Source organism: Streptomyces sp. 3N207 (genome assembly GCF_052246355.1).
Lineage (GTDB): Bacteria > Actinomycetota > Actinomycetes > Streptomycetales > Streptomycetaceae > Streptomyces.
Map to the genome: position 1 here is coordinate 1 of NZ_JBQQBV010000001.1, position 57671 is coordinate 57671.

Genomic DNA, 57671 nt, shown 5'->3' on the forward strand with positions numbered 1-57671 from the left:
ATGAAGATGGACGGCATCACCGACTTCGCGGGCGGCGGCGACGGGCCAGTCTTCGCGGGCTCACTCTTCCCGTTCGTCTTCATCACCATCGCCTGCGGCGCCCTGTCCGGCTTCCACGCGCTGATCTCCTCGGGCACCACGCCGAAGATGATCCAGAAGGAGACCCAGATCCGGATGATCGGCTACGGCTCCATGCTGATGGAGTCGTTCGTCGCCATCATGGCGATGGTCGCAGCCAGCATCATCGACCCGGGGCTCTACTTCGCGATGAACGCACCCGCCGGGGTCATCGGCGACAACGTGCAGGCCGCCTCGGAGGCGGTACGGCACTTCGGCTACAGCATCTCCCCGGACCAGCTGGCGGCAGCGGCCAAGGCCGTCGAGGAGCAGTCGCTGCTCTCCCGTACGGGCGGCGCGCCCACCCTGGCCATCGGTGTCTCCAACATCTTCTCGGAGGTCATCGGCGGCGCCGGGATGAAGGCGTTCTGGTACCACTTCGCGATCATGTTCGAGGCGCTGTTCATCCTGACGGCGTTGGACGCCGGTACCCGCGTGGGCCGCTTCATGCTCCAGGACATGCTCGGCAACGTCTACAAGCCCTTCCGCCGGGTGAGCTGGTGGCCCGGTCTGCTGTTCTCCAGCGCCGCCATCGTCGCGCTGTGGGGCTACTTCCTGTGGGTCGGCGTCCACGAGCCGCTCGGCGGAATCAACCAGCTCTTCCCGCTCTTCGGCATCGCCAACCAGCTGCTGGCCGCCGTCGCGCTGGCCGTCTGTACGACGCTGCTGGTCAAGTCCGGGCGGCTGAAGTGGGCCTGGGTCACGGCCGTACCGCTGGTCTGGGACGCGGTGGTCACGCTGACGGCGAGCTGGCAGAAGGTCTTCTCCACCGACCCCAGGGTCGGCTTCTTCCAGCAGCGTGCCGACTACCAGGACGCCATCGACCAGGGCAAGGTCATCGCCCCCGCCAAGAGCATGGACGACATGCACACCATCGTCACCAACTCGACGGTGGACGGCGTCCTTTCGGCGCTCTTCGCCATCCTCGTCATCGTCGTCCTCGCGGACGCCGCCCGCACCTGCGTACGCGCCGTACGCAACCCCGAGGGCACCCGTATGCACGAGGCGCCCTTCGAGAAGTCGAAGCTGGTGGAGCCCGCCGGGCTGATCGCCACGAAGGAGGAGAAGGCCGAGAAGGCCGAGCACGACGCCGCACTTGTCGCCGCCGGGCAGCGAAGCAGCGAAGCGGGAGGCGAATCGCAGTGAGTACGGCGAGTACGGCGAGTACGGCGAGTACGGCGAGTACGGCGAGTACGGCGAGTACGGCTTGCGCGTCGAAACCGATCAACCCCGTGGTACGGGCCGGGCGCTGGCTGCGCTGGTACGTGCGCGAGTTCACCGACGAGAGCGCGTACGAGCGGTACGTGGCGCACGTACGGCAGCACCAGGGCCCGGACGCGGAGATCCCCAGCAGGCGGGAGTTCGAACGCCGCCGCACGGACGCCCGGGAGTGCGATCCGCGGGAGGGCTTCCGCTGCTGCTGAGCAGCGCGGAGTGTCGGTGGCGTGCCGCATGATGGCCGCCATGGACATCACTGTGAGAACCGCCAGGCCCGAGGAGTACGCGGAGGCCGGGGAACTGGTGGCACGCGCCTATCTCGACGGCGGACTGCTGGACTTCGCCGAAGCCGACCCGTATCTGGACACCCTCCGCGACGCGGCGGGCCGCGCCGCCCAGGCCGACCTGCTCGTCGCGGAGGACCACCAGGGCGCTCTGCTGGGCACCGTCACCTTCGTCGGCCGGGGAGGCCCCTACGCCGACTTGGCGCGGGAGGGCGAGGGCGAGTTCCGGATGCTCGGCGTCAGGGAGTCGGCCCGTGGCCGCGGGGTCGGCGAAGCACTCGTGCGGGCCTGTACGACGCGGGGCCGTGCCCTCGGCCTGAGCGGCCTCGTCCTGTCCACCCAGCCGGCCATGCACGCGGCGCACCGCCTCTACGAGCGGGTCGGCTTCCGCCGGACCCCCGAGCGTGACTGGGAGCCCATCGAGGGCTTCACCCTGTGGACCTACACCCTCTCCCTGTGATCCAGCCCGGACTCCCGGGCGGGGCGGCACAAGATGTGGGGGTTCCGATTCCGCGGGGCACAACATGTATGCTCGCACTCGGCCGTCGCCCCCAACGCAGGGGAATCCGGTGGGAGTCCGGAACTGTCCCGCAACGGTGAGGGGGCATGCGTAAGCGTGCCCGCAAGTCCGAGTACCTGCGGCGGCGGCATCGACGAACGTCCGGGTCTCGTGGGTTGGACCGGCGGGCGGAGTGCGCCATGCCCTGAATCGGCGCGGCATGCGCACCCTCCCTCCGTGCTGCCCACGGACAGTCAGCAGCGAGGGAGAGCACCGCGTGACCGTCACCACCGCCCCCACCCTTCCGGCACCCGCCCCCATCGGGCCCGCCACCGGCTCCGCCTCCCCAGGGCACGACACCCGCGAAGACCCACCGGCAACCGCGCTCCGCGAAACTCTCGCCGCGCTTACGGCGGATCTCCCGGACGCGGACCCGGCACCGGTGCTGGCGGCGGCACTCCGCGGTCGGCAACCGGGCGCGGACGGCGCCGAGTTGCGCGCCCTCGCCATCGAGTCCGCGGCGGGTCTGATCAGTGAGGAGCCGTCCTACTCCCGGCTGGCGGCACGGCTGCTCACCCGCGCGATCCGGGACGAGGCGGCGGCGGAGGGCGTCACCTCGTTCTCCGCTTCGGTGGCGCTGGGCCACGCCCAAGGGCTGATCGCGGACCGCACCTACGCCTTCGTACGCGAGCACGCCGACCGGCTGGAAGCGCTGGTGGAGGAGGCCGTCACCGGCGGCGCCGACGACCGGTTCGAGTACTTCGGGCTGCGTACCGTCCACTCCCGCTATCTGCTGCGGCACCCGACCACCCGGCGCCCCGTCGAGACGCCGCAGCACTTCCTGCTCCGCGTCGCCTGCGGGCTGGCAGCGGACCAGTCGTCCGACGCGCTCGAAGAGGTGGCCGCGTTCTACCGGCTCACCAGCTCCCTCGCCTATCTCCCCTCCTCCCCCACCCTCTTCAACTCCGGCACACGCCACCCGCAGATGTCGTCCTGCTATCTGCTGGACTCGCCGAGGGACGAGCTGGACTCGATCTACGAGCGTTACCAGCAGATCGCACGGCTCTCCAAGCACGCGGGCGGCATCGGTCTCTCGTACTCCCGGATCCGCTCCCGTGGGGCGCTGATCCGGGGGACGAACGGCCACTCGAACGGCATCGTGCCGTTCCTGCGGACGCTGGACGCGTCCGTCGCGGCGGTCAACCAGGGCGGCCGGCGGAAGGGTGCGGCCTGCGTCTATCTGGAGACGTGGCACGCGGACATCGAGGAGTTCCTGGAGCTGCGCGACAACACGGGCGAGGACGCGCGCCGTACGCACAACCTCAACCTGGCGCACTGGGTGCCCGACGAGTTCATGCGCCGCGTCGAGGTGGACGGGCAGTGGTCGCTCTTCTCCCCGTCCGACGTACCGGAGCTGGTCGACCTGTGGGGCGAGGAGTTCGACGCCGCGTACCGGCGCGCCGAGGCCGAGGGACGCGCCGTCAAGCAGCTTCCCGCACGGCAGTTGTACGGCGCGATGATGCGCACCCTCGCGCAGACCGGCAACGGCTGGATGACGTTCAAGGACACCTCCAACCGCACCGCCAACCAGACCGCCGAGCCGGGCCACACGGTGCACTCCTCCAACCTGTGCACCGAGATCCTGGAGGTCACCGACGACGGTGAGACGGCGGTCTGCAACCTGGGCTCGGTCAACCTCGCCGCCCACCTCGGCGAAGACGGCGCGATGGACTGGGAGCGGCTGGACGCCACCGTCCGTACCGCCGTGACGTTCCTGGACCGCGTGGTGGACATCAACTACTACCCGACCGAGCAGGCCGCGGCCTCCAACTCCCGCTGGCGACCGGTGGGCCTGGGGGTGATGGGGCTCCAGGACGTCTTCTTCCGGCTCGGGATGCCCTTCGACTCGGACGCGGCGCGCGAGCTGTCCACCAGGATCGCCGAGCGGATCATGCTCGCCGCGTACGAGACCTCCGCCGAGCTGGCCGAGCGGCACGCCCCGCTACCGGCCTGGTCCTCGACCCGCACCGCACGCGGCGTGCTGCACCCGGACCACTACCCGAACGCCGAGCCGCACTGGGCGGACCGCTGGGACGCGCTGCGCGCCCGTATCGCGCACACGGGGATGCGCAACTCCCTGCTGTTCGCGATCGCCCCGACCGCGACCATCGCCTCCATCGCGGGCGTCTACGAGTGCATCGAGCCGCAGGTCTCCAACCTCTTCAAGCGCGAGACCCTCAGTGGCGAGTTCCTCCAGGTGAACACCTATCTGGTCGCGGAGTTGAAGCGGCTGGGGCTGTGGGACGCACGCGCCCGGGAGGCGCTGCGCCAGGCCAACGGCTCCGTGCAGGAACTGGAGTGGGTGCCCGCACACGTACGGGAGCTGTACCGCACGGCGTGGGAGATCCCGCAGCGCGCCCTGATCGACATGGCCGCTGCCCGCACCCCGTATCTGGACCAGAGCCAGTCGCTGAACCTGTTCCTGTCCTCCCCCACCATCGGGAAGCTCAGCTCGATGTACGCGTACGCCTGGAAGCGCGGCATCAAGACCACGTACTACCTGCGGTCGCGCCCTGCAACGCGCATCGCCCAGGCGGCGAGGACCGCCACCGTCCCCCAGCAGGCGGCCGACGAAGCGATCGCCTGCTCCCTGGAAAACCCCGAGTCCTGCGAGGCCTGCCAGTAATGCCGAACGACAACAAGAACCTGCTCGACCCGGGCTTCGAGCTGACCCTGCGCCCGATGCGCTATCCGCACTTCTACGAGCGCTACCGGGACGCCATCAAGAACACCTGGACCGTGGAGGAGGTCGACCTCCACTCGGACGTCGCCGACCTGGCCAAACTCACGCCGGGCGAGCAGCACATGATCAGCCGCCTGGTCGCGTTCTTCGCCACCGGCGACTCGATCGTCGCCAACAACCTCGTGCTGACGCTCTACAAGCACATCAACTCGCCCGAGGCACGGCTGTATCTGTCCCGGCAGCTGTTCGAGGAAGCCGTACACGTCCAGTTCTATCTGACGCTGCTGGACACCTATCTGCCCGACCATGACGAGCGCGCGGCGGCGTTCGCAGCGGTGGAGAACATTCCCTCCATCCGGGAGAAGGCCCAGTTCTGCTTCCGCTGGATGGACTCTGTGGACAGCATCGACAAGCTGGAGTCGAAGGCCGACCGCCGCCGCTTCCTGCTCAATCTGATCTGCTTCGCCGCCTGTATCGAGGGGCTGTTCTTCTACGGCGCGTTCGCCTACGTCTACTGGTTCCGCTCGCGTGGTCTGCTGCACGGGCTGGCGACGGGCACCAACTGGGTCTTCCGCGACGAGTCGATGCACATGTCGTTCGCCTTCGACGTGGTGGACACCGTGCGGGAGGAGGAGCCCGAACTCTTCGACGCGGAGCTGGAGAAGCAGGTCACGGCGATGCTGGAGGAAGCCGTCGAGGCGGAGTTGCAGTTCGCCCGCGACCTGTGCGGGGACGGCCTGCCCGGCATGAACACCGAGTCCATGCGCCAGTACCTCCAGGCCGTCGCCGACCAGCGGCTCCGCCGCCTCGGCTTCCCCGAACGCTACGGCTCCAGCAACCCCTTCTCCTTCATGGAGCTCCAGAACGTCCAGGAGCTCACCAACTTCTTCGAACGGCGCCCCTCCGCCTACCAGGTCGCCGTCGAGGGCTCGGTGTCACTGGACGACGACTTCTGAGCGGTACCGCGCATGGTGGTGCCGCTTACTCGTTGGGCACCGTTTCGTAGCGGGGCGTGCTCTCGGCCATCTGCCGGAGCACGTCCTTGCGCTCCCGCTTCGAGAGCCGGTCGATGTACAGATACCCGTGGAGATGATCGGTCTCGTGCTGGAGGCAGCGCGCGAAATACCCGGTGCCCCGCACCACGATCGGCTTGCCCTGGGCGTCCTGCCCGCGCACCACGGCGTAGTCGGGCCGTGCCAGCGGGTGGTAGGCACCGGGCACCGACAGGCAGCCCTCGCTGCCGTCGTCCAGCACCCGCTGCTCGGCGGGGAGCTGTTCGAGCACCGGGTTGCAGACGACACCCACGTGCCGCACGCCGTCGTCGTCGTAGCAGTCGTAGACGAAGACCTTCAGATCGACGCCGATCTGGTTGGCGGCGATGCCGACCCCCTCGGCGGCACGCTGGCTGGCGAACATGTCGTCGATCAGCTTTGCCAGCTCGTCGTCGAAGTCCGTCACGTCCTTGCACTCCCGGTGCAGCACCGGGTTGCCGACGACGGTGACGGGCCGGGCCGTGCCGCGCGCGGTGTGGGCCTCCTCGCGGGCTGCCGCGTCCGTCACGTCGTCGACGAACTCGCCCTCGGCGGTAGCGGCCGACTCGGCCGTTGTTTCCTGCTGCTGCGCCATGCCGTCGTACGCCTTCCTGCGACCCGTAACCGTGAGAGCTGAGATCCGCCGTCGAACCGGGGGAGCACCGTACGGCTGCGTACCGTAAGGACTCGCCCTACAGGGTACGGGGCCGCCGCGGGAGGCTCAGCAGACCTCCTCCAGATCCCGCCACTCACGGGTGTCGGGGCTGTCCGCGACCCAGCCGTCCAGCAGCCCGCGCACCAGCGCGGCCGGCGCCGCCAGCCCGCACTCACGCTCGGGCACCCACAGCTCGCCGGGGCCGCCCTGCGTCATATGGCCCAGCGGCCCGGGGTGGCCGGGCGAACTGTGGTCGTGCGGGTCCAGATGCACGGTGCCGTCGCCCTCGTCGGCGGGCATCGCGCTCTCCGAGCAGGCGCGGCACAGCAGCCGCACCGAGGAGGACCAGTCCTCGGCGGCGAACCCGGCATCGGCCGCCAGCCGCTCCAGCGCATCCCGGTCGCTCTCCGTGGCGGCCTCCAGCAGCACCACCCAGGTGGGTACGGGCGAAGGGGCCCACAGTTCGATCTCGTCGAAGACCGGATAGGAGGGCCCGGCCGCCGTGGTGCGCTCGCCGTGCGGAACACCGTCGTGCAGGACGACCTCGCCCCAGCGGCGCCCCGAAGAGGGCAGCGGAATGCTCTGGATCTCCATCCGGGCCGGGTCGATACGGCGGCCCCACACGACCTCCGCCTCGCCCTCCGGGGAGAGCCGCACAGCGGCGCTGCCCAGCTGCATACCGCTGGGTTCCTCGGCCGCCGCCGCACCGTGCGACTGCCCGGGCACATGCAGCCCGTACGCCTGCCAGGCACGGCGCGCCAGTGGCCAGTCCTGGAGCGCGGTGGCCGCGATGCCCACGTTCCACCAGTCGGGCGCCCCCGTCTCGCGGTCCAGCAGCGCCACGGCACGCAGACCCGCTGTGCGCGCCTGCTCCCAGTCGTGCCGGAACTTGTGCAGCAGCGCGAGGTTGAACCAGGACTCCGAAAGCCACGGCTCCAGATCGGCGGCACGGGTGAGCAGAGCGCCCGCGTCCTCGTAGCGCCCGTCGCCGATAAGCGTGAACGCACGGTCCGTCGCCTGCCGCCACGAGGCGGAGGGACGGTGCCGCACCTTGCCGAAGATCCTCACTGTGCTCCCGCCGATCCCGCCGTTCCACCTGTCCTTGAGGCCGGCTTCCGCCCGGCCTGTCGTCTGCCGATGGGGTTCTGTGCGCCGCGCTTCGCTCGCCCTCCCCAGCCTCCCGCCGGGAGGTGTCTCCACGCCTGTCGCGGTTCCCCCTTCGCATCCAACCATGCCCGCTCGGGTGCTCGCTCATTACCCGTGCGTCAGACGTTCGCGGCCCGTGCCACCACCGTCCGCGACCCGTGCGACCACACGTGAGAGGGCCTCCACCACGCGTGGTTCGTGGTCACGCCCGGTGGCTGTGCGCAGTTGGTGCAGCGCCCGCTCGCGGGCCGCCTCGGCCGTCTCCCGGCCCGTCGTGTGGCTGCCCGTGACGAGGTCCTCGTATGCGTTGACCGTACGGACGACACGTGCCGTGACCGACTGTTCGCGGTACGGGTCCGCCTGGGCCTCCACCGCGGACGCCACTCGCCACCGCGCACCGGCCTGCCGGAGCACCACACCGCCGAGCAGCGCGATACGGCGCTGTCTGCCCGGTGCCAGCGCTGTCGTGGCCCCGCCGGGCACCGGATCGGCCAGCGAGAGCTGCCCCACATCATGAGTGAGGGCTGCATACTCCAGCGCGGTGAGTTCCCCTCCCGTCAGGCCCAGCTCGCGCCCCACCGCCCGGCTGAGCTCCGCCACTCGGCGCGCATGCCCGTACGGGGTGTAACCGGCCACCTCGGGGGCCCGCGCCAGGGAGGCGAGGGTGCACCGGTGAGCCGCCCGTACGGACGCGCGGCGGCGGAGCGCGAACTGGATGACGAGCAGCGGCGCGCAGCACAGCAGCAGCGCCCACAGCCCGGCCACCGCGACGGCCAGCGCGAGGAGTACAGCGGTGGCGGCGAGGGCGGGCACGGTGCCGAGCCGGATACACAACTCCTCCCGCACCGCCCGCCCGTAGCTCCCGGCGGAGCCAGCTGCCGGCTCCGGGCCCGCGGCGAGTGCGGCGGTGGCGGCGGCCAGTAGTGCGTCGAGGCACCCGACGAGCAGTGCGAGGGCCAGCAGACTCAGGGTGAACAGCCCGCCCGGCTCGACGGGGCCGCCCAACCAGCCCCCGGCGTACAGCGGTTGGCAGCAGACCGCGGCGAAGCCGACGCCGAGCGCCAGCCGCGCGGGGGCCTGGGGCGGCGGGGCCTGGCCGAGCGCGACATGCGGGGCCAGCCCGACGAGGGAGCCGACGAGGGCCACCGCGACGGCCTGCGCCACACCGGGCCCGGCCGGTGTGCCGCCGACCTGGCCGCAGAGTGCGTAGCCGAGCGCCCCGGCGCCGGACAGCAGTCCTGTGGTGCGTACACCGGGGCGGGCCTCGGGTAGCCGTACGCGGGCCAACTCGCCCACCGCGACGACCAGTCCGAACGCCAGCGCAACACCGGGCCGGGTCACCCCGCGCCACAGGGTGATGCCCAGTGCGGCGCCCGCCATCAGCGCGGACGCTCCGTAGACGGCCGCGACCAGCCGTGCGGCCGTCCGCCGGGTCATACCGCGACGCTTCCGCCGGACCGCGCCCCGGCCGCCAGGTCGGCACCGGCCAACGCCGGTGCATCCGCTGCGGGTTGTTGGAGCGCGAGGGGGTCCCCTGTCGGCTGCTGGGGGGCGGGCGGGTCGGCGAACGGCCAGCCGTGGCGGCGCAGCGCCCGGGTGAGGGCCGCGACCATCCGGGGGTCGAACTGCGTTCCCGCGCACCGCTCCAGCTCCTCCAGCGCCGCGGCGACGGGCCGGCCCGGACGGTAGCAGCGGGTGGAGGTCATCGCGTCGAACGCGTCGGCGACGGACACGATCCGCGCGGCCTCGGGGATCTCCTCGCCGGCCAGCCCCTGCGGATAGCCGGTGCCGTCCATCCGCTCGTGGTGGTGCAGCACCGCGGCGCGGGCCTCGCCCAGGAAGTCGAGTCCGCGCACGATCTCGGCCCCGTGCTCGGGGTGCTGTTCCATGACGCGGCGTTCGGCGGGGGTGAGCGGGCCCTCTTTGCGCAACAGCCGGGCGGGGACACCGAGTTTGCCGACATCGTGCAGGATGCCCGCGCAGCGCAGCGTCTCGGTCCGCTCCTCGTCCAGACCCAGCTCGCGGGCGATCAGTACGGCGGCGAGACCGACCCGCTCGCCGTGGCCGCGGGTGTAGCGGTCCTTGAGGTGCACGGCCTGGGCAAGCGCCTGTACGGCGGCCTGCCGCACCTCGCGTTCGGGGTGGCACTGCCGCAGCCCCCACCAGGCGAGCCAGACCGGCCCCAGGGCGGGCAGTGCCGCGAGCGGCCCGTACACACTGCGCCACAGGACGACCGCCACGGGCACGGTCAGCGCACATGCCAGTGCGAGGGCCACGCGGCTGTCTTCTGCCGTTCCTGCCGTTCCCGCCGGTCCCACCACTCGGGCAGATCCCGCTGCCACCACCGTTCCTGCCGGTCCGGCTGTCCCCGCTGCACGCATCGTGAGCCGCATCGCGAGCCTCCTCCCCACCTCTTACATGGCGGGGAGAATAGGAGCGGCGTATGGACCGGCCGGTGGCCTTCGGGTGCGTTCCCCCGTACGAGACGGCAGGAGCTCACCCGAAGGAGGGAGAAAAGGCGGAACTGCTGGCGCGCGCGTGCGCCGGATGCGAACTAACGGTTCAGGCGGGGTTCTTGTCGTCCTCGGAGCCGATGGCGTCCACGGTCTCCATCCCGGGGGCATCGACGGTCCCGGACCGCGCAGCGGAAGCGGAACGTACGTCCTCGCCCGGGGCAGCGCCGCCGGCCTTCTGGTCCTCGCCCTGCCGGATCACCTCGATCCGGCCCATGACCTTGGCCCGCAGGTCCGACGGGACGTCGTCTTGCCCGCAGCAGCGCTTGACGAGCTTCTTCACCTCGCGCTCGAGCCCGTACTTCTCGAAGCAGGGCGAGCACTCGTCGAAATGCTCCTGGAACTTGGCGCAGTCGCCCTCGGGCATCTCCCGGTCGAGATACTCGTAGAGGTGGTCGAGGACCTCAGAGCAGTCCGTCTCGTGCGGCTCTCCGCAACTCATGAGCCCGAGCCTTTCCGGTCTTGCGGCCCTTCCGCCGCGGCACCTGCCGGGACCAGGCCGCGCTCTTGCGCGTAGCCCTCCAGCATCTCGCGAAGCTGGCGCCGTCCACGGTGCAGACGGGACATCACCGTACCGATGGGTGTCCCCATGATGTCGGCGATCTCCTTGTACGCAAAGCCCTCGACATCGGCGAGGTAGACGGCGATGCGGAATTCCTCGGGGATGGCCTGGAGTGCTTCCTTCACGTCCGAGTCCGGCAGGTGGTCGAGCGCCTGTGCCTCGGCCGAGCGCAGCCCGGTGGACATATGCGACTCGGCGCGTGCCAGCTGCCAGTCCTCGATCTCCTCCGCGGCGCTGCGCTGGGGCTCGCGCTGCTTCTTGCGGTAGGAGTTGATGAAGGTGTTCGTCAGGATGCGGTACAGCCACGCCTTGAGGTTGGTGCCCTCCCGGAACTGGTGGAAGGACGCGTACGCCTTCGCGTAGGTCTCCTGCACCAGGTCCTCTGCGTCGGCCGGGTTCCGCGTCATGCGCAGCGCGGCGGAATACATCTGGTCGAGGAAAGCGAGTGCGTCCCGCTCGAAGCGCGCACTGCGCTGCTCCACGGTCTCCGACGCCTGTGTCTCCTGCTGTGCGCTTGAGCCGCCTTCGGTCCCGGTGACCGGACCCACCTCCTCCAACGTCGCGGCGAGCCCGAACGAGGACCCGCTCGAATCGGAGAATAGACGACGATCGCCACTACCCGCCGCTTGAATGTTCGCGCCTGAGGACAGCGCCATCGTGGCCCAGTCCAGGTCAGCGGCCCGCGGACGCTGGGGGCAAGCGACAGAACCCATCTGGGCGGCTCCCTTTCCTTCGCATGGAGAGGTACGGCTGCATCACGTTCGGCTCCGGTCACGGTGCATTTCCGTAGCCGGATACCCGGTGCAACCACGGAAGCCCTCCGGTCATTCCCGGCCCGGCCGATCATTTCCGGTTCCGGGCCGCCCACCGCAGCTCACGCGCCGGACCGGTCGGCCAGCCAGCGGCTGACGGCGCCGGTGATCACCCCCATCGCCTCTTCTTCGGTCACCTCGGCGGACTTCGGCAGCGCGAAGCCGTGGTCGGCGTAGGGCACCTCCACCAGATCCGTACCGGCCGGGAACTCCGCGGGCCGCCCGAACGGGTCGCGCCCGCCCTGCACCACCAGCACCGGCAGCTCCACGCCGGTCAGCTCGTCGGCGCGGGACTTCTCGGGCTTGCCCGGCGGGTGCAGCGGGAACGAGAGGGCGAGCACCGCCTGTGCGTCCAGCTCCCCGGCGGTACGGCAGGCGACGCGGGCGCCCGCGCTGCGTCCTCCCGCGACCACCGGCAGCCCCAGGGCCGTGAGCGCCGGCCACAGGGCGCTCCAGGCGGCGTCCAGGGTCCGCGGCGCCGGGGCCACCTTCTTGCCCGCCACCCGCCAGGGCTGCTCCACCAGCGCCACGCTCACGCCCTCGCCGGGCAGCGCTGCGGCCAGCGCCCGCAGGTCCCGGGCCTCGATCCCGCCGCCCGCGCCATGGCCGAGGGCCAGTACGGTGTGCGCCTTCCGCGCCGCGGGGTACCAGGTGATCCGGGCCTCGCCCACCGGTGTCGCGATCTTCTCGGACCGCTCCCTGCCTGTGTCCTTGCGGCTTGTGTCCTTGTGCGCAGTCATGACCGCATGGTGCCACTGGGAAGGGGGCCCCTGGCTGCCGTCCGCAGGCTGCGGGCCTGTTGTAGCTGGTCGCGCAGTTCCCCGCGCCCCTTCGGGGCACGGGTCACGCCCCTAGAACAGCGTCTCCTCCTCGGGAGCAGGCAGCTCCTTCAGCAGCTGGGGGCCGTTGTTGCGGACGTTGCTGACGTCCGTCGAGACGGGGTGGGCCCGCATCGTCCCGGGCGGCGGCGGTGTAAGCAGTTCGCGCAGCGCCTCGGGGTCGGTGTGCGAAGGGTCCAGCCAGGCGTCCCAGCGGTCCGGGGTGAGCATCAGCGGCATCCGCGGGTGGATGTCGGCCAGCGAATGAGGGCCGCCCTCGGCGAGCTGGTCCGCGTTGGCCAGCGGCGTGCTCTCCGCGGCTGTGGTGAGGACGGTGCACGTCGTCCACCAGGCTTGCGGATGGTCGTCCGGCAGCGTCTTGTCCCGCCAGAACTCGTACAGCCCGGCCATCGCCATCACCGGCTGCTCCTCCGCTGAGCCGTCGGGTGCGGTCGGCGCGATGAAGTACGGCTGCTTGCGGGGCCGCTTCCGCTTGCCCTCCTGTTCGAGCTTCAGCTCACCCTGTGCGGTGACCCACTCGTAGTAGCCGTCGGCGGGCAGCAGGCAGCGGCGCGCGACGAAGGGGCGGCGGTAGGCGGGCTTCTCGTGCACCGTCTCGGCCCTGGCGTTGATCATCTTGACGCCCATGTCAGGTGATTTGGCCCACCCCGGCACCAGGCCCCACTTGAGCGGCCGCAGCTGCCGTACCGGCTTCGGGTCGTCGCTGCCCTTGAGAGGGCGGTCGAGCACCGCGTAGACCTGCTTGGTGGGTGCGACGTTCCAGTCCGGAGCCGGCGCCTCGGCGGGCTCCCACTTCTCCACCTCGAACAGCCGGGCCAGATCCTCGGCCCCCCGACTCGCTGCATACCGTCCGCACATGCCTGTAAGACTGCCACGGCACGCCGGGCCGTCGCCGTGCGTTGACAGGACACGTCGCCGTACGCCGACGGGACACAGCGGGGAGACAGCCCCGGAGCCACACGAGGAGAGCACCCCGAACATGGACAACGCGAGCATCACGGACGTCTGGGACCGGGTCGTGGGCAGTCAGCCGGACCCCGAGCAGTGGCTGGTGCTCGTCACCGGCCTCGTCGCGCTGCTCGCGGTGGCTCCGCACGGGGTGTGGCGCATCTCGCGCAACGCGGTCACCATCGCGCACGAGGGCGGGCACGGCCTCATAGCCCTGGTCACCGGGCGCCGGCTGGACGGCATACGGCTGCACTCGGACACCTCGGGCCTGACCGTCTCGCGCGGCAAGCCGCACGGGATTGGCATGGTGCTGACCGCCGCCGCGGGCTACACCGCTCCCCCGCTGCTCGGCCTGGGCGGCGCCTGGCTGCTGGCCGCCAACCACATCACCGCGCTGCTGTGGGGCGCCACGGCGCTGCTGGTGGCGATGCTGGTGATGATCCGCAACGCCTACGGGGTGCTGACCGTCTTCGTGGCGGGTGGCGCGTTCCTGCTCGTCTCCTGGCTGACGGACCCCGAGGTGCAGGCCGCGTTCGCCTACGTGGTGGTGTGGTTCCTGCTGCTGGGCGGGGTGCGGCCGGTCTTCGAGCTCCAGGGCAAGCGGCGACGGCAGGGGATCCGGCGCGGAGCGTTCCGTTCCGGCGGTACGGCCGGGCCGGGCATGCCGGACTCGGACGCCGATCAGCTGGCGCGGCTCACTCATCTCCCGGCCGCCGCATGGCTGTTCCTCTTCCACACGGTCGCGCTGTGCTCCCTCCTCGGCGGCGGGCGCTGGCTGCTCGGGCTGTGAACCACAACCCCTCCCGCGGGCCGTGAACGAGGCGCCGGTGTGGCCGGAACCGGGGCGCCGGTCAGGGAGGCGGCCGAGCCCCAGCCATTACAGTGGGCCCCATGACCGACCAGCGCATCAGCCCCGCAGACTCCGCCCTCTGGCCCGCGCCCACGGCGCCGGGCCGTATCGAGGCGACCGTCACCGTGCCGGGGTCCAAGTCGGTCACCAACCGCGCCCTGGTGCTGGCCGCGCTCTCCGCCGAGCCGGGCTGGCTGCGCCGTCCGCTGCGCTCCCGGGACACCCTGCTGATGGCGGGCGCGCTGCGCACCATGGGCGTCCAGATCGAGGAGACGGTCTCCTCCGCCTCCACCACCCCCGCGGCCGACGGCGGGCGCCCCACCGGTGAGCGCCCCGGCGGCGAGGCGTGGCGGGTGATCCCGACCGCGCTGCAGGGCCCGGCAACGGTCGACGTCGGCAACGCGGGCACCGTGATGCGCTTCCTGCCGCCGCTGGCTGCGCTGGCCGAGGGCCCGATCCGGTTCGACGGCGACCCGCGCTCCTACGAGCGTCCGCTGCACGGCGTCATCGACGCACTGCGCGCGCTGGGCGCACGCGTGGAGGACGAGGGCCGCGGCGCGCTGCCCATGACGGTGCACGGCAACGGCTCGCTGGCGGGCGGCCCGGTGGAGATCGACGCCTCCTCCTCCAGCCAGTTCGTCAGTGCGCTGCTGCTGTCGGGTCCGGGCTTCAACCAGGGCGTCGAGGTCCGCCACACGGGCCGCACCCTGCCGTCCATGCCGCACATCCGGATGACGGTCGACATGCTGCGCGCCGCGGGTGCCCAGGTGGACGCGCCCGAGGACGGCGGGGCGCCGAATGTGTGGCGGGTGACGCCCGGCGCACTGCTGGGCCGCGATCTGACGATCGAGCCGGACCTGTCCAACGCGCAGCCGTTCCTCGCCGCGGCGCTGGTCACCGGCGGCCGGGTCACCGTCCCCGACTGGCCAGAGCGCACCACGCAGCCCGGTGACGCGCTGCGGGAGATCTTCACGGCCATGGGCGGCTCCTGCGTACTGGACGAGCGCGGCCTCACCTTCACCGGCAGCGGCCGCATCCACGGCATCGACATCGATCTGGGCGAGGTGGGCGAGCTGACGCCGGGCATCGCCGCCGTGGCCGCGCTGGCGGAGGGCGAGTCGGTGCTGCGGGGCGTCGGCCATCTGCGACTGCACGAGACGGACCGGCTGGCGGCGCTGGTGAAGGAGATCAACGGCCTGGGCGGCGACGTCACCGAGACCGAGGACGGTCTGCGGATCCGGCCCCGACCGCTGCACGGCGGCGTCTTCCACACCTACGACGACCACCGGCTGGCCACGGCAGGCGCGGTGCTCGGCCTGGCTGTCGAGGGCGTCGAGGTGGAGAACGTCGCGACGACGTACAAGACCCTGCCGGACTTCCCGCGGATGTGGGGCGACATGCTCGGCGGTCCGGCAGGAGCCGGTTCCGGAACCGGAGCCGGAGAGAGAGCCTGAGAGGGCGCCCGCGATGCGCCGCTACGGCAAGCACACCGACGAGGACGACATCCGCGTCCGCCCCTCCCGTCGCGGCACCCGCCCGCGTACTCACACGCGGCCCAAGCACGAGGACGCGGCCGAGGGGTTGGTACTGACCGTCGACCGCGGCCGGCTGACCTGCCTGGTGGAGGGCCGCACGGTCACCGCGATGAAGGCCCGCGAACTGGGCCGCAAGGCCGTGGTGGTGGGGGACCGGGTGGCCGTCGTCGGCGATCTGTCGGGCGCCAAGGACACCCTCGCGCGCGTCGTCCGCGTCCAGGAGCGCACCTCGGTGCTGCGCAGGACGGCGGACGACAACGACCCGTACGAGCGCGTCATCGTGGCCAACGCCGACCAGCTCGCCATCGTCACAGCGCTGGCCGACCCCGAGCCGCGCCCCCGGCTGATCGACCGCTGCCTGGTCGCGGCGTTCGACGCGGGGCTGGAGCCGCTGCTGGTGCTCACCAAGTCCGATCTGGCGCCGGCCGGGCCGCTGCTGGAGACGTACGCGCCGCTGGGGGTGCGTTACGTCGTCACCAGCAGGGACGAGTGGACCGACGGCTCGGGCGTCGAGGCCGTCCGTGAACTGATGCGGGGTCAGGTCACGGTGTGCGTGGGGCACAGCGGCGTCGGCAAGACGACGCTGGTCAACGCGCTGGTGCCGGAGCGGAAGCGGGCTACAGGCGTGGTGAACGCGGTCACCGGACGCGGCAGGCACACCACGACCTCGGCCCTGGCGCTCCCGCTGCCGCCCTCCACCGTCGGCGAGGACGGCTGGGTGATCGACACTCCTGGGGTGCGCTCCTTCGGCCTGAACCACATTCAGCTCTCGCGCGTCATCCACGCGTTCCCCGACCTGGAGGCGGGCGCCGCCGAGTGTCCGCGGGCGTGCAGCCACAACGAGCCGGGCTGCGCGCTGGACCAGTGGGTGGCCGACGGGCACGCCGACCCGGCCCGACTGCACTCGCTGCGCCGCCTGCTGGCGACGCGGGAGAGGCGCGAAGGGGACTGATCGCTTCCATCCGGCCGCCGCTGCATACTGGTTTGCCTGCGCTTGACCTTGTCCGCACTGCGCTTGTCCCCATGGGGATCCCCGACGGGAGCAACGAGAGGAAGAGCACATGGCGTGGCTGCTGGTGATAGTCGCGGGGTTGCTGGAAACCGGCTTCGCTGTGTGCCTGAAGCTCTCCCACGGTTTCACCCGGCTGTGGCCCACGATCGCCTTCTGTGCCTTCGCACTCGGCAGCTTCGGCCTGCTGACCCTCTCGCTGAAGCGGCTGGACGTCGGCCCTGCGTACGCGGTGTGGACGGGCATCGGCGCCGCGGGTACGGCGATCTACGGCATGGTCTTCATGGGCGATGTGGTCTCCGCGCTCAAGCTGGTCTCCATCACGCTGGTGATCGTCGGCGTAATGGGCCTCCAGCTCTCGGGCAGCGCCCACTGAGGGGGTGCCCCTTGCTGCGCGTCGCGGGCTGCGGGTGCGTCGTGGTTCCTCGCGCAGTTCCCCGCGCCCCTGAATGGCTACCCCGCAAGCTTGGGCAGTCTGCTCCCCCAAGCTCTTCGAGCAGGGGGTACCCCAGGGCGCAGGGTGGGCAAGCGCAGCCCACCCTGCCGAGCACCGGCTAGTGAGACAGCAACGCACGGACGACCTCGTCCACCCGCCCGCAGGGCTCCTCGTCCCCGGACCCCTGCCCGGGGGCGACGACGTACGAGAGGGCAACCCGTAACCCCACCTCGTAAGCGCGCTCCACATCCCGCAGGGACCCGCTGGGCGGCCCCCCGACGGGCACCCGTCTGGCCCGGTCCAGCCCGGACACCATTCGGCTCCGCAACGCGGCGGCGAGCTTCCCGGGCTCGCCCGGGGGCGAGGGCATCAGCGCCCCGAAGCAACCAGTGAGCGCGGCGCGCACGATCGGCTCCGTACGCGCCGTGCGCAGCACCCAGTGCGCGGCGGCAGCGCAGCAGGCAGCCGAGTCGGCGCCGCTCCGGCACGCCTCGGCCACCGCGCGGCCCGCACCGTCCAGGAAGTCCTCCACCAGCCGGTCGACCAGCGCGGCCCCCAGCCCCTCCTTGCTGCCGAACTCGTTGTAGAGCGTCTGGCGTGACACCCCGGCGGCCGCGGCGACGTCGACCATCCGCACCACCGCCCAGGGCTGTGCCCGCACCGCCACATGAGCGGCGTCCAGCAGGGTCTCGCGTGCAGTAGGCATCGTCGCCTCCCCCGACCGACAGCCCGGCGTGCGGCACAGAATTGACGCACCGCCAAGAGGTGTCAATACGCGGCGCACGCGCATGGCCCTGTGGCCGGGGGTTTCGCCGCTCGATACTGTTCGGACATGCTGGACTATCACGATGATCTGCGTCTCGCCCATGTGCTGGCCGACGCCGCCGACGCCGCGACCATGGAGCGGTTCAAGGCTCTCGACCTGAAGGTCGAGACCAAACCGGACATGACGCCGGTGAGCGAGGCCGACAAGGCGGCCGAGGAGCTGATCCGCACCTCGCTCCAGCGCACCCGGCCGCGGGACGCGGTGCTCGGCGAGGAGTTCGGCACCGAGGGGCACGGTCCGCGCCGCTGGGTGATCGACCCGATCGACGGTACGAAGAACTATGTACGCGGCGTCCCGGTGTGGGCGACGCTCATCGCGCTGATGGAACTGGGCGAGGGCGGCGACCGGCCGGTCGTCGGCGTCGTCTCGGCGCCCGCCCTCAGCCGCCGCTGGTGGGCGGCGAAGGGCGCCGGTGCGTACAGCGGCCGCAGCCTGACCAAAGCCACCCGCCTCGAGGCCTCCAAGGTCGCCGAGGTACGGGACGCGTCGTTCGCCTACTCCTCGCTGCACGGCTGGGAGGAGCGGGGCATGCTGGGCGGCTTCATGGATCTGACCCGCGACTGCTGGCGGACCCGCGGCTACGGCGACTTCTGGCCGTACATGATGGTTGCCGAGGGCTCGGTGGACATGTGCGCCGAGCCGGAGTTGTCGCTGTGGGACATGGCGGCCAGCGCGGTCATCGTCGAGGAGGCGGGCGGCACCTTCACCGGGCTGGACGGGAACCCGGGACCGCACAGCGGCAACGCGGCGGCCTCGAACGGGCTGCTGCACGAGACACTGCTGAGCTATCTGACGGCTTGATCCGGCAACTCGTCCGGGTGCTCCGTACACGCGTCCTTGTTGCGACCTCCGTCACATGTGAACATGAGAATCCGCTCGCTTGTGCCCTTGTGAACCCCTTCTCGAGCGGCGTTCCGCCATGGACCGCCGCGCATGGGAAGCCGTTCCGCCAAGGAGGTAGCCCCCTCATGTCCGGTCACGTCCACCACGCCATGAGCAAAGTGATCCTCACCATCGGCCCCGCGCACACCCTCCGTCAGGCAGCACGACTGATGTCGGCCCGCCGCGTCGGCGCCGCCGTCGTCCTCGACCCCGACACCAGCGGACTCGGCATCCTCACCGAACGCGACATCCTCGACTCCCTCGGCGCGGGCGAGGACCCGGACCAGGAGCGGGCGCACGACCACACCACGACCGACATCGTCTTCGCCACCCCCCAATGGACGCTGGACGCGGCGGCGCAGGCCATGACGCGCGGCGGCTTCCGCCATCTGATCGTGCTCGACGAGCGGGAGCCGGTGGGCATCCTCTCGGTACGCGACATCGTCCGTAACTGGTCGGAAAGCCGCGTCCCGGTGGCCCCGGAGCCCGCGGCGGAGGTGTCGGTCTAGCGCACCCGGCCACCCCGCCGGCGGCGCGCCCGGCAGGGTGCCGGACGCACCGGAGGGACCGGAGCCCCATGGCGTCCGGTCCCTCCGGTCTCGTACGGCGAGCGGTCGGTCAGCCGCGCAGGGCCTGGACCGCGGCTTCCAGCCGCTTGCCGTAGTCGGGGTCCGCCTTGCGGAAGTTCTCGATCGCGCGCTGGGCGATGTCATCGCGGGAGACACCCGCGATGGCGTTCGCCAGGTTGTCGATCAGCCGCGCCTTCTCGTCCTCCGACATCAGTCGGTAGAGGTTCCCTGCCTGGACGAAGTCGTCGTCCTCGGCGTGCGAGGGCGCCGGGTGGTCCTCGGTGGTGCCGCTGACCGGCAGCGGCTGCCACAGCGGACGGCCGGTCTCGGCCGGGGTGCCGAAGCTGTTCGGCTCGTAGTTCTTCGCCCCGCCGTGCCGCCCGTCGTACATCACACCGTCCCGGCCGTAGCTGCGCGCCTGGGCCGCCTTGGGCTCGTTCACCGGCAGCAGATCGGCGTTGATGCCGACGCGGTAGCGGTGCGCGTCACCGTAGGCGAAGAGACGGCCCTGGAGCATCTTGTCCGGAGAGGGGCCGATGCCCGGCACGAAGTGGTGCGGGGAGAAGATCGACTGCTCGACCTCGGCGAAGATGTTCCTCGGGTTGCGGTTGAGCTCCAGCTTGCCGATCTCGATCGGCGGGTAGTCCGCGTGCGGCCAGACCTTGGTCAGGTCGAACGGGTTGAAGCGGTAGTTGGCCGCCTCCGCTGCGGGCATGATCTGGACCTGCACCGTCCAGGTCGGGTACTCGCCCCGCTCGATGGCCTCGCGCAGATCACGCTGGTGGCTGTCGGGGTCCTTGCCGGCCAGGATCTCCGCCTCCTGGGCGGTGAGGTTCTTGATGCCCTGGTCGGTCTTGAAGTGGTACTTGACCCAGAAGACCTCGCCCGCCTCGTTGGTCCACTGGAAGGTGTGCGAACCGTAGCCGTTCATGTGGCGGTAGGAGGCGGGGATGCCGCGGTCGCCGAACAGCCAGGTCACCTGGTGGGTCGATTCGGGCGACAGGCCCCAGAAGTCGAAGACGTTGTCGGCCTCCTGCGAGCCGGTGTAGGGGTCGCGCTTCTGGGTGTGGATGAAGTCGGGGAACTTGATGGCGTCCTTGATGAAGAACACCGGGGTGTTGTTCCCGACGAGATCGTAGTTGCCCTCTTCCGTGTAGAACTTCAGCGCGAAGCCGCGGGGGTCACGCACCGCGTCCGCGGCGCCGAGGTTGCCGGCCACCGTGGAGAACCGCAGGAAGACCTCGGTCTCCTTGCCGATCTCGGAGAGGAATTTCGCCCGGGTGTACTCGGTCACATCGGCGGTGACGGTGAACTTGCCGTACGCGCCGGCACCCCGGGCGTGCACGATGCGCTCCGGGATGCGCTCGCGGTTGAAGTGGGCCAGCTTCTCGAGCAGGTGCTGGTCCTGAACGAGCACCGGGCCGCCCGCGCCGGCGGTCTGGCTGTTCTGGTTGTCCGCGACCGGAGCACCGGCTTCCGTCGTCATGGGTCCGGCTGTCTCGTCCTGCACGGTCACGTGCGCCTCCTGTGCATCACATCTGTCCTGTGGGCCAACCACTTGCAACACTACATTGGACTTTGTCTAAGTCAAGATGAAGCCGAAACCCGTACGGGTTCTGCTCATGGACATGTCGCTGCTAGGCTGGACCCATGAGTGACCTGCTGGAACGGCTCCGCGATCGCGGTTGGCGGCTCACCGCGCAGCGGAGAGTCGTCGCCGAGGTACTCGACGGCGACCATGTGCACTACACGGCGGACGAGGTCCATGCCCGCGCGGCGGACCGCCTGCCGGAGATCGCCCGTGCGACCGTCTACAACACGCTGAGCGAGCTGGTCGCCCTCGGCGAAGTGCTCGAGGTGAGCACCGACGGCCGCGCCAAGCGCTACGACCCGAACGCCCGCCACACCCATCAGCACCTGGTCTGCTCCCGCTGCGGAACGATCCGGGACGTCCACCCGACGGGTGACCCGCTGGCGGCCCTCCCGGAGGGCGAGCGCTACGGCTTCGCGATCGCCGACGCCACCGTCACCTACCGGGGCGTCTGCCCGAACTGCAACAGCTCCTGAGCGGATCCGCTGCCGCACGCACGCAGAGCCCGAAAAACGGCCCGCACCCCGGACACGGGGTGCGGGCCGTTGGCTTTCCCACGCTGCGATACGCCATCCCATGCTGCGGTACACCACACGCGCGGTACGCCGCACTGCGCAGGGATGCCGTACCGCTCCATGGGCGTCGGCCAGAACATGACGAAGGCCCGGATCCGAGGATCCGGGCCTTCGTCTTTCAGTAGCGGGGACAGGATTTGAACCTGCGACCTCTGGGTTATGAGCCCAGCGAGCTACCGAGCTGCTCCACCCCGCGCCGTTGTGTGCACAACTTTAACGCGGGTCGACGACCAGTGCAAATCGAGGTCCCAGGGGCGGGTGGGACCGGGCAGCACGTCTAGGCCGTCAGTTCCGAGCGCAGGGCCTCGCGCAGCCTGTCGGCTCGCTCGGCCACCTCTACGGGGCCCAGCTCGATCGCACGCGCGCACCAGAACTGTCCCTCGTCCAGCTCGCCCCGGCGGGCACTGATCAGCGCCAGCCGGAGCGCCGCCCTGCCGTGTCCGGCCTCGGCGGCCCGGGTCCACCACAGCGCCGCTTCGGGCTCGCTGCCCTCGCGGGCCAGCAGCAGCCCCAGGTTGAACGCGCCGTTCGGGCTGCCCGCCTCGGCCGCGGCGCGGTACCAGCGTGCGGCGTCCACGACTTCGCCCCGCGCGGCCGCACACATGCCCAGCCGTACTTGGGCACGGCGGTGGCCGTGCTCGGCAGCACGCTCGTACCACTCCTCGTACTCGGGTCTGGCTCCGTCCGGGCGGCCGAGCTCATGTTCCGAGCCCAGCTCGCCGGTGCCGCGCCGGGTGACCCGCTCCAGCAGCGCGCCCAGCCGGAAGGCACCCTCGACGCTTCCGCCGCCCGCGGCGCAGCGCAGGTGGCGCTCCGCCGTGTGCAGCTCGCCCTCGCGCAGCAGCGCGATACCGACCTGGAGCGCGGCCTCCGCATGGCCGGACGCCGCCGCGCGCTCGTACCAGACGCGCGCGGTGCGCTCGTTGCCGCGCCCCGCGTGCAGGATGCCGAGGTTGAAGGCAGCGTCCACGCTGCCGGCCTCGGCGGCCTTGGAGAACCACGGTTCGGCGCCCTCGGTGTCTCCGCGCTGGAGCAGCAGCACGGCAAGCGCGTTGGCGGCCTCACGGTGCCCGGCGTAGGCGGCACGGCGGTACCACTGCTCGGCCTGTGCTGTGCGGCCCTGCGCCGCACACAGCAGCCCGAGGTTGAAGGCGCCGTTGTCGCTGCCCGCCTCGAGCGCAACGCGGTACCACCGCTCGGCGGCCTGCCGCTCGCCGCGGTCGGCGTGCAGCGCGCCCAGCGCGTTGGCCGCGTTGCCGTCACCGTTCTCGGCCGCACGGCGCCACCAGACGGCCGCGCTCTCTTCGTCGCCCGCGTCCCGCAGCAGGAAGCCCAGCGCGCAAGCGGCCCGCGCCTCACCGTCCTTGGCGGAGGTCAGGTACCACCGTCCGGCCTCTTTCAGCTCGCCGCGGCGCTCCAGGATGGCGCCCAGGCGCAGCGCCGCCCTGCGGTGCCCGCGAGCGGCCGCCTGCCGGAACCAGCGCTCGGCCTCCTCCTCAGCCTCGCGTACGGCAGCGGCGCCGGACTCGCCCTCGGCGGACAGCTCTTCGGCTCGCGCGCTCACCAACTGCGCGACGCGGTACGCCGCTTCTCTGTGCCCCCGTTCGGCCGCGGCCCGGAACCACTCCTCGGCACCGTCCTGGCCGTGGTGCTCCAGCAGGTCCGCGAGCGCGTAGGCGCCCAGCGCGTGGCCGGACTCGGCGGACTGCCGCAGCCAGTAGTGCGCCGCGGGCTCGTCACCGCGCTCCCGGTGGTACCGCCCGAGCGCGTGCGCAGCGGCGGCGGAGCCGGCCACAGCAGCAGTACGCCACCATCCGGCGGCCTCTTCGAGGTATCCCCTCTGGTGCAGCAGAACGCCAAGGTTGTTGGCGGCTGCGCGGTCCCCCGCGGCGGTTGCGGCGCGCAGATGCGGCTCGGCGCCGTCCAGGTCCCCCCGGCGCAGCAGTTGGGCGCCCAGCACACTGTCGGCCGAGGTGCTGTCCGTCGGCACAGTCACTGGCGCGGTCCCGTCCGCTGTCGTCCTCCCGGCTGCCGCCGTCCTTTCGACTGCCGCGGTCTGCGTGGCTGCTGCGGTCTGCTCGGCTGCGGTCTGCTCGGCGTACTCCTCCACACTCAGGCCCGGACCGGGACGTACCGGGCCCGTCAGCCTTGCTTTCTCCCCCATAAGGTCCATCGTCGCACCACCTGCAACCCGCGTACACCTCGTATACCGCAGCCAGTGAGGTCACTTCAGAGGTTTGTCGACTTCCCGACGTAGAGATACTCCAAACCCCTTGGCCCAGCTGTCCCTCGCACAAGCGAAGAGGCCCGGAGTCAGTTGACTCCGGGCCTCTTCCGTGTGGTAGCGGGGACAGGATTTGAACCTGCGACCTCTGGGTTATGAGCCCAGCGAGCTACCGAGCTGCTCCACCCCGCGCCGTTGTGTACATAACTCTACACCACGCCACGGGGTGGTCTCGCCCGCTACCCGTCGCCGCCGGACTCCCTCTTGTCTGCGGACCCGCTGTCTCCGCCGGACCCGTTCTTCCCGTCGGATCCGCTCTTGCCCGCGTCCTTCTGCTCCGCCTCGGAGGCGTCGCGCAGCGCTTCCTCCAGCGCCTTCTGCTGCTTGCCGTACTCTTCCCAGTCGCCCTTCTCGCGGGCCTTCTCGCTCTTGTCCCACGCGGTCTGGGCTTGTTTGAGGGCTTCCTCGACGGTGGCGCTGGGCGGGTTCTCCTCCCCGCCTTGGTCGCCCGGGCCGGTTCTCTCGTCGCTTTCCTGGCCCTTGGTCGCGAACACCTTGTTCAGCGCCTGATCGAGACTGTCCTCGAAGGCGATGCGCTCGTTGTAGGCGACGAGCACCTTGCGCATTCTTGGGTAGTTGGTGCCGGCACCGCGGACGTACACCGGCTCCACATAGAGCAGTCCGCCCTCCAGTGGCACGGTCAGCAAGTTGCCGTACTCGACCTCGGAGTCACCCTTCTTCAAGATGTTGATCTTGTCTGCGATGACGGGGTCGGAGTTGAACTTGCTCTGCACCTGGGAGGGTCCTGCCACGCCCGTGTTGGGTGGCAGTCTCAGGAGTCTGAGCTTGCCGTAGTCGCTGCTCCGCGCATCCGCGTCGACGGCCATGAACGCGCCGAGCGTCTCGCGCTTGTTCGGATTGAACGTCGTCGTGAGCTGGAACTGCTGCGCCTTCTGTTCTGGCATCTTCATGCTCAGGTAGTACGGCGGGACGGCGTTGCCCTTGTGCGTGGGGTCGTCCGGTACCTGCCAGCGCTCACTGCCGCTGTAGAACTGCGACGGCGAGGTCACGTGGTAGGTCTGGAGCAGGTCTCGCTGCACCTTGAAGAGGTCCTGCGGATAGCGCAGGTGATCCATCAGGTCGTTGCTGATGGCGCTCTTGGGCTTCACCGTGTCGGGGAACGCCTTCATCCACGTCTTCAGTACCGGGTCCTTCTTGTCCCACTGGTACATGTCGACCTTGCCGGTGTAGGCGTCCACCGTCGCCTTGACCGAGTTGCGGATGTAGTTGACGCGGTTCTGCTGGGCGACCACCGTGCGCTGCCCGTCCGTCAGCGAGTCCGCCGTGGTGTCTCCCAGGGTCGTACGCGACGAGTAGGGGTAGCCGTTGGAGGTGGTGTAGGCGTCGACGATCCACTTGATGCGGCCGTCGACCACCGCCGGGTACGGGTCGCCGTCGATGGTCAGCCAGGGGGCGACCGCCTCGACGCGCTCCTTGGGGGTGCGGTTGTACAGGATCCGCGAACCCTCGCCGATCGCCCCTGAGTAGAGGATCTGCGGCTCGTTGAAGTTGACCGCGTAGGCGGCCCGGTTGATCGGGTTGGAGAGGTTGACGCCGCTCTTGGCCTTGTAGGTGTAGGTCTTCTCACCGTTGTCGTCGGCGTAGTCGAGCTCCTTCTGCGGCCCGCCGACGATGGAGTACTGCGTCGTCTTCTCGCCGTAGTAGACCCGGCCCTGGTACTTGCCGAGGTTCCCCTTGGGCGGCAGGTCCCTCTCGGTGAAGGCCGGGGCACCGTCCTTGTCCACGGATGTGCCCTTGGCGGCGACCATGCCGTAGCCGTGTGTGTACTTGAAGTGCTCGTTGATCCAGTTCTTCTCCGGGATGCCGCTGGTGTTGATCTCCCGGAGGCCGACGACGGTGTCCTGCTCCTTGCCGTTCTTCTTGTAGCGGTCTACGTCCAGCGTCGCCGGGAACTGGTAGTACCCGCGCACCTGCTGCTTCTGCTGGAAGGTCGGGGAGACGACGTTGGGGTCCAGCAGGCGCATGCTCGCGGTGGTGTCGGCCGCGTTCCTGAGCTTCTCGTTGCCGGCCTTGCTGGTGCCCGAGTAGTCGCGCACCTCGGAGTCGTCGATGTCGTACGCCTTACGCGTCGCCTCGATGTTCTTCTCGATGTACGGCGTCTCCTTGGCCTGCTCGTTCGGAGCGACCTGGAACTTCTGCACCAGCGCCGGGTAGAGGCCGCCGATCAGGATGGCCGAGAGCACCATCAGCCCGAAGCCGATCACCGGCAGCTGCCAGGTACGGCGCCAGATCGTGGCGAAGAAGAGAAGCGCGCAGATGATGGCGATGATGAACAGGATCGTCTTCGCCGGCAGATACGCGTTGGCGTCCACGTACTTGAGACCTGTCCAGCTGTCGGTCGACTTGAAGTCGCCGGATTTGACCGCCAGCCCGTACCTGTCCAGCCAGTAGGCCACGGCCTTCAGCCCGACGAAGATGCCCAGGAGCACCGAGAGGTGCCCGGTCGCCTGCGCCGTCGCGCGTGCGCCCGGGGTGGTCACCCGCAGCCCGCCGTAGAGGTAGTGCACCAGCGCGGCCGCCACCAGCGAGAGGATCGCCGCGGCGAACCCGAAGCTCAGCAGGAAGCGGTAGAAGGGAAGATCAAACGCGTAGAACGAGATGTCCTTGTGGAACTGCGGATCTTTCGAGCCGAACGAGACGCCGTTCACCCACATCAGCCAGGTGCGCCACTGGCCTGCCGCGGAGGCGCCGGAGATCAGTCCGACCAGGGCTGTGATGCCCAGCAGCACCCACTTCTTGTAGGGCGCCAGCCCCATGCGGTAGCGATCGAGGCTCTGCTGCTCCAGCGACATCGCGCTCAGCGGTGGACGCAGCCGGTGCGCCAGCCAGATGTTGAAGCCCACGGCCACGGCCATCAGCAGCCCGAAGACCGCGAACAGGCCGATCTTGGTCCACAGGGTCTTGGTGAAGACCGAGCTGTATTCGACCGAGCGATACCACAGCCAGTCCGTCCAGAACCCGGAGAACATGACGAAGAGCATCGCAAGGACGACCAGCACGCCCACTGTCATCAACAGCGTCCGGGCACGCCGGGATGGCCGGCCCACTCTGATCCGTGGTCCGGAGGGGCCCCCTGAGCCCCGGTCCGGCATCTGGAAAGCCAAGGTGCGCACCTCAAAGATTCGCAGTTTATGAAGCGGTGATGCTGGGCCCGCATCGTAAGGCCCATCTAGGCAACTTAACGAAGCTTTACCCAGTTCCCGTTTCCGGGGTCCGAGTCAGGTTTTTCGTAGCGGAGGCGGCACGATATGGGCATGGACAACCTCTCTCCCGAGGGCACGCCCCTCGCCTCCGGACCCCTGACCCGCGCGGTGCTGGAGATCGACGAGTACGCATCCGGGCTCGGCTGGGACCAGCCTGCGCGGCTCTTCGCCCTGGTGAACACCGAGCGACTGCGGGCCGAGGAGCCCGGCCTGGCGGGTCAGCTGGGGCTGGACCAGCAGCAGAACGACGCCCAGGGAACCGCCTTCACGCCTGTCGAGCAGGACGAGATCCCCGCAGACGCACCGCTTGACGAGTTCCTGGGAACCATCGCGTGGCCGGAGACGGTCGACGGCTGCGCGGTCACCGTGGAGCGGCTGATGCTGCCGCCGTCGGCCGAGGCCACCGTGCCGGAGGGCCTGGACGGGGAACAGCTGGCCCGGTGGGTCGCCGAGCATCCCGAGCGCAGTGAGGTGCGGATGACGGTGGCGGTCCTGCGCGAAGGTGAGCGGGAGTCGGCGCTGCGGCTGCGGGAGAAGGACTCTCCCACGGAGGTACTCACCGGCGCCGACCTGGTGCCCGGTCTTGCGGAGGCGCTGGCCGCGACGTTCGAGGACTAGTGCCCGTGCCGCGGTAGCACCTCGGGAAGCGGCGCAGCGGCGGCGGGAGGGCGGCGGCTCAGTGCGCCTTGCACTGGGTCAGCTCGTCCGTCTTGCCGCTGCGGATCTTCTTCAGCGAGCTGAGCGCGTCGTCTATGGAGGAGGTCTTCACCAGGGTGAGGCCGTCGGGCTTGTCCTGGGCTGCGGTGGCGCAGTTGCCCGCCGGGGTGAGGAAGTACTGTGCGCCCTGTTTGCGCGCTCCGACAGTCTTCATCTGTATGCCGCCGATCTCGCCCACCTTGCCGTCGTCGTCGATCGTGCCCGTTCCGGCGACGAACTTCCCGCCGGTCAGGTTGGTGGGGGTGAGCTTGTCGACGATGCCGAGCGCGAACATCAGCCCGGCGCTGGGGCCGCCGATGTCGGCGAGCTTGATGTCGATCTCGAACGGGAAGGTGTGCCCCACCGCGGGCTGGATGCCGACGACCGCACGGCCGTCGTCGCTGGCCTTCTCGGTGCCCACCGTGACCTTCCTGGCGTCCTTGGCGGACGGCTTCTTGCCCTGCTTCTGGGCGGCCTTCGCCTCGGCTGCCGGGATCACCGTGAAGGTGACCTTCTCCCCCGGTTTGTGCTCGGTGACCAGTTTGCCGACGCTCTCCGCCTTGCCGACCGGGGTGCCGTCCACCGCCGTGATGACGTCTCCCGCGTGCAGCCGGTTGTGCGCCGGGGCGCCCTTCTCGACGGAGCCGACGAGGACGTGGGTGCTGACGGGGAGATGGAGTTCCTTGAGTGCCGCGGCCTTGGCGCTCTCCTGGGAGGCGCTGAACTCCTCGGCGTTCTCCCGGTCGACCTCCTTGGCCGACTTGTCGTCCGGGTAGAGCGTCTCGTACGGGACGACGAGGCTGTCGTGGCGCAGCCAGCCGGACAGTGCCCCGACGAGGGTCATCCTGTACTCGGAGCCGGTGACGCTGACGGTCGTCATGTTCAGGTGGCCGGAGTTCCGGTACTTCTTCGGCTTGTCCGCCCGGCCCGGCTCGTCCTTGACGTTGAGCACCGGATCGCCGTCGTGCGCGCCCAGGGTGTTCACTGTGGGCCCCGGCGACATCTCGGCATAGGGCACGTTGAGGAGTGCTCCGACGCAGAACATCGTTATGAGCAGCAGCGCAGAGGTAAGCAGGGTCGCGGTGCGGCGAGGCATGGCACGACAGTACGGGACGGGTCTGTCAGCCTGCTTCCCGGGCCGGTCCGTCCGGGTTCGCGTGCGCCAGTGCCCCAGCGGAGGCGAGCTCCGCGTCCTTCTTCCGCCTCCGCCGCCGGGCACTCCGCCGCGCTTTCGCGGCGTCCACGACATCGGCGGTCGGGGCGTTGGCGTGCGCTGTGTCGGCACTTGCCGCGTCGCTGTTCCCAGCTTCGGCGTTCACGGCGTCGGCATGCGCGGCGGGAACGTCGCAGCTTTCCGTACCGAGGTGGGTGGGTGCGGCGGTGCCGGAGCGCTCCATGGCGGCCCGGAAACGTTCGTACCCTGCGACGCCCGCGGCATCGGGCGTCCTGGCTCCGCGCCGCCCGACCCAGCTTCCCCACAGGCTCGCGGCTACAGCGGCGACCAACGGAATCAGCAACCAGGCGAGAGCCGCCATCTGGAACCTCCCGACCCCTTGTAGGTGCCTCCCGGGCACACGGCCCGGCGACCGGCAGACCGGCCGATGAGCAGATAAACCGTCGGTTTTCCAACGGTCGGTTCCACGGCTCGGTTACGCAACCGGAGGGAACCGCACTCGTGTGCGCGGCGGGGTCGGTCGAACGGGCTCGGCAGCGGGCGTCAGACGCCCACCCACTCCTCGCTGCCGTCGGAGAACGTCTGGTGCTTCCAGATCGGGACCTCGTGCTTGAGGTCGTCGATGAGCTTGCGGCAGGCGTCGAACGCCTCGGCACGGTGCGGGCAGGAGACGGCCACCACGACGGCAAGGTCGCCCACCTCCAGGTCGCCGACGCGGTGCACTGCCGCCAGGGCGCGCACCGGATGGCCGGCGACGACCTTCTCGGCGACGCGGCGCAGCTCGGCCTGCGCGCTGGGATGCGAGGAGTAGCCCAGACGAGCGACGTCGGTGCCGCTGTCGTGATTGCGGACAGTACCGACGAACAGCGCCGTCCCGCCGGCGGCGTCGTCACCGACCGCGGTGAAGACCTCGTCCACTGACAGCGGTGCCTCGCGGATCTCCAGCAGGCGGATGGGGTCCTCGGCCCCCTGCTCTCCCGGGTGGTCGGAGGAGCTGCCCCGGCGGCCGGGACCGTCGGCGTCGTCGTACGTCTGTGCCATGCCGGTCATGCTGCCCTACCCGTCGCCGATCCGGAACACCTGGCTGCTGCGCTGCGGCACCGGCTGCCGTACTGCGACGACGCCCGGCTGCCGCACTGCCCAGGTGTCCCAGGGGTGCCGGGTTTGCCGCTCACAGTCCGCGCCGCTTGCGTGCCCTGCGCACCAGTGCGGCGGTGCCCAGCAGCGCGACAGTCGCACCCGCGGCTCCGGCCGCTGTCGCCGCTTCCGTACGGCCCAGCCGCCGCCCGGCGACCGTATGCCTGCCGGAAACCTCTTCCAGGAGTGCGGCCAGGACCTCCTCGTTCGTCCAGCGGGGCCGCCAGCCCGCGTCGTGCAGCCTGCTGCCGCTGACGACCCACGGGTACATGGTGTAGGCCAGATCCGCCGCAGGAGACGGAGTCAGGCCGAGACGGTGCAGCCGGGAGGCGGCGCCCAGCGCGACGCTGGAGGGCAGCTCCATGCGCCGCATGCCGGTCAGCTCCTCGACCTCCTCCTGCTCCAGCCAGCCGTCGCAGCCGACCACCATCTCCCCCTCGACCCGCTCCAGCGCGGCGTACTCCAAGGCCGTGACGAGGTCCTCGACGTGGCAGAACTGCCAGCAGGGCCGCGATCCTGCGACCACCAGGAGCCGCGGTGACTCGAAATGGCGGGTGAGCGTGGTGTCCGTTCCCGCGCCGACCAGCACGGTGGGTCGCAGGACGGTCACATTGAGGCCGGGATGGGCGCGGGGCGCACGGCGGGCCAGGCGTTCGATCTCCAGCAGGTCAGCCACCCCTGTCGCGTCCGCGGTGGCCCGCAGTTCGGCCTCCTCGGACAGCGGTACGTCGTTGTCCTGGAGCGCTCCGTAGACCATCGCCGAGGTGCACAGCACCACCCTGTGCACGCCCGCCGCTGCAGCCGCGGTCAGCACCGTCTGGGTGCCGCGCACGTTGTAGGCGGTACGGGCCGCCGGGTCGGTCTCCAGGTCCAGGTCGAGTGCCAGGTGGACGACGACATCCACCGGGTCGCCGTCGCCGCGCAGCCGGTCGGCGATGGCCGGGTCGCGTACGTCCAGCGTGTGCCACTGGGCCTCGGTCACCTCGCCCCGGCGCTCGTCCAGGGCAATGACCTGCTTGATCTCCTCGGAGGCCGCCAGCCGCTCGGTGAGCAGCGCGCCGACCCCTGCGGCGGCACCGGTGACGGCGACGGTCGGGGTTCGCGCTGCGCGAACGTGGGACTCGGAGGAACTCACCGGGCGTCTCCAGTGGTTGTTTCTGGTACGAGGTGCGCAGGCTCCATCCTGCCTGACTGGTGTCTAGGCTGGGGGCAGAGCTCGCAGATCCCACCCAGGACATACCGACGCAGACCCAGACCGCACCCAGGACACGCAGACCGTCCGGGAATTACCAGACCGTCCTACGAGACAGAGCCGAGGAAACCCGTGAGTGACACCCCATTCGGATTCGGCGTACCTCCTGAGGAGCCCGAGGACGGGGACGACGGCAAGAAGGAGCCGGGCGGCGGCCAGCCGAACCCGTTCGGTTTCGGCGGCGGCCCGGGCTCCGGCGGCGCCGACAACCCGTTGGCCGCGATGTTCGGCTCGCTGGGCGGCGGGCAGGGCCAGATCGACCCCAGCGACCTGGGCGCCGCATTCCAGAAGCTCGGCCAGATGCTCTCCTACGAGGGCGGCCCGGTGAACTGGGACATGGCCAAGGACATCGCGCGGCAGACCGTCGCCGCGGGCGCACAGGACGGCTCCAAGGACGCCTCTGTGGGACCGCACGACCGCGCGGCCGTCGAGGAAGCCGTACGCCTGGCCGACCTGTGGCTGGACGGCGTGACATCGCTGCCGTCCGGATCCGGCACGGCAGTGGCCTGGAGCCGCGCGGAGTGGGTCGAGGCCACCCTGCCGGTGTGGAAGGACCTGGTCGACCCGGTCGCCGAGCGCGTCGGCGCGGCCATGGGCGATGTGCTGCCAGAGGAGATGCAGGCAATGGCCGGCCCGCTGCTCGGCATGATGCGCTCCATGGGGGGCGCCATGTTCGGCACGCAGATCGGGCAGGCGCTCGGAGTGCTCGCCGGCGAGGTCGTCGGCTCCACGGACATCGGGCTCCCGCTGGGACCGGCCAACAAGGCGGCACTGCTGCCGGTCAACATCGAGGCACTGGGCAACGGCCTGGGCATCCCGCAGGAGGAGGTCCGCCTCTACCTGGCACTGCGGGAGGCCGCACACCAGCGGCTGTTCGCGCACGTCCCCTGGCTGCGCTCGCACCTCTTCGGCGCCGTCGAAGGGTACGCACGCGGCATCAAGGTGGACACCGCCAAGCTCGAGGATGTGGTCGGCCAGATCGACCCGCAGCGCCCCGAGGAGCTTCAGGAGGCCCTTCAGCAGGGCATGTTCCAGCCCGAGGACACCCCGGAGCAGAAGGCGGCGCTCGCCCGGCTGGAGACGGCGCTGGCGCTGGTCGAGGGCTGGGTGGACGCGGTGGTCCACGCGGCGGCCGAGCCGCACCTGCCGTCCGCCTCGGCACTGCGGGAGACGCTGCGCAGGCGGCGCGCTTCCGGCGGTCCCGCCGAGCAGACCTTCGCGACCCTGATCGGCCTGCAGCTGCGCCCCCGCCGGCTGCGCGACGCGTCCCGGCTGTGGGCGTCGCTGGCGGACGCCCGGGGCTCCGAGGGACGTGACGCCCTGTGGGAGCACCCGGACATGCTGCCCACGGCAACCGATCTGGACGACCCGGACGCCTTCGTCCACCACGAGCAGCCGGACTTCTCCGAGCTCGACCGGATGCTGGGCGACGCGGCCGCGGGCTCGGCGGACGGACGTACCGCCGACCGCTCCCAGGAGGCTCGACCCGAGGACGAGCACCCCGGTGAGGGGCGCTCCGAAGAACAGTCCGACGGCGGCAAGGGCGACGCCGAGAGTGGCGAGGGCGAAGGCAAGCAGTGAACGCGCCGCCGGACGGACTCCGCACGGACGCGGAGCGCGTACTGGAGCAGTGGCGCAGCCGGGACCCCGACCCGGCGCAGGAGCAGCTGCGGCAGGAGTATCTGCGCCACATCACCGACCAGCCGGACGGCATGTGGAAGGCGTGTGCCACCGGGCACATCACCGCCAGTGCGCTGGTCGTCGACCCGCTCAGCGACCGGGTGCTGCTGACGCTGCACCGCAAGCTGGGCCAGTGGCTCCAGCTGGGCGGCCACTGCGAGCCCGAGGACACCACCCTGGCCGGGGCCGCGCTGCGGGAGGCCACGGAGGAGTCGGGCATCACCGGTCTGACGCTGCTGCCCGGTGGCCCGCTCCGGCTCGACAGACACCGCACGCCCTGCGCCTGGCATCTGGACGTCCAGTACGCGGCTCTCGCCCCGGAGGGAGCCGTCGAGACGATCAGCGAGGAGTCGCTGGACCTGCGCTGGTTCGGCTTCGACGAGGTGGCCGCGGTGGCGGACGAGTCCGTGGTGCGGCTGGCCCGGCTCTCCGCCGAGGCCGTCGCGGTCACCCCTCGTCCGGACCCTCTCCCCTGACGGGCTGGTGCGGCAGCCGCTCGGCTGCCGCGACGCCCTCCAGATAGCCCCGGGCCCGCTCGGTGCGGGGAAATGCCTGCAACAGCCGCCAGAACCGGGGGCCATGGCCGGGCACGAGCAGATGCGACAGCTCGTGCAGCAGCACATAGTCGATGACGTACTCGGGCATGCCCTGCAGCCGGTGGGAGAGACGGATGCTGCCCTCGGCGGGGGTGCAGGAGCCCCAACGTGTGTTCTGGTTGGTCACCCAGCGGACCGACGCAGGCCGGGCATGCCCGTCGAGATACTGCTCGGACAGCTGCGCCGCGCGTCGGGCGAGGTCGCTGTCGTCGAGCATGCGCCTGCTCTCCTGCGCGGCGAGCTTGTCGAGCATCACGCCGACCCAGCGCGCCTCCTCGTCCGCCGTCATCCGTGCCGGAAGCAGCACGACAGTGCGGTCCCCCTCCCGGTAGGCGGAGACCGTGCGGCGTCGGCGCGTGCTGCGGCGCACCTCGATTGCGCTCTGGCTGGTGCTGTTCAGCGGGTCGGCGGGCACGCCAAGACGTTACCCGCTGCCGACAGCGGAAGTCCCGCCTCCAGCCTCGTTCGAGAGCGAAAGGCAACAGGAGCCGTGGCACGGCCAGGACGAGCAGCCCCCGGTTGTATGACTAATACCGGCACCTGTGGATAACTCACTCCGCCCACCCCGCCCTTCGCGGCATGCTGTCCCCAGTGATCGACAGCCGAGCCGGGGCACCCGGCAAGTCAGGGGGGGAACGTGCACCCGATGATCAAGCCTGCGCTGCGGCGGGGCTGGCGGGACAGGCAGACGGTGCAGTGCGGCATGGCACCCGCACACGCAGTGCTGCTGGGACCGGTGAGCGACGCGACGGCGGCGTTCCTTGAGCTGATGGACGGCACCCGCAGCATGGAGCGCCTGAAGCAGGAGGCCCACCGCCTCGGAATGGCACCCCAGACACCGGCAAAGCTCACCGAGCGGCTTGCCGCAGCCGGCGTGCTGGACGACGCGACGGCCGACCGCGACGCCGCATCGACCGTCACCGACCGGCTGCGGCCCGACCTGGCGTCGCTGTCCGTGGTGCACCGCGAACCAGGCGGCGGAGTCCGCAGGATCGCCGCACGGCGAGCTGCCAGGGTCCAGGTGCGCGGGCTCGGACGGGTGGGCGCCGCGGTGGCCGCGACACTGTCGGCAGCAGGAGTGGGCCAGGTGGATGTCGTGGACGGGGGCGTGGTCGAGGAGTGGGACACCGCACCCGGCGGGCTGCCACCGGAGCAGGTGGGCACCCGCCGCGACGTCGCAACGCGCGGAGTGGTGCGCAAGTCCCGGCCCTGGCGGAGCCGATCCCGGTCCGAGGTCAGCCTGATCGTCGTGACGCCACGCGACGGACTGGACGCCTACGCACCGGACCCGGAGACCACCGAGCGGTTCATGGGCGCAGGCACTCCACATCTGTACGGCGGGGTGGTCGAGGCCACCGGTGTGGTGGGGCCGCTGGTGCTGCCCGGCTCCTCACCGTGCGCCGAGTGCCTCGCGCGCACCCGGGCGCAGCGGGAGCCGAGCTGGCCGATGTTGGTGGGGCAGTGGCGGACGGCGAGCAGGCGGCGCACGGGGGTCCCCGCCTGCGACACCGCGCTGGCCACGATGGTGGCCGGTGCCGTGTCCTCCTACGCGCTGAGCTACCTGGACGGCGACGGCGCCTGTGCGGTGGGCTACCGGCTGCGGTTCGCACTGCCCCACCTGCTGCCCGACACCGAGCAGTTCACCGCGCACCCGGAGTGTCCATGCGGTGCCGCTTCGGTGACCTCCCCACCCGCGGACTCACCAATGACCGAAGGCACGCGACAATGACCCAGTGGCCGACGTCCTCGGTGCTGTCTCGGTTGAGCTGTCAGGGAGTTGGAGGGACGCATGTCTGATCTTCCCCGCAAGGCGGTGACGCGCACGGCCAAACTGGCTGCCCTGCCGCTGGGCTTCGCGGGCCGCTCCGCCTTGGGGCTTGGCAAGCGCCTCGGGGGCATCTCCGCGGATCTCGTCGGGCAGGAGCTGCAGCAGCGGACCGCCCAGCAGCTCTTCAAGGTGCTGGGCGAGTTGAAAGGGGGCGCCATGAAGTTCGGGCAAGCCCTCTCGGTCTTCGAATCCGCCCTCCCCGACGAGTTGGCAGGCCCCTACCGCGCCACCCTCACCCGCCTTCAGGAAGCCGCTCCCCCGATGCCCGCCGCCACCGTGCACGGTGTGCTGGCGGAGCAGTTGGGCGAGGGATGGCAGGAGTACTTCACGGAGTTCGACGACAGACCGGCAGCGGCTGCCTCCATAGGCCAGGTTCACCGCGCTGTATGGCACGACGGCCGGGATGTCGCGGTGAAGGTGCAGTATCCGGGCGCAGGCGAGGCACTCGTGTCCGACCTCACCCAACTGGGCCGGTTCGCCCGCCTGCTGGGACCGCTGATCCCGGGCATGGACATCAAACCGCTCATAGCCGAGCTCCACGACAGAATCACCGAGGAGCTGGACTACAGCCTGGAGGCGGACGCCCAGCACACCTACGCGGAGGAGTACGAAGCAGACGAGGACGTCGTCGTTCCCCGAGTGGTGCATCAGGCAGACCAGGTGCTGGTGTCGGAGTGGCTGGAGGGCATACCGCTCTCGGAGGTGATAGCCGAGGGCAGCCAGGAGGAACGGGACCGGGCCGGACAGTTGCTGAGCCGCTTCCTGTTCTCCGGCACCGTCCGCACCGGGCTGCTGCACGCCGACCCGCACCCGGGCAACTTCCGGCTGGTGACCGGGGACAGCGCCGACCCGGAGGAGTGGCGACTGGGCGTGCTGGACTTCGGCACCGTGGACCGGCTGCCCGACGGACTGCCGCCGACCATCGGTGAGGTGCTGCGGATGACGCTGGACGGCGACGCGGAAACCGCCTACGAGCTGCTGCGCGACGAGGGCTTCGTCAAAGAGCAGATAGAGCTGGAGCCAGAGGCGGTCCGGGAGTATCTGCTGCCGATCGTCGAGCCCGCCTGCGTCGAGGAGTTCACCTTCAGCCGGGAGTGGATGCGCGGACAGGCGGCCAGGGTCGCCGACCCCCGCTCCCCGGCACACCAGCTGGGCCGACAGCTCAATCTGCCGCCGTCGTATCTGCTGATCCACCGGGTGACGCTGAGCACGATCGGTGTCCTGTGCCAGCTCGGTGCGACGGTGCGGATGCGGGACGACATGGAGAACTGGGTCCCCGGCTTCGCCCCCGCAGCCCCGCAGGAAGAGACGTCCGGCGAGGAGGGGACGCCGGACGCCGAGCCGGAGAGCGAGCCTGAGAAGCCGTCAGAAGCGGTGCTTTGACGCACGCCAGGCGTGGCACAGGTGCGGAGCGGCCCGTGGTGGCAACGGCCAGCGGCCGGTGACCGCGGGCGCCGAGGGGCCGAAAGCGGGGGACGGGTGGGGGAGGGGGGAGGGGGGAGCCCCCAGCGCAGCGGCTGGCAGACGGCACCAAAAACAGCGCCAACAGCAGAGAGCCGGGGCGGTTGCCCCGGCTCTCCGGTAGGTCAGATCACAGCATCAACTGCGTGACTGCGTGACTGCGTCACTGCATCACGGCCATTGCGAGGGCACGCCGCGCGCGGAGGGTGGCGCGTTCGGCCCGGCGCTGGAGGCGGCGCGCGGACATCAGCCGCAGCGCCCTCCGTTCTGATTCGGCCTCGTGCAGCCTGTTCTGTATTTGCGCTCTCGCCAGACTTTCTGGCATGAGTTGCATGTCGCGGGTCCTGTTCTGACGGACGACTGTCGCGTCGGAGTGAGTGCGTGCGGTGGTCTCGTGGATGGGTGTCATCGTCGGGTCCTGCTTCGTGAGGTGGCGCGTGCGGGGGTCCAGCGCCGACGGGCTGTCGATCGTTCCGGCAATCGCCTTGCGGCGGGCGGGCGATCCATGACGACGGGAGCTCATGCCGTCACCGGGTTCTTACGCGGACGGCCCCGCGGACGCTTCCGCGGAACGACGACGCCCTGGACGAACAGCTCGCCGCCCCAGACACCCCAGGGCTCGCGGCGGTCCTTGGCGCCGGCGAGGCATGCCTCACGCAGCGGGCAGGTCTGGCAGAGGGACTTCGCGTACTCGACGTCCGCGGGGGACTCGGCGAAGAAGACCTCCGGGTCGTAGGAGCGGCAGGGCACATCGACGCCGAGCCGCTCGATGGCGTCGTCGAGCTCGGTGAGGGTGATCTGCGGGGCAGTCAAGGAGTCCTCCGTGGGGAGATCAGGCGGGAGAGAAGGCGCGGGGCGCAGCGTGTCGGGGTGCGTCTCGGTGTGCACTGCGGTTCTTCCTGTCTGTTGGGTGTCTGTTGTCGTGTCGGGCCGGCTGGTGGCCGGTCGGGGCAAACAGAAGGGCCGCGGATCCCGATGTGGGTTCCGCGGCCCTGGAAGGTGCCGACCTGATCTTGCCGATCAGGCTGGATCTCTCCAGGGTCGGAGCCCACGGAAGGCCCACATGGTGTAGCGCTGCTTCTTCTGGCGTCCTTCGCCGGCACCGTTGGCCGCGGAGCCGCTGGCAAAAGCTGCTGCCTGTGCCTGCGCTGCTACCTCGGGTGCCTTGGTCGGTCGCTCATTGCCGCCCAGCGTGACGCCGGACAGACCGGTGCCGTGGAGGCTGGAGCCGAGCAGGCAGGCGGGAATGACCGAGTGATCGGTCATTTTGAGCTGGGAAATGATCGTGGCCACTGGTCTCGCCTCCTCTCGGCGTCTCGGGGACCTGCCGCCAGGCCGGTCCGGAAATGTTCAGGACTAAGTACAGCATGGAAGAGGTGGAGCGAAAAGGCCCGCCCTCTCCATGTCCGGAAGGCTATGAGGCTCCGTGCGGCGCGCGCAAACTATTTTTCGCGGCTTTCTGTCACAGCTTCTGTGACAGAGGCCGAACGGCCCTCGGTCGCAGGTCACTCATGCTGCTCAGCGTCCTGTTCGGAGCTTGCCGGAAGCTCCTCGCCCGCGCACAGGGCGAGCACGTCGGCGCCGAACTGCTGGAGCTTGCGGGTGCGGACGCCGGAGATCCGGGAGAGCGCCGCCTCGTCGCCGGGGACGGTCTCGGCGATGGCGAGGAGGGTCTTGTCGGTGAAGACGCAGTAGTCCGGCTGTCCCAGCAACGCGGCCTGCTGCGCGCGCCATTGGTGCAGCCGTTCGTACAGCACCTCGTCGAGCTCCGAGGGGCAGTCCTCGCAGCGCATCAGCTTGACCTCGCCGGGGTCGGTCAGCGAGCGACCGCACACCCGGCAGCGCGCCGGGGCTCGGCGAATCCGCTCGCGGCTCCTGGCCGGTCCGCGCTCGGTTCCGCCTCCGGTGACGCTGCCGCTGACGGCTCCGGCCGGGGTGGCGCCCGCGCTGGTGCCGGGGCGCAGTCCTTTGAGGAAGCGGCTGGGCTGTCGGTTGGGGCGGCCGCCGGGGGAGCGGGCGAGGGCCCAGGAGAGAGTCAGGATGCGGCGGGCGCGGGTGATGCCGACGTAGAGGAGTCTGCGCTCTTCCTCTATCTGCTCGTCGGTCTTGGCGTAGGTGATCGGCAGCATGCCGTCGGTGAGACCCACGACGAAGACGGCGTCCCATTCCAGGCCCTTGGCGGCGTGGAGCGAGGCGAGGGTGACGCCCTCGACGGTGGGGGCGTGCTGGGCTCTGGCCCGTTCGTCCAGCTCCGCGACCAGGTCGGCGAGGGTCGCCCCGGGATGGGCTGTGGCGAAGTCCACGGACAGCCGCACCAGGGCTGCCAGGGATTCCCAGCGGTCCCGGACGGCTCCCGATCCGGCGGGGGCCTGAGGGGTCCAGCCCTTGGTGCCCAGGACGGCGCGGACCTGGGAGGGGAGGTCGACGGCGTCGTCGAGCAGCGCGTCGTTCCCGCCGGCGCGGGCTGCTCCGCGCAGCACCACGAACGCCTCGCGCACTTCGGGCCGTTCGAAGAAGCGCTCCGCGCCGCGGAGTCGGCAGGGGACTCCTAGGTCGGCGAGGGCCTGTTCGTAGATCTCGGACTGGGCGTTGATGCGGTAGAGCACGGCGATCTCGCTGGCGGGGACGCCGGAGCGGATGAGGTCCCTGATGCGGCGTGCGACGCCCTCGGCTTCGCCCGGTTCGTCGGCGAACTCGGCGCAGAGCGGGTCTGGGCCGGGCTCGCGCTGGGAGACGAGCTCCAGGCGGTGTTCTGCGGCGCGGCCGCGGGCCTGGGCGAGGAGTCCGTTGGCGAAGTGGACCACCTGGGGGGTGGAGCGGTAGTCGCGGACGAGTTTCACGACCGTGGCGCTTGGGTGTCTGGTGCGGAAGTCGAGGAGGTGGTCGGGGGTGGCGCCGGTGAAGGAGTAGATGGTCTGGCTGGCGTCGCCGACGACGCACAGGCTCTCGCGTTCGCCTACCCAGAGCTCCAGCAGCCGCTGCTGGAGGGGGCTGACGTCCTGGTATTCGTCCACCACGAAGTGCTGGTACTGGCCGCGGACTGTCTCGGCGATGTCCTGGCGGTCCTGGAGGATGCCGACGGTCAGCAGCAGTACGTCCTCGAAGTCGATCATTGAGCGTTCGCGTTTGAGCTGCTCGTAGAGGGCGTAGATGCGGGCGATCTCGGCGGGGTCGCGGGGGGCTTGGCGGCCTGTCTTCGCAGCGGCGGCCGAGTAGTCCTCGGGCACGGTCTGGGTGACCTTGGACCATTCGATCTCGCTGGTGACGTCCCGCAGCTCGCTGCGGTCGAGCCGGATCCGGCAGCGGGTGGCGGCCTCGCCGACGAGCGGGGCTTTTCGCTCCACCAGCGGGGGCAGTTCGCCGCCGACCGCGCGGGGCCAGAAGAACTGGAGCTGGCGCAGCGCCGCGGAGTGGAAGGTGCGGGCCTGGACGCCCTGGACGCCGAGCTGGCGCAGTCGGCCACGCATCTCACCGGCGGCGCGCTGGGTGAAGGTGACGGCCAGCACTCCGGCGGGGGGCAGGATGCCGGCGCGGACGCCGTAGGCGATGCGGTGGGTGATGGCTCTGGTCTTTCCGGTGCCTGCACCGGCCAGCACGCATACCGGACCGTGCAGGGCCGTGGCCACCTCGCGCTGCTCGGGGTCGAGCCCTTCGAGCACCGCGTCGGGAGAGTCGGGCACCTGCGGGAAGAGAGCGGAGTCCGTTGCTGCTGTCACCCCGCCATGCTGCCAGTCCTGGCGGGAGCTGTGGCGCGGCTGTCCACAGCCCGGCCCCATTAGTCATACAACTTTGCCCTCGGGCTGCCTCCGGCTTCTCTCTCCGGTTCTTCCTCCGGCTTCTCTCTCCGGTTCTTCCTCGCCCTCCCTCTCCGGCCCTTCCGGCTTCCTTCCTGCCTCTCCTTCCGGCTTCTTCTCTGGCGAGGGTGCCCCCGGGGGGAATGCCGCGGGGCTGTCGTGCGTTCACTGGACGCACCGGACGAGACGAAGGAGCAATGGAGAAGATGGCGGGCACTGTGACGATGTACAGCACCACCTGGTGCGGCTATTGCCGTCGGCTGAAGGGCCAGATGGAGCGCGAGGGCATCGCGTACACCGAGATCAACATCGAGCAGGACCCGGAGTCGGCGGCCTTCGTCGAGAAGGCGAACGGCGGCAACCAGACGGTGCCTACCGTCCTGTTCCCCGACGGCTCGACGCTGACGAACCCTTCCCTGGCGCAGGTCAAGCAGAAGATCGGCGCCTGAGCCCTGTCGGCACCGCCGCGCACAGCCCCGCGGGCCGGGCTCGCTGCCTCAGTCGTGGCGGCGGGGCTGCGGCAGCGGTTGTCCGTACCAGCGTTCGACCAGGCGGGCCGCGATGGAGATCCCCGAGGGCGGAAGCACCTCGCCGGACTCGATCGCGGCCCGCAGGTCGTCGCGGGAGAACCAGCGGGCTTCTTCGATCTCGTCCCCGTCGACCTTGATGCGGGGTGAGGTGGCGCGTGCCATGAAGCCCAGCATGAGGCTGGAGGGGAACGGCCAGGGCTGGCTCGCGATGTAGGTGACCGGGCCGACGGCGACGCCTGCCTCCTCGGCGACCTCACGGCGCACCGCGGCCTCCAGGGATTCGCCCGGCTCGACGAAGCCCGCGAGCGTCGAGAACCTGCCCTCCGGCCAGTGCACCTGGCGGCCCAGCAGTGCGCGGTCCTGGTCGTCGGTGACCAGCATGATCACCGCGGGGTCGGTGCGCGGGTAGTGTTCGGCACCGCAGGCCGGGCAGCGGCGAATGTGTCCTGCCGCCGCGATGACGGTGCGCTCGCCGCAGCGGGAGCAGAAGCGATGGGTGCGCTGCCAGTTCTCCAGGCCGATGGCGTGCACCATCAGTTCGCTGTCGCGGTCGGAGAGTAGGACGCCGGCTTCTCGCAGTCCGGCTGGGCGGGCGATGTCGTCCATCCTGCCGGGCAGTGAGTCCTTCTGGAGCGCGAAATAGCGCACGCCTTCCTCGTCGGTGCCCAGGAAGTAGCGGTGGGCTTCGGTGAAGGGTGCGTCGAAGGACGGCATCATGACGAGTTCTGTTGTGCCATCCTCTTTGTCCTCGATCAGTGCCTGTCCGCCGGAGACCACGAACACGCGTGTGCTGGGGTGGCTCCACGCGGCTGCCAGCCATGCCTCGTCCAGCCGGTGGTGGGAGGCGCGGTCGATGCCTCCGGTGCTGGTGAGGCTGATGGGCCGGTCGGTGGCGGACGCTGCCGCGGCGGCCTCGTCGGCGGAGCCCGCGGTGTCGGCGGAGCCCGCCGTGTCGGGGCTTCCGGCAGTGTCGGGGGTTCCAGCAGCCCCGGCGGGGCCGGCAGTCTCGTCGTCGGTGCGGTCGGTCGAGGTCGGGATGGTCACTTCTGCTTCCTACTCCCCCTGGGTCGGGGCTCCCCGCCCGGCGGCCGGGTCGGGGGGCGGTTGGCGAGCGTTGGTGAGTCGGTCGACGGGCGGCTCCGGGGGCCGCCCGGGCGGGCGCGATGCGGGGTCGGTTCGCGCTCCAGGATGCAGGTCAGTTCGCGCTCCAGTGTGCCGCGAGGTCCTCCCACAGGTATGCGGCCGTCTCGGCGCCCTTGAACAGAAGATCGAGTTCGATCTTCTCGTTGGGGGCGTGCCAGCCGTCCGAAGGGACCGAGATTCCGAGGAACAGCACGGGCACGCCGAGGGCGTCCCGCAGGTCGGCGGCGGGGCCCGAGCCGCCCTCTCTGGTGAAGCGGATCTGTTTCCCGAAGGCGCGCTCCATGGCCCGGGTGAGCGAGCGCAGCGCGGGGTGGTCGAGCGGGGTGAGGCAGGGCCGGGTGGCGCCCCAGAACGTGATCTCGTGCCGGATGCCTGCGGGGAGTCCGGCGGCGACCCATTCGCGGAGCGACTGCTGGATCTTTTCCTCGTTCTGTCCTGCGACGGTACGGAAGGACAGCTTCAGCTCGGCGTGGGCCGGCACGATCGTCTTGCCGCCGGGGCCCTGGTAGCCGCCGCTGATGCCGTTCACCTCGGCCGTTGGGCGGGCCCAGACGCGCTCCAGTGTGGTGTAGCCGCGCTCGCCCAGCGTGGCCCGCGAGTGGGCGGTGCGCAGCCAGGCTTCCTCGTCGAAGGGGAGTTCGGCGAAGTGGGTGCGTTCCTCGTCCGTCAGCTCCACCACCCCGTCGTAGAAGCCGGGGAGGGTCACCCGGCGGTCCTCGTCGTGGAGTGCGGCGGCGAGCCGGGCCGCCTCGGTTGCCGGGTTGGGTACGGCGCCGCCGAAGGAGCCGGAGTGCACGTCCTGGCCGGGCCCGTACAGGTCGATCTGGCAGTCGGTGAGTCCGCGCATGCCGGTGCAGACGGTCGGAGTGTCCTCGTTCCACATGCCGGTGTCGGAGACGACGACGGCGTCGCAGGCGAGGCGCTGGGCGTGTGTGCGCAGCAGTGCGGGGAAATGCGGGGAGCCGGACTCTTCCTCGCCTTCGATCAGCAGCTTGATACCGATGGCAGGTGCGGTGCGTCCGGTGGTGGCCAGGTGTGCGCGCAGGCCCAGGGCGTGGAAGAGCACCTGTCCCTTGTCGTCGGCGGCGCCGCGCGCATACAGGCGTCCGTCGCGCTCCTCGGGTTCGAACGGTTCGCTGTGCCAGCCGTCGGTGCGTACGGCGGGCTGGACGTCGTGGTGACCGTAGACGAGGACGGTGGGTGCTGCCGGGTCGTCGGAGGGCCACTCGGCGAAGACGGCGGGCGCGCCTTCTGTCTCCCAGATCTCCGTGACGGGGAAGCCCGTTTTGCGCAGGGTGGCGGCGAGCCAGTCGGCGCTGCGCCGGACGTCGTCCGTGTGCCCCGGGTCGGCGGAGACGGAGGGTATGCGCAGCCAGTCGGCCAGGTCAGCGAGGAAGGCGGAACGCTGGTTCTGGATGAAGGTCCGGACTGCGCTGTCCGGGGGGATGCTCATGCCATCGAGCCTAACGGGCCGGGGGTGATCAGCCGTCGGCCGGATGACTTGCCTGATCGTCCGGGGCGGCCTCGCCCAGCAGCAGCCGCTCCAGTCCTTCCCGGTCGGGCAGCTCCTGGGGCCGCACCAGTTCGCCGCTGCGTACGTACAGGAAGGCCGCGCTGACCGCAGACAGCGGTACGCCTTCCTGTTCGGCCCAGGCAAGCCGGTAGACGGCGAGCTGGAGCGGGTCGGCGTCCTGGCCGCGGCCGGTCTTCCAGTCGACGATGTCGAACGTCGCACTCCCGTCCGGGGCGCGGTCCCGGTAGACGGCGTCGATGCGGCCACGGACGACCCGGCCGGCGAGGACGAGCTGGAAGGGTGCCTCGACGCGGTAGGGCGTGCGCTGTGCGTAGGGGGTACGTTCGAACGCCTCCTTGAGGGCGGCCAGATCACGCTCGTCCGCAATGTGCGGCGGCTCACCTCCGTAGGGGCCCTCGCCGTCCGCGCCGGGCAGTTCGTCGGGGCCGAGCAGGGGCAGCGGCAGCTCCTCGAAGCGGGACTCCACCCAGGCGTGGAACCGGGTGCCCCTGCGCGCTGCGGCAGGCTGCGGGGGGCGGGGCATGGGGCGGGCCAGCTCCCGTGCGAAGCCCTCCGGGTCGGCGGCCAGGCGCAGCAGCTGTGAGGCGCTCAGTGAGCGCGGCAGTGGTACGTCCCGCACCGCTGCGCGGGAGCGGCGCAGCTCGTCGGTGAGTGCCTCCAGGTCGCGGTCCCAGGCGGCGGCCAGCCGGGCCTCCTCCGGGGTGAGCTCTTCCACGGCCGGGTCGTCCGCCGGGGCCGTCTCTTGGCCCGCCGCCGGGTCCGCCACTCGGTCCACCGCCAGGTCCGGCTGCGCTTCGTCGGCCGCTGCTTCCAGGTACGACTGCACCCGTGCCGCCGCCGCACGGCGCAGCGCCAGCGCGTTCTCGTCCAGGGGAAGCGGCCAGACGCGTTCCTCGGCGGGCTCCTCCAGTGCGGGGTTGGCCGCGCCCTCCTCCGGGGGCTCCGCCCAGTGTTCGACCTCGCCGTGCGCCGGGTCGGCCTCGCAGTGGGCGCGCAGGGCTTCCAGGAAGGCGGAGGGGCCGCGCGGGCGCTTCTGGGAGGGGCCCCACCAGTGGCCCGAGCCCAGCAGCAGACTGCGCGGGCGGGTGAAGGTGACGTAGCCGAGCCGGAGCTCTTCGGTCGCCTGATGGGCACGGAGCGCGTTCTCGTGCTCCTTGAGGCCCTTGGCGTTCCACTCGGGCCGGGACGGCAGCGTGGCGGCGTCGCCGCGCAGCGCGTACGGCAGCACCTTGGGCTGGGTGAGCCAGGTCTCGCGCGCCTGCTCGCTGGGGAACTGCTTGGCGACCAGGCCCGGCACTGCGACCACGTCCCACTCCAGCCCCTTGGACTTGTGCGCGGTCAGTACCTTCACCGTGTTCTCGCCGCCCGGCAGCGAACTGTCCAGCCCCTTCTCGTACTGCACAGCAGTACGCAGAAAGGCGAGGAAGGCCAGCAGTGTGGCCTCACCGTCCAGCGAGGCGAAGCCCGCGGCGATGTCGAGGAACTGGCCGAGCGTCTCGCGCCGCCGGGCCGCCACCGCGTGCGGGGAGGCGGCCAGCTCGACCTCCAGCCCGGTGGCGGTCAGCACCCGGTGCAGTACGTCCATCAGCGGGTCGGCCAGCGACCGCCGCAGGTCGCGCAGTTCGGCGGCGAGTCGCGCGAAGCGCACCCGTGCCTCCGCCGAGAAGGGCAGGGCGTCGTCGTAGCCGTCGGCCTCGAGGAAGGTGTCCAGGGCGTCCGAGAGGGAGCGCAGTTCGGTCGGGTCGGCGCCCTCGACGGCCGCGGCCAGCCGCTCGTCCGGGTCGTGGCCGGCGCGGCCCCGCTGGTGTGTGACGAGCAGCGCCGCACGGCGTCCCAGCAGTGCCAGGTCGCGTGGGCCGATCCGCCAGCGCGGTCCGGTCAGCAGTCGCACCAGTGCGGCGTTGGCGGTGGGGTCCTGAAGCACCTCGCAGACGGCGACCAGGTCGGCGATCTCCGGCAGGTGCAGCAGTCCGGACAGACCGACGACTTCGACCGGCAGTTCACGCTCCACCAGGGCGCCCTGGATCTCCGCGAAGTCGGTGGCGCTGCGGCACAGCACGGCGATCTCGCCGGGCGGCGTGCCGGTGCGCACCAGATGTGCGAGGGAGTCGGCCAGCCAGGCGATCTCCTGGGACTGGGTCTCCAGAAGCGCGGCCCTGACCCGCCCCTCCCCCTCGGCGCCGGGTGCGGGACGCAGCGCCTCGACGCCCTCATGACGCTCGCGCAGTGGTGCGGCCAGCCCGTTGGCGAGGTGCAGCAGACGGCCGCCGCTGCGCCGGTTCTCGCTCAGCGACTGGCGGCGGGCCGGGCTGCCGTCGGCGTGCGGAAAGTGGTGCGGGAAGTCGTCCAGGTTGGCGACCGAGGCGCCGCGCCAGCCGTAGATCGCCTGGCAGGGGTCGCCGACCGCGGTGACGGGATGGCCGGTGCCCTGTCCGAAGAGTCCGGCGAGCAGTATGCGCTGTGCGACGGAGGTGTCCTGGTACTCGTCCAGCAGTACGACGGAGAACTGCTCGCGCAGCGCCCGGCCCACCTCCGGCATACCGGCGAGCCGTGCGGCCAGCGCGATCTGGTCGCCGAAGTCGATCCGCTCCTTGGCCTGTTTACGGACGCGGTACTCCTCGACCAGGCCGAGCAGTTCGTCCCGGGCTCGCGTGGTCTGGGGTACCTTGCGCAGTTTGTCGTTGGTCAGCCGGGCGCCCTCCAGGCCGGCGAGGAGTTCCGCGTTGTGTTCGCGGAGCTGTTCAGGGGTGACGAGGTGTTCGGACAGCTCGGCGTCGAGCGCGAGCAGGTCCTCCACGAGCGCCGGAACGGACTTGGTGAGCGCTTCGAAAGGGCCTGGGGCCGCGCGCAGCACCCCGGCAGCGAGCTGGAAGCGGGTGGCGTCCGCCAGCAGTCGTACGGTCGGCTCGATGCCCAGGCGCAGCCCGTGCTCGGTCAGCAGCCGTCCGGCGAAGGCGTGGTACGTGGAGATCTGCGGCTCTCCCGGCTCGGCGCCGTCCAGAACGCCGCCGGGCGCCACCGGGTCGGGGTCGGTCACTCCGGCGCGCAGCAGCGCCTTGCGTACGCGTTCGGACAGCTCGCCGGCTGCCTTGTTGGTGAACGTCAGCCCCAGGACGCGGTCGGGTGCGACCTGTCCGGTGCCCACCAGCCAGACCACGCGGGCTGCCATGACGGTGGTCTTCCCCGAGCCGGCACCGGCCACGATCACCTGCGGAGCGGGCGGCGCGGTGATGCAGGCCGTCTGTTCCGGGGTGAACGGGATACCCAGCAGCTCGGCGAGCTGTGCGGGGTCGGTGAGCTGTGCGGGCACTCGTAAGACGCTAGCGCTCGCGGCTGACAGATCACCCCCGGGCCGGAGGAAGCGGCCACCCGGTGCCCCGCGCGAAGCGCGGGGGCCTACTCGACGATCTGGCGGCCCTCGGGACGGGCGGAGCAGGCCGCACGGAAGGCGCAGTGCGTGCAGTGCTGGCCCGGTGAGGGGGTGAAGCGTTCGTCGAGGACCCGTGCCGCCGCGGTGGCCAGCAACTCGCCCACCCAGTCGCTGCCCGGAGCACCCTCGGACTCCGGCCTCCCGGAGCCAGGCGCCGTGGACTCCGGCGCCGCGGATTCCAGCGCCGCGGATTCCAGCGCCGCGGATTCCGGCACCGCCTCCTGGCGCTGGACGACCGGCAGGGTGTCCCCGCCGTCGCGTTGGGCGGCACCGAGCCGCAGCTGTACCAGCTCGGCCCCGCCCGGCTCCGGGCGTGCCCCGTCGAAGAGGGCGTCGGCCGCGCCTTCCCGTACGGCGAGCTGGTAGACGGCGAGCTGGGGGTGGCGCTCGACCTCGGGACCGGTGGGGCGGGTACGGCCTGTCTTGAAATCGACCACATACGCGCGTCCTTGGGCATCGCGTTCGACGCGGTCCATGCTGCCCCGGATGCGGACGGCGTTCTCCCCCGCGCGCAGCGTGACGTCGAATCCGTGTTCGCTGCCGACGAGCTCACGGCCCTCTCCGCGCTCCATGACGTGCCAGCGCAAGAAGCGCTCCAGGGCGGCGCGGGCGCTCTCCTTCTCCTGCAGTGACTTCCACGGCGCGTCGAAGGCCAGCCCGTCCCAGACCGCGTCCAGCCGTTCCATGAGGACGGACAGGTCCGCTGGGCTGCTGCCCGAGGCCACCTCGTCGGCCAGCACGTGCACCACGTTGCCGAAGCCCTGTGCAGCGGTGGCAGGCTCGTCCGCCTTGACTTCCCGGGCCAGGAACCACTGCAGGGAGCAGGTGCGCGCAAGCTGCTCCAGTGCGCTGCCGGACAGTGCGACAGGTGCGTCGCGTTCGTGCAGCGGCACGCTGGAGTGCGTCGGTTCGGCCAGTCCCCACCAGCGCTGCGGGTGTGCTGCCGGAACGAGCGGATAGCCCTCCTCGTCGCGCTCGGCCGCGAGCCTGGCCAGCCGCCGCGCGGCCGCGTCCCGAAGCGCGGGCGAGGCTGCCGGGTCGACGGTGGTGGCGCGCAGTTCCGCGACCAGTGCGGGCACCGACAGCGGGCGGCGGGGGCGGCTGCCGACCGGCTGCGGCTCGACACCCAGTTCGGTCAGGAACCGTGAGGGCTGGTCGCCGTCCTCCGCCTGGGCGCGGACCGCGGTGACCACGAGGCGTTCCTTGGCGCGGGTCGTGGCGACGTAGAACAGCCTGCGCTCCTCGGCCAGCAACGCCCCTGGGGACAGCGGCTCGGCGATGCCGTCCCGGCCGATGCGGTCCGCCTCCAGGAGGGAGCCGCGCCGCCGCAGATCGGGCCACAGGCCCTCCTGCACCCCGGCGACGACGACCAGCCGCCACTCCCGGCCCTTGGCGCGGTGCGCGGTCAGCAGCCGTACGGCGGCGGGCCGCACCGCGCGCTGGACGAGGGTGTCGGCGGCGATGTCCTGGGCTTCGAGTTCGTCCAGGAAGTTGAGCGCTCCCCGGCCGCCACCGCGCTCCTCGGCGCGGGCCGCGACGGCGAACAGGGTGCAGACGGCGTCCAGGTCGCGGTCCGCGTTGCGGCCTGACGGACCCCCCCGGCGTGCGGCGCGCTCCAGCCGTACGGGCCAACTCGTGCCGTTCCACAGCTCCCACAGGGCTTCCTCCGCCGTGCCGCCCCCGGCGAGCAGTTCACGGGTCTTGCGCAGCAGCAGCCCGAGGCTGTGGGCGCCCTCGACGGACCTGCCGGCCGGTGCCGAAGCCGTGGCACCGGAGTGCGGGGTGTGGGCGACCAGCCGTTCGGGCTCGGCGAGGGCTTCGGCCAGCAGCACGTCGGAGGGGCGCGGCACCCTGGCCCCGGCCGCGCGCTCCTCCTCGCGCAGTGCCCGCCCGAGGCGGCGCAGGTCTGCGGCGTCCATACCGCCGAGCGGCGAGGTCAGCAGCGTCAGTGCCGTCTCCGTGCCGAGCACCGTGTGCTCCTCCAGCGCACCGGTGGCCGCCACCCGCAGCGCCTTCAGCAGGGGTGCGACGGCGGGCTCGTGGCGCAGCGGCACATCGTCGCCGTCCACGTCCACCGGCACCCCGGCGGAGATGAGGGCACGCCGTACGACGGGCAGGGAGCGCCCGCCCGCGCGCACCAGTACCGCCATCTCGCCCCAGGGGAGGCCGTCTTCGAGGTGGGCGCGGCGCAGCAGGTCTGCGATGTTGTCCAGCTCGGCGCCTGCTGTGGGATAGGTGAAAACCTCGACGCGACCGCCTTGCGGGCCCGCGTCCCCCGCGCTGTCGGGCTGCGGTGCCGGCCGGAGAGCGCGGTGGGCGCGGACGGCCTCGGCGGGGAGGCGGGTGAGCGGCATCCGGGCCGTCAGCTCACGGGAGGCGGCCAGCAGCCGGGCACCGGAGCGCCGGGCCGTACGCAGCACGCGGACGGGCGCGGGGGCGCCGGTCCGCTGCCGGAACGTGTGGGGGAAGTCGAGGATGCCGTTCACGTCCGCGCCACGGAACGCGTAGATCGACTGGTCCGGGTCGCCGAACGCCACCAGGGTGCGTGCCCCGCTGCCCGCCAGCGCATGCAGCAGCCGCACCTGGGAGGGGTCGGTGTCCTGGAACTCGTCGACATAGATCGCGTCGTACGCGCCGTGCAGCCGGGCCGCGACCTCCTCGCGCCGGGTGAGCAGGACGGCACGGTGCACCAGTTCGGCGTAGTCGAGCACCCCCTGCATATCCAGTACGTCCAGATACTCGGCGAAGAACCCGGCCGCGGCCCGCCAGTCGGGGCGGCCTGCGCGCCGGGCGAAGGCGTCGAGGGCCGCGGGGCCCAGGCCCAGCTCCCGGCTGCGCGCGAGCACGGCCCTGACCTCGTCGGCGAAGCCCCTGGTCGTCAGGCAGGCGCGCAGTTCGTCGGGCCAGCCCACCGGCGCCCGCCCCTGGCGCTCCAGGGCGAGCTGCCCTTCGAGCAGCTCACGGATGTGCAGGTCCTGTTCGGGCCCGGTCAGCAGCCGCAGCGGCTCGGCGAACAGATCGGCGTCCTGGTGTGCGCGCACCAGCGCGTAGCAGTACGAGTGGAACGTCGTCGCCTGGGGAGCGCGTGGTACGCCGCCGACGGAGCCCGCGCGGGCCGCCTGGCGGGGCAGCCGGGCGGGGCGCGCCTCCCGTGCGAGCCGGTCCGTCATCCGGTCGCGCAGGTCGACGGCGGCCTTGCGGCTGAAGGTCAGCACCAGGATGCGCTCCGGATCCGTGCCCTCCCGCACGCGCGCCGTGACCGCCTCGACGAGGGTGGTCGTCTTGCCGGTGCCGGGGCCGGCCAGAACGAGCAGCGGCCCGTCACGGTGGTCAACCACAGCGCGCTGCGCCGCGTCAGAGGCAGGGAGATCGACCCGTTCGGCCACGGAGCGCACCAGCCGGTACGCACCGGGCTCGCGGGACCGCTGGTGCGCTTCGGCAGTAAGGGAGGGACTCACGTGGATCGCCTAGGGGGAGGTCTGTGCGGAGTGGTGCAGACGCTACGCCAGCGCCCACACGTGTCGCAGCGCATCGCTCCTGTACCCCGTACGGCTGCTGTACTCCGTACGGACTGTCCAGCGCATGGGGCCTGTGGGCATGGCGGAAGCTGGGAACTGTGAGGAGCCGCAGCGCGAGGTCAACGGGCCTTTCCGTCCCAGCGGGCCCGGCGTATGTCGATACGCGGAATGTGCCCCTGGCGGCGGGACGCGGCGGTGGGCTCGCGCAGCGGGGTGCCCTCCGCGTGGTAGTGCCCCAGGGCCTCGCGCTCCTGCCCCGGCAGGGGTACGCCGTCCGCGCGCACTACACGCCACCACGGGACCGCGCCGCCGTACAGCGCCATCACCCGGCCCACTTGGCGGGGGCCGCCCTCCTCCAGCCACTCGGCGATGTCCCCGTAGGTCATCACCCGGCCGGCCGGGATCAGCTCGGCGACCTCCAGTACGCGCTCCGCGTAATCGGGCAGGGGGTCTCCCCGGCCGAAGGCTGGGGGAGCTGGCACGTCCGTCGCACAGGGCGTGGCGGGGCCGTCGGGCAGCTCCTCGTCTCGGGGATCTCCAGGCATGCGGGCCATGGTGCCGCATGCCACCGACAGCGCGGGACCGTTGTCCACAGGCACCCCCGAACGGTCGTTCCCGGACGGTCCCGAACGGCTGCCGATTCGTCCCTCAGATCCCCGGAATGCACCCTCGTGGTCCCGGCGAGCCTTCCCACATGCCACCATCTTCCGGGCGGTGACGAGTGATACGGGACCAGGACGAGACGGCAGCAGACGGACAGCGGCACGGTGACAAGCCCCGCAAGGAGGGCGCACCTGCCGCCGACAGCGCTGCCCGCCCCGCCGGGGACGACGCCGAGCAGGACTCCGGGCAGGAAGCCGGGCGGGACTCCGGACAGGATCCCGAGCAGGACTCAGGCCAGGAACCGGCCGGGAAGGCGTCCGACAGCGCCACGGGTGGGGAAAACTCGACTAGGGAAGACCCGGACAGGGACAGCTCCGCCAGGGAAAACTCGGACGGGGAAAACTCGAACAAGCCGGACGAGGAGCCGCCCCCAGGCGAGCAGCCGGAGGCCGGCGCGGAGGGGGACCGTATCGAGATCGAGAGCGATGAACCACTGCTCTCGGCGCGGGTGCACCGCCCCTCCGATCTGCTGCGGACGGTGCTCGGGCTGCTGGGCATCGCGCTGGTGCTCGTCATCGCCAACTTCGCGCACGGCACCACCGCCGGGCTCGAACAGGACATCGACAAGGGCACGGCGGAGGCGCCCGACCTGCTCATCAGCCTGACCGGGCTGGCGTCCAGCATCGCCGTGCTGCTCGTCCCCGTCGCGTTCGCGATCGAGCGGCTGATCAAACGGGACGGGCTGCGGATCGCCGACGGCGTGCTGGCCGCCGTACTCGCGCACGGCGCCTCTCTTGCCGTGGACCTGTGGGTCGCCCAGGCGGCGCCCGACTCGATCCGGGACGCGCTGACCAAGGCCATCACCCCGCAGGACGCCACCACCCCGGTGCACAGCTATCTGGCTCCCGTCATCGCCTATATGACCGCTGTCGGCATGGCGCGCCGCCCGCGCTGGCGGGTGGTGCTGTGGGGCGTGCTGCTGTTGAACGCGACCGCGGTACTGGTGCCGGGGTACACAACGGCGTTCTCCATCGTGGTCACCATTCTGATCGGCTGGACCGTCGCTTACGGCACGCTGTACGCGGTCGGCACCCCGAACGTCCGACCGACCGGACAGACGCTGCTCGCGGGGCTGCGCAGGGTCGGTTTCAAGCCGGTCAGCGCCCTGCGGGTGGAGGACACCAGCGAGGCCGACCGGCGCGACCACAACGACCGGGGACGCCGCTACCGCGTCACCCTGGAGGACGGCCCTCCGCTCGATGTGACCGTCGTCGACCGTGAGCGGCAGGCACAAGGTTTCTTCTACCGCGTCTGGCGCAGGCTGGCGCTGCGCGGCATCACCCAGCGGCGCAGTCTCCAGTCGCTGCGGCAGGCGCTGGAGCAGGAGGCGCTGCTCGCCTACGCGGCCATCTCCGCGGGCGCCAACGCGCCCCGGCTGATCGCCACCTCGGAGCTCGGCCCGGACGCCGTGATGCTGGTCTACGAGCACATCGGGGGCCGCAGCCTGGACGCGCTGCCGGACGAGGAGATCACCGACGAACTGATGCGCACGACCTGGCAGCAGGTCAGGGCGCTCCAGTCGCGCCGTATCGCACACCGCAGGCTGGTGGGGGACGCGCTGCTGGTGGACCGTTCCGGCGCCGTCTATCTGACGGATCTGCGCGGCGGCGAGATCGCAGCCGGTGATCTGATCCTGCGGATGGACATCGCGCAGCTGCTGACGACGCTGGGGCTGCGGGTGGGCGCCGAGCGCGCCGTGGCAACCGCCGTGGACGTGCTGGGCCCGGACGCCATAGCGGACAGCCTGCCGCTGCTCCAGCCCATCGCGCTCAGCCGCAGCACCCGTACGACGCTGCGGCGGCTCGCCAAGGAGCGCGCCCAGCGCGAACGCGAGGCCGTCATCGAGGCGTCCCGCGCCCGCAGGAGCGCCCGGCCCCGGGACGAGGCCGCGGAGCAGGCGGCCGGAGGGCGCGCACACCGCAAGTCGCTGCGGGCGGAGAAGAACGCCGAGAAGAAGGCGATAGACGAGGCGCTGGAGGAGGCCCGCGAGGAGGATCTGCTGGCCCAGATCCGGCAACAGGTGCTGCGGATCAGGCCGCAGGCGCCCATAGAGCCCGCACGGCTGGAGCGGATCAGGCCGCGCACCCTGGTCAGCTTTATCGCGGGCACGCTGGCCGCCTACTTCCTGCTCACCCAGCTCTCCCAGGTTCCGCTCGACAAGGTGCTCGGCGCGAACTGGGCCTGGGTCGGCGGTGCGGTGCTCTTCTCCGCTCTGACCTATGTGTTCGCGGCGATGGCCCTGCTGGGCTTCGTCCCGGAGAAGGTCTCCTGGTGGCGGACCGTGCAGGCACAGGTGGCGGGCTCCTTCGTGAAACTGGTCGCCCCTGCGGCGGTCGGCGGTGTCGCGCTGAACGCCCGTTTCCTCCAGCGCGCTGGGGTGCGGCCAGGACACGCGGTGGCGAGCGTGGGCGCCTCCCAGCTGTTCGGGCTCGGCAGCCACATCACCCTGCTGATGCTGTTCGGCTACATCACAGGGACCGAGCACACGCCCACTCTCTCGCCGTCCCGCGCGGTCATCGCGGGTCTGCTGACAGCTGCGGTGCTCGTGCTGATCGTCACAGCGGTGCCCGCGCTGCGCCGGTTCGTCTCGAACCGGGTGCGCTCGCTGTTCGCCGGCGTGGTGCCCCGGATGCTGGACGTGGTGCAGCGCCCGCAGAAGCTGCTCACCGGCCTGCTGGGGATGCTGCTGCTGACGCTGGCGTTCGTGATGTGCCTGGACGCGTGTGTACGTGCCTTCGGCCATGAGACGAGCTATGCGAACCTCGCCGTCGTCTTCCTGACGGCGAACGCGCTGGGTTCGGCGGCGCCCACCCCGGGCGGGCTGGGCGCCGTGGAGGCGGCGCTGATCGCCGCGCTGATCGCCTTCGGGGTGCCGAAGGAGGTCGCGACGCCCGCGGTGCTGCTCTTCAGGCTGCTGACGCTGTGGATGCCGGTGCTCCCCGGCTGGCTGTCGTTCACCCAGCTGACCCGCAAGGGCGCGCTCTGACAGAGCCGCTCCAGGGCGCCATCCAGCACGCACTCCGCCTTCCAGCAGGCACGCCGCCGGCCCGCTGCGAAACCACCCGTACGCACCACGCAGCGCGCCGCGGGGCGGCGCACGTCCGCACGATGAACGTCCCACCGTCTGTCGGGAGGACGTCCATGCGCCATTCCCGCTCCCTGCGGCCGGGTGCCGCCCTCATAGCGGCGCTCACAGTGACCGCTGCCGTGACGAGTGGCTGCGGCGGCGACTCGGACAGCACCACCAAGGGCGAGGCCCGGCCGAGCGGCGAGACCAGCCCGGCCGCCTCGAAGAGCGCCCCCCGCTCCCCCTCGGCGCCGTCCACCAGCTCCTCCTCCGGCAGCACGCCCCGGGACCACAGCCCCGCCCTTCCCCGCTCCCTCACCGGGCAGAGGCCGCACTGGTCGCACTGTCCGGCGCCGAACGCGGCACAGGGCACCGACGCAGGCTCTCCGTCCCCGCTGCCGGGAGGCGAGCGCTGGGAGTGCGCGACGCTGCGGGTGCCGATGGACTACAGCAAGCCCAAGGGCCGGACCCTCGGGATCGAGATGATCCGCGCCCGCGCGCGCAAGGGCGGTGGCAAGCGCATCGGCTCGCTGCTGTTCAACTTCGGCGGCCCCGGCGGCTCCGGCGTCGCCACTCTCCCGTCCTTCGCGGAGGACTACGAGAAGCTGCGCGGCCGCTACGACCTCGTCAGCTTCGACCCGCGCGGGGTGGGCCGCAGCGAGGGCGTCAGCTGCCTGAGCAACAAGCGGCTGGACGCCTATTTCGCCGCCGACTGGACGCCGGACACCGACGCGGAGGAGCGCCGCCTCTTCACCCGCCAGGAGACCTTCGCGCAGGGCTGCGAGAAGCGGGCGGGCGCGCTGCTGCCGCACCTGACGACCGAGAACACGGCGCGCGACCTGGACCTGATGCGGCATGTGCTCGGCGACCGGAAGCTGCACTACTTCGGCATCTCCTACGGCACCGAACTGGGCGGCGTTTACGCACATCTGTACCCGCGGCATGTGGGCCGCGCCGTCTTCGACGCCGTGGTCGACCCCAGCTCGACACCGGCGCAGGGCTCGCTCAGTCAGAGCAGCGGATTCCAGCTGGCGCTCGACAACTTTCTCGAGCACTGCACAGCACACGGCCAGGACTGCCCGGTCGGCGAGGACCCGGCGGAGGGCAAGGAGCTCATCACCGACCTGCTGGCCGACATAGACGCCGAACCGATGCCCACCGACAGCGGCCGCAAGCTCACCGAGGCACTGGCCGAGGGCGGCATCGCCCAGGCGCTGTACGCCAGAGAGACCTGGGATCTGCTCACCCAGGGGCTGGAGGAGGCACTGGTGGACAGCAACGGCTCGACGCTGCTGCTGCTCGCCGACGCGCTCAACGGGCGCAACCAGGACGGCACCTACAGCACGCTCCAGTCCTCGCTGACGGCCATCAGCTGCGCCGACAACAAGGAGCGCTACGGCATGCGGCAGATCAAGGGCAAGCTGCCCGACTTCGCCGAGGCGTCCCCGGTCTTCGGCCCGATGTCCGCCTGGGGGCTGACCTCGTGCCACGACTGGCCGGTCCGCGGCAGGTGGACGACGCCTCCGGTAAGTGCCACGGGCTCCAACCCGATCCTGCTGGTCGGTACGACAGGCGATCCGGCCACCCCGTACGGGGGCACGCGGGCGATGAAAAGGGAGCTGGGCGACGACGTGGGGGTGGAGGTCACCTACAGGGGCGAAGGGCACGGCGCGTACGACAGCCGGAACGCCTGCGTGCGCAAGGTGGTCGACGGCTATCTGCTGCGCGGCCGGGTACCGAAGGACGGCACCGACTGCCGCTGACCGGACAGCACGAGGGGTGGCACGGCCGGCCCCCGGCTGTGCCACCCCTCGGCGTCGATGCTCAGTAGACCGGCTTGTCGGGCTCGATCTGGTTGACCCAGCCGATGACGCCGCCGCCGACGTGCACGGCGTCGGCGAACCCGGCGCTCTTCAGCACGGCGAGGACTTCCGCGGAGCGGACACCCGTCTTGCAGTGCAGGACGATCTTCTTGTCCTGCGGCAGGTCCTGGAGCGCGTTGCCCATCAGGAACTCGTTCTTGGGGACCAGCCGCGCGCCGGGGATCGAGACGATCTCGTACTCGTTCGGCTCCCGCACGTCGATGATGTCGACCTTCTCGCCGTCGTCCAGCCACTCCTTGAGCTGTTTGGGAGTGATGGTGGAGCCCGCGGCGGCCTCCTGCGCCTCGTCGGAGACGACACCGCAGAACGCCTCGTAGTCGATGAGCTCGGTAACCGTGGCGTTCGGGCCGCAGACCGCGCACTCGGGGTCCTTGCGGACCTTGACCTGGCGGTAGTTCATCTCCAGCGCGTCGTAGATCATAAGGCGGCCGACCAGCGGGTCACCGATGCCCGCCAGCAGCTTGATCGCCTCGTTGACCTGGATCGAGCCGATGGAGGCGCACAGCACGCCCAGCACGCCGCCCTCTGCGCAGCTCGGCACCATGCCGGGCGGCGGGGGCTCCGGGTACAGGCAGCGGTAGCACGGCCCGTGCTCGCTCCAGAAGACGCTGGCCTGGCCGTCGAAGCGGTAGATCGAGCCCCATACGTACGGCTTGTTCAGCAGCACGCAGGCGTCATTGACCAGATAGCGGGTGGCGAAGTTGTCCGTACCGTCCACGATCAGGTCGTACTGCGCGAACAGCTCCATCACATTGGAGGAGTCGAGCCGCTCCAGGTGCAGGTTGACCTGGGTGTACGGGTTGATCCCCAGCACCGTGTCCTTGGCCGACTCCGCCTTCGACCGGCCGATGTCCGACTGGCTGTGGATGATCTGCCGCTGCAGGTTGGACTCGTCGACCTCGTCGAACTCGACGATGCCCAGCGTCCCGACGCCGGCGGCCGCGAGATACATCAGGGCGGGCGAACCGAGGCCGCCCGCACCCACACACAGGACCTTCGCGTTCTTGAGCCGCTTCTGACCTTCCATCCCGACATCCGGAATGATCAGGTGACGTGAGTACCTGCGGACCTCGTCGACGGTGAGCTCGTCGGCTGGCTCGACCAGGGGTGGCAGTGACACGGAGACTCCGATGGTCG

At 70.9% G+C, this 57671-nt stretch carries 46 protein-coding genes, 2 tRNA genes, 1 pseudogene and 1 riboswitch; of the genes and pseudogenes, 20 read left to right on the top strand and 29 right to left on the bottom strand.

All coding sequences use genetic code 11. From position 1 onward, the window contains the following. The 5 genes from ACTWP9_RS00005 to ACTWP9_RS00025 form a co-directional block, all read left to right on the top strand. Positions 1 to 1263, top strand: a 1263-nt coding sequence (locus tag ACTWP9_RS00005; protein ID WP_443243810.1) for a carbon starvation CstA family protein, incomplete at its 5' end; no start/stop codon positions are given. A gap of 77 nt (positions 1264 to 1340) precedes the next feature. Beyond that, the gene (locus ACTWP9_RS00010) at positions 1341 to 1541 is read left to right on the top strand and encodes a YbdD/YjiX family protein (RefSeq protein ID WP_443244358.1); all 201 of its coding nucleotides are present in this window, start codon (positions 1341 to 1343) and stop codon (positions 1539 to 1541) included. Between the two features lie 40 nt (positions 1542 to 1581). Then, positions 1582 to 2079 carry a GNAT family N-acetyltransferase gene (locus ACTWP9_RS00015; RefSeq protein ID WP_443243811.1) on the top strand — a complete coding sequence of 166 codons (498 nt, stop codon included), beginning with the start codon at positions 1582 to 1584 and terminating at the stop codon, positions 2077 to 2079. A 68-nt stretch (positions 2080 to 2147) separates the two neighbouring features. Beyond that, positions 2148 to 2277: riboswitch (cobalamin riboswitch) on the top strand. 61 nt (positions 2278 to 2338) lie between these two features. After that, a complete protein-coding gene (locus ACTWP9_RS00020; protein WP_443243812.1) occupies positions 2339 to 4804 on the top strand; it encodes a ribonucleoside-diphosphate reductase subunit alpha in 2466 nt (821 codons plus the stop codon). After that, entirely contained in the window at positions 4804 to 5817 is a 1014-nt protein-coding gene (locus ACTWP9_RS00025; protein ID WP_443243813.1) for a ribonucleotide-diphosphate reductase subunit beta, read from the top strand. Before ACTWP9_RS00020 ends, ACTWP9_RS00025 begins: the two co-directional genes overlap by 1 nt. Positions 5818 to 5842: 25 nt before the next feature. On the opposite strand, the gene def is transcribed toward ACTWP9_RS00025, so the two are convergent. The 8 genes and pseudogenes from def to ACTWP9_RS00065 all read right to left on the bottom strand — a co-directional run bounded on the left by def (position 5843) and on the right by ACTWP9_RS00065 (position 13277). Then, on the bottom strand, positions 5843 to 6487 hold the full coding sequence (gene def, locus ACTWP9_RS00030; RefSeq protein ID WP_443243814.1) for a peptide deformylase: 645 nt from the start codon (positions 6485 to 6487) through the stop codon (positions 5843 to 5845). Positions 6488 to 6613: 126 nt separating this feature from the next. Beyond that, positions 6614 to 7615, bottom strand: a complete 1002-nt coding sequence (locus tag ACTWP9_RS00035; protein ID WP_443243815.1) for a tetratricopeptide repeat protein — start codon at positions 7613 to 7615, stop codon at positions 6614 to 6616. 186 nt (positions 7616 to 7801) lie between these two features. Then, on the bottom strand, positions 7802 to 9130 hold the full coding sequence (locus ACTWP9_RS00040) for an HD-GYP domain-containing protein (protein WP_443243816.1): 1329 nt from the start codon (positions 9128 to 9130) through the stop codon (positions 7802 to 7804). Further along, a pseudogene (locus tag ACTWP9_RS00045) lies at positions 9127 to 10050 on the bottom strand (HD-GYP domain-containing protein); the annotation flags it as partial. The pseudogene ACTWP9_RS00045 and the gene ACTWP9_RS00040, both read right to left, overlap by 4 nt. Before the next feature lie 205 nt (positions 10051 to 10255). Next, entirely contained in the window at positions 10256 to 10648 is a 393-nt protein-coding gene (rsrA, locus tag ACTWP9_RS00050; protein ID WP_443243817.1) for a mycothiol system anti-sigma-R factor, read from the bottom strand. Continuing rightward, on the bottom strand, positions 10645 to 11316 hold the full coding sequence (locus ACTWP9_RS00055; RefSeq protein ID WP_443243818.1) for a sigma-70 family RNA polymerase sigma factor: 672 nt from the start codon (positions 11314 to 11316) through the stop codon (positions 10645 to 10647). The genes rsrA and ACTWP9_RS00055 overlap by 4 nt, the downstream gene beginning before the upstream one ends. Before the next feature lie 326 nt (positions 11317 to 11642). After that, positions 11643 to 12320, bottom strand: coding sequence for an alpha/beta hydrolase family protein (locus tag ACTWP9_RS00060; RefSeq protein ID WP_443243819.1), 678 nt, complete (start codon positions 12318 to 12320; stop codon positions 11643 to 11645). 111 nt (positions 12321 to 12431) lie between these two features. Further along, positions 12432 to 13277, bottom strand: a complete 846-nt coding sequence (locus tag ACTWP9_RS00065) for an SOS response-associated peptidase (protein WP_443243820.1) — start codon at positions 13275 to 13277, stop codon at positions 12432 to 12434. A 121-nt stretch (positions 13278 to 13398) separates the two neighbouring features. On the opposite strand from ACTWP9_RS00065, the gene ACTWP9_RS00070 reads away from it, so the two are divergent. From ACTWP9_RS00070 to ACTWP9_RS00085, 4 genes are all read left to right on the top strand, one after another. After that, the gene (locus ACTWP9_RS00070) at positions 13399 to 14157 is read left to right on the top strand and encodes a M50 family metallopeptidase (RefSeq protein WP_443243821.1); all 759 of its coding nucleotides are present in this window, start codon (positions 13399 to 13401) and stop codon (positions 14155 to 14157) included. A gap of 101 nt (positions 14158 to 14258) precedes the next feature. Continuing rightward, positions 14259 to 15671 (top strand): 3-phosphoshikimate 1-carboxyvinyltransferase, encoded by a 1413-nt coding sequence (gene aroA, locus ACTWP9_RS00075; protein ID WP_443243822.1) that lies wholly within the window; start codon positions 14259 to 14261, stop codon positions 15669 to 15671. 13 nt (positions 15672 to 15684) lie between these two features. Beyond that, a complete protein-coding gene (gene rsgA, locus ACTWP9_RS00080; RefSeq protein ID WP_443243823.1) occupies positions 15685 to 16704 on the top strand; it encodes a ribosome small subunit-dependent GTPase A in 1020 nt (339 codons plus the stop codon). 109 nt (positions 16705 to 16813) lie between these two features. Continuing rightward, positions 16814 to 17137 (top strand): DMT family transporter, encoded by a 324-nt coding sequence (locus tag ACTWP9_RS00085; protein WP_443243824.1) that lies wholly within the window; start codon positions 16814 to 16816, stop codon positions 17135 to 17137. A 178-nt stretch (positions 17138 to 17315) separates the two neighbouring features. Here the strand turns inward: ACTWP9_RS00085 and ACTWP9_RS00090 are convergent, their stop codons facing one another. After that, positions 17316 to 17903 (bottom strand): TetR/AcrR family transcriptional regulator, encoded by a 588-nt coding sequence (locus ACTWP9_RS00090; RefSeq protein WP_443243825.1) that lies wholly within the window; start codon positions 17901 to 17903, stop codon positions 17316 to 17318. Between the two features lie 126 nt (positions 17904 to 18029). On the opposite strand from ACTWP9_RS00090, the gene hisN reads away from it, so the two are divergent. Then, positions 18030 to 18824: a histidinol-phosphatase gene (gene hisN / locus ACTWP9_RS00095; protein ID WP_443243826.1), complete on the top strand. Its 795-nt coding sequence runs from the start codon at positions 18030 to 18032 to the stop codon at positions 18822 to 18824. A gap of 167 nt (positions 18825 to 18991) precedes the next feature. Beyond that, entirely contained in the window at positions 18992 to 19414 is a 423-nt protein-coding gene (locus ACTWP9_RS00100; protein ID WP_443243827.1) for a CBS domain-containing protein, read from the top strand. Between the two features lie 109 nt (positions 19415 to 19523). Here ACTWP9_RS00100 and ACTWP9_RS00105 read toward each other — a convergent pair whose 3' ends face one another. After that, a complete protein-coding gene (locus ACTWP9_RS00105; RefSeq protein ID WP_443244359.1) occupies positions 19524 to 20960 on the bottom strand; it encodes a catalase in 1437 nt (478 codons plus the stop codon). 164 nt (positions 20961 to 21124) lie between these two features. Here ACTWP9_RS00105 and ACTWP9_RS00110 point away from each other — a divergent pair, with 164 nt between their 5' ends. Then, the gene (locus ACTWP9_RS00110; protein WP_443243828.1) at positions 21125 to 21541 is read left to right on the top strand and encodes a Fur family transcriptional regulator; all 417 of its coding nucleotides are present in this window, start codon (positions 21125 to 21127) and stop codon (positions 21539 to 21541) included. A gap of 221 nt (positions 21542 to 21762) precedes the next feature. On the opposite strand, the gene ACTWP9_RS00115 is transcribed toward ACTWP9_RS00110, so the two are convergent. The 4 genes from ACTWP9_RS00115 to ACTWP9_RS00130 form a co-directional block, all read right to left on the bottom strand. Further along, positions 21763 to 21836 (bottom strand) — tRNA-Met (locus tag ACTWP9_RS00115). A gap of 81 nt (positions 21837 to 21917) precedes the next feature. Then, a complete protein-coding gene (locus ACTWP9_RS00120; RefSeq protein WP_443243829.1) occupies positions 21918 to 23813 on the bottom strand; it encodes a tetratricopeptide repeat protein in 1896 nt (631 codons plus the stop codon). Between the two features lie 166 nt (positions 23814 to 23979). Beyond that, positions 23980 to 24056 (bottom strand) — tRNA-Met (locus ACTWP9_RS00125). Positions 24057 to 24103: 47 nt separating this feature from the next. Beyond that, positions 24104 to 27037 (bottom strand): UPF0182 family membrane protein, encoded by a 2934-nt coding sequence (locus ACTWP9_RS00130; protein ID WP_443244360.1) that lies wholly within the window; start codon positions 27035 to 27037, stop codon positions 24104 to 24106. A gap of 162 nt (positions 27038 to 27199) precedes the next feature. Here ACTWP9_RS00130 and ACTWP9_RS00135 point away from each other — a divergent pair, with 162 nt between their 5' ends. Further along, positions 27200 to 27766 (top strand): PPA1309 family protein, encoded by a 567-nt coding sequence (locus ACTWP9_RS00135; RefSeq protein ID WP_443243830.1) that lies wholly within the window; start codon positions 27200 to 27202, stop codon positions 27764 to 27766. Positions 27767 to 27824: 58 nt separating this feature from the next. Here the strand turns inward: ACTWP9_RS00135 and ACTWP9_RS00140 are convergent, their stop codons facing one another. The 4 genes from ACTWP9_RS00140 to ACTWP9_RS00155 form a co-directional block, all read right to left on the bottom strand. Then, positions 27825 to 28940: a YlbL family protein gene (locus ACTWP9_RS00140; protein WP_443243831.1), complete on the bottom strand. Its 1116-nt coding sequence runs from the start codon at positions 28938 to 28940 to the stop codon at positions 27825 to 27827. 25 nt (positions 28941 to 28965) lie between these two features. Next, entirely contained in the window at positions 28966 to 29379 is a 414-nt protein-coding gene (locus ACTWP9_RS00145) for a hypothetical protein (RefSeq protein WP_443243832.1), read from the bottom strand. A 182-nt stretch (positions 29380 to 29561) separates the two neighbouring features. Next, positions 29562 to 30059 (bottom strand): molybdenum cofactor biosynthesis protein MoaE, encoded by a 498-nt coding sequence (locus tag ACTWP9_RS00150; protein WP_443243833.1) that lies wholly within the window; start codon positions 30057 to 30059, stop codon positions 29562 to 29564. A gap of 130 nt (positions 30060 to 30189) precedes the next feature. After that, positions 30190 to 31290: an SDR family oxidoreductase gene (locus ACTWP9_RS00155; protein ID WP_443243834.1), complete on the bottom strand. Its 1101-nt coding sequence runs from the start codon at positions 31288 to 31290 to the stop codon at positions 30190 to 30192. A gap of 189 nt (positions 31291 to 31479) precedes the next feature. Between ACTWP9_RS00155 and ACTWP9_RS00160 the strand changes: the two genes are divergently transcribed. Together ACTWP9_RS00160 and ACTWP9_RS00165 are read left to right on the top strand one after the other, a co-directional pair. Next, a complete protein-coding gene (locus tag ACTWP9_RS00160; RefSeq protein ID WP_443243835.1) occupies positions 31480 to 32988 on the top strand; it encodes a zinc-dependent metalloprotease in 1509 nt (502 codons plus the stop codon). After that, positions 32985 to 33563, top strand: coding sequence for an NUDIX hydrolase (locus ACTWP9_RS00165; RefSeq protein ID WP_443243836.1), 579 nt, complete (start codon positions 32985 to 32987; stop codon positions 33561 to 33563). Before ACTWP9_RS00160 ends, ACTWP9_RS00165 begins: the two co-directional genes overlap by 4 nt. Here ACTWP9_RS00165 and ACTWP9_RS00170 read toward each other — a convergent pair. Continuing rightward, on the bottom strand, positions 33535 to 34098 hold the full coding sequence (locus ACTWP9_RS00170) for a M48 metallopeptidase family protein (protein WP_443243837.1): 564 nt from the start codon (positions 34096 to 34098) through the stop codon (positions 33535 to 33537). The two genes, ACTWP9_RS00165 and ACTWP9_RS00170, sit on opposite strands and share 29 nt — an antisense overlap. 231 nt (positions 34099 to 34329) lie before the next feature. Here ACTWP9_RS00170 and ACTWP9_RS00175 point away from each other — a divergent pair, with 231 nt between their 5' ends. Both ACTWP9_RS00175 and ACTWP9_RS00180 read left to right on the top strand, forming a co-directional pair. Next, positions 34330 to 35412: a ThiF family adenylyltransferase gene (locus ACTWP9_RS00175; protein ID WP_443243838.1), complete on the top strand. Its 1083-nt coding sequence runs from the start codon at positions 34330 to 34332 to the stop codon at positions 35410 to 35412. A gap of 60 nt (positions 35413 to 35472) precedes the next feature. Next, positions 35473 to 36894 (top strand): ABC1 kinase family protein, encoded by a 1422-nt coding sequence (locus ACTWP9_RS00180; RefSeq protein WP_443243839.1) that lies wholly within the window; start codon positions 35473 to 35475, stop codon positions 36892 to 36894. Between the two features lie 241 nt (positions 36895 to 37135). Here ACTWP9_RS00180 and ACTWP9_RS00185 read toward each other — a convergent pair whose 3' ends face one another. The 4 genes from ACTWP9_RS00185 to ACTWP9_RS00200 all read right to left on the bottom strand — a co-directional run bounded on the left by ACTWP9_RS00185 (position 37136) and on the right by ACTWP9_RS00200 (position 40748). Next, positions 37136 to 37495 (bottom strand): hypothetical protein, encoded by a 360-nt coding sequence (locus ACTWP9_RS00185; RefSeq protein WP_443243840.1) that lies wholly within the window; start codon positions 37493 to 37495, stop codon positions 37136 to 37138. Beyond that, entirely contained in the window at positions 37492 to 37833 is a 342-nt protein-coding gene (locus tag ACTWP9_RS00190; protein ID WP_443244361.1) for a WhiB family transcriptional regulator, read from the bottom strand. Before ACTWP9_RS00190 ends, ACTWP9_RS00185 begins: the two co-directional genes overlap by 4 nt. A 159-nt stretch (positions 37834 to 37992) precedes the next feature. Then, entirely contained in the window at positions 37993 to 38265 is a 273-nt protein-coding gene (locus ACTWP9_RS00195) for a hypothetical protein (protein WP_443243841.1), read from the bottom strand. 212 nt (positions 38266 to 38477) lie between these two features. Next, on the bottom strand, positions 38478 to 40748 hold the full coding sequence (locus ACTWP9_RS00200; protein ID WP_443243842.1) for an ATP-dependent DNA helicase UvrD2: 2271 nt from the start codon (positions 40746 to 40748) through the stop codon (positions 38478 to 38480). A 224-nt stretch (positions 40749 to 40972) separates the two neighbouring features. Between ACTWP9_RS00200 and ACTWP9_RS00205 the strand changes: the two genes are divergently transcribed. Beyond that, positions 40973 to 41215: a mycoredoxin gene (locus ACTWP9_RS00205; protein WP_443243843.1), complete on the top strand. Its 243-nt coding sequence runs from the start codon at positions 40973 to 40975 to the stop codon at positions 41213 to 41215. A 48-nt stretch (positions 41216 to 41263) separates the two neighbouring features. Here ACTWP9_RS00205 and nudC read toward each other — a convergent pair whose 3' ends face one another. The 5 genes from nudC to ACTWP9_RS00230 form a co-directional block, all read right to left on the bottom strand. Continuing rightward, on the bottom strand, positions 41264 to 42175 hold the full coding sequence (gene nudC, locus ACTWP9_RS00210) for an NAD(+) diphosphatase (RefSeq protein ID WP_443244362.1): 912 nt from the start codon (positions 42173 to 42175) through the stop codon (positions 41264 to 41266). Positions 42176 to 42491: 316 nt separating this feature from the next. Then, a complete protein-coding gene (locus ACTWP9_RS00215; protein ID WP_443243844.1) occupies positions 42492 to 43892 on the bottom strand; it encodes a dipeptidase in 1401 nt (466 codons plus the stop codon). Positions 43893 to 43920: 28 nt separating this feature from the next. Continuing rightward, positions 43921 to 47283: an ATP-dependent helicase gene (locus ACTWP9_RS00220; RefSeq protein ID WP_443243845.1), complete on the bottom strand. Its 3363-nt coding sequence runs from the start codon at positions 47281 to 47283 to the stop codon at positions 43921 to 43923. Positions 47284 to 47369: 86 nt separating this feature from the next. Next, on the bottom strand, positions 47370 to 50861 hold the full coding sequence (locus ACTWP9_RS00225; RefSeq protein WP_443243846.1) for an ATP-dependent helicase: 3492 nt from the start codon (positions 50859 to 50861) through the stop codon (positions 47370 to 47372). A gap of 179 nt (positions 50862 to 51040) precedes the next feature. Continuing rightward, on the bottom strand, positions 51041 to 51466 hold the full coding sequence (locus tag ACTWP9_RS00230) for an MGMT family protein (RefSeq protein ID WP_443243847.1): 426 nt from the start codon (positions 51464 to 51466) through the stop codon (positions 51041 to 51043). Between the two features lie 176 nt (positions 51467 to 51642). Between ACTWP9_RS00230 and ACTWP9_RS00235 the strand changes: the two genes are divergently transcribed. Together ACTWP9_RS00235 and ACTWP9_RS00240 are read left to right on the top strand one after the other, a co-directional pair. Beyond that, positions 51643 to 54570: a flippase-like domain-containing protein gene (locus ACTWP9_RS00235; protein ID WP_443243848.1), complete on the top strand. Its 2928-nt coding sequence runs from the start codon at positions 51643 to 51645 to the stop codon at positions 54568 to 54570. A gap of 155 nt (positions 54571 to 54725) precedes the next feature. Further along, positions 54726 to 56414: an alpha/beta hydrolase gene (locus ACTWP9_RS00240; protein ID WP_443243849.1), complete on the top strand. Its 1689-nt coding sequence runs from the start codon at positions 54726 to 54728 to the stop codon at positions 56412 to 56414. Positions 56415 to 56475: 61 nt separating this feature from the next. Here ACTWP9_RS00240 and moeZ read toward each other — a convergent pair whose 3' ends face one another. Further along, complete coding sequence (gene moeZ, locus ACTWP9_RS00245) at positions 56476 to 57654, bottom strand: adenylyltransferase/sulfurtransferase MoeZ (protein WP_443243850.1); 1179 nt, start codon at positions 57652 to 57654, stop codon at positions 56476 to 56478. Positions 57655 to 57671: the final 17 nt, after the last annotated feature.

Bases quoted from the DNA above. Each gene is read 5' to 3' on its own strand.
- ACTWP9_RS00230 (WP_443243847.1), bottom strand. From the start codon at position 51,466: ATGCCTGGAGATCCCCGAGACGAGGAGCTGCCCGACGGCCCCGCCACG.
- ACTWP9_RS00100 (WP_443243827.1), top strand. From the start codon at position 18,992: ATGTCCGGTCACGTCCACCACGCCATGAGCAAAGTGATCCTCACCATC.
- ACTWP9_RS00135 (WP_443243830.1), top strand. From the start codon at position 27,200: ATGGACAACCTCTCTCCCGAGGGCACGCCCCTCGCCTCCGGACCCCTG.
- ACTWP9_RS00205 (WP_443243843.1), top strand. From the start codon at position 40,973: ATGGCGGGCACTGTGACGATGTACAGCACCACCTGGTGCGGCTATTGC.
- ACTWP9_RS00015 (WP_443243811.1), top strand. From the start codon at position 1,582: ATGGACATCACTGTGAGAACCGCCAGGCCCGAGGAGTACGCGGAGGCC.
- rsrA (WP_443243817.1), bottom strand. From the start codon at position 10,648: ATGAGTTGCGGAGAGCCGCACGAGACGGACTGCTCTGAGGTCCTCGAC.
- ACTWP9_RS00040 (WP_443243816.1), bottom strand. From the start codon at position 9,130: ATGACCCGGCGGACGGCCGCACGGCTGGTCGCGGCCGTCTACGGAGCG.
- ACTWP9_RS00110 (WP_443243828.1), top strand. From the start codon at position 21,125: ATGAGTGACCTGCTGGAACGGCTCCGCGATCGCGGTTGGCGGCTCACC.
- ACTWP9_RS00145 (WP_443243832.1), bottom strand. From the start codon at position 29,379: ATGGCGGCTCTCGCCTGGTTGCTGATTCCGTTGGTCGCCGCTGTAGCC.
- ACTWP9_RS00120 (WP_443243829.1), bottom strand. From the start codon at position 23,813: ATGGACCTTATGGGGGAGAAAGCAAGGCTGACGGGCCCGGTACGTCCC.
- ACTWP9_RS00130 (WP_443244360.1), bottom strand. From the start codon at position 27,037: ATGCCGGACCGGGGCTCAGGGGGCCCCTCCGGACCACGGATCAGAGTG.
- ACTWP9_RS00060 (WP_443243819.1), bottom strand. From the start codon at position 12,320: ATGACTGCGCACAAGGACACAAGCCGCAAGGACACAGGCAGGGAGCGG.
- ACTWP9_RS00085 (WP_443243824.1), top strand. From the start codon at position 16,814: ATGGCGTGGCTGCTGGTGATAGTCGCGGGGTTGCTGGAAACCGGCTTC.
- ACTWP9_RS00180 (WP_443243839.1), top strand. From the start codon at position 35,473: ATGTCTGATCTTCCCCGCAAGGCGGTGACGCGCACGGCCAAACTGGCT.
- hisN (WP_443243826.1), top strand. From the start codon at position 18,030: ATGCTGGACTATCACGATGATCTGCGTCTCGCCCATGTGCTGGCCGAC.
- aroA (WP_443243822.1), top strand. From the start codon at position 14,259: ATGACCGACCAGCGCATCAGCCCCGCAGACTCCGCCCTCTGGCCCGCG.
- ACTWP9_RS00185 (WP_443243840.1), bottom strand. From the start codon at position 37,495: ATGAGCTCCCGTCGTCATGGATCGCCCGCCCGCCGCAAGGCGATTGCC.
- ACTWP9_RS00150 (WP_443243833.1), bottom strand. From the start codon at position 30,059: ATGGCACAGACGTACGACGACGCCGACGGTCCCGGCCGCCGGGGCAGC.
- ACTWP9_RS00070 (WP_443243821.1), top strand. From the start codon at position 13,399: ATGGACAACGCGAGCATCACGGACGTCTGGGACCGGGTCGTGGGCAGT.
- ACTWP9_RS00215 (WP_443243844.1), bottom strand. From the start codon at position 43,892: ATGAGCATCCCCCCGGACAGCGCAGTCCGGACCTTCATCCAGAACCAG.
- ACTWP9_RS00175 (WP_443243838.1), top strand. From the start codon at position 34,330: ATGATCAAGCCTGCGCTGCGGCGGGGCTGGCGGGACAGGCAGACGGTG.
- ACTWP9_RS00105 (WP_443244359.1), bottom strand. From the start codon at position 20,960: ATGACGACGGAAGCCGGTGCTCCGGTCGCGGACAACCAGAACAGCCAG.
- ACTWP9_RS00140 (WP_443243831.1), bottom strand. From the start codon at position 28,940: ATGCCTCGCCGCACCGCGACCCTGCTTACCTCTGCGCTGCTGCTCATA.
- rsgA (WP_443243823.1), top strand. From the start codon at position 15,685: ATGCGCCGCTACGGCAAGCACACCGACGAGGACGACATCCGCGTCCGC.
- ACTWP9_RS00025 (WP_443243813.1), top strand. From the start codon at position 4,804: ATGCCGAACGACAACAAGAACCTGCTCGACCCGGGCTTCGAGCTGACC.
- ACTWP9_RS00240 (WP_443243849.1), top strand. From the start codon at position 54,726: ATGCGCCATTCCCGCTCCCTGCGGCCGGGTGCCGCCCTCATAGCGGCG.
- ACTWP9_RS00090 (WP_443243825.1), bottom strand. From the start codon at position 17,903: ATGCCTACTGCACGCGAGACCCTGCTGGACGCCGCTCATGTGGCGGTG.
- ACTWP9_RS00200 (WP_443243842.1), bottom strand. From the start codon at position 40,748: ATGGGGCCGGGCTGTGGACAGCCGCGCCACAGCTCCCGCCAGGACTGG.
- ACTWP9_RS00065 (WP_443243820.1), bottom strand. From the start codon at position 13,277: ATGTGCGGACGGTATGCAGCGAGTCGGGGGGCCGAGGATCTGGCCCGG.
- ACTWP9_RS00020 (WP_443243812.1), top strand. From the start codon at position 2,339: ATGCGCACCCTCCCTCCGTGCTGCCCACGGACAGTCAGCAGCGAGGGA.
- def (WP_443243814.1), bottom strand. From the start codon at position 6,487: ATGGCGCAGCAGCAGGAAACAACGGCCGAGTCGGCCGCTACCGCCGAG.